At 53.8% G+C, this 57,671-nt stretch carries 40 protein-coding genes (2 of these 40 running past the window's edge); 27 read left to right on the top strand and 13 right to left on the bottom strand.

All coding sequences use genetic code 11. The annotated features are described in order from the left end of the window. The 3 genes in view from R70723_RS26570 to R70723_RS26560 are tightly spaced (at most 14 nt apart) and all read right to left on the bottom strand, a layout consistent with a single transcriptional unit that may run on beyond the window. Window positions 1–980, bottom strand: partial view of a sensor histidine kinase gene (locus R70723_RS26570; protein ID WP_339792988.1) — the 5' portion only. It extends 418 nt beyond the left edge of the window; 980 of the gene's 1,398 nt are visible here — the first part of the coding sequence; it begins with the start codon at window positions 978–980; the stop codon falls past the left edge of the window. Beyond that, a complete protein-coding gene (locus R70723_RS26565) occupies window positions 974–1,669 on the bottom strand; it encodes a response regulator transcription factor (protein WP_039877011.1) in 696 nt (231 codons plus the stop codon). Before R70723_RS26565 ends, R70723_RS26570 begins: the two co-directional genes overlap by 7 nt. Before the next feature lie 14 nt (window positions 1,670–1,683). Continuing rightward, window positions 1,684–3,165, bottom strand: coding sequence for an FG-GAP repeat domain-containing protein (locus tag R70723_RS26560; protein ID WP_052421482.1), 1,482 nt, complete (start codon window positions 3,163–3,165; stop codon window positions 1,684–1,686). Window positions 3,166–3,342: 177 nt separating this feature from the next. Here R70723_RS26560 and R70723_RS26555 point away from each other — a divergent pair, with 177 nt between their 5' ends. Beyond that, a complete protein-coding gene (locus tag R70723_RS26555; protein ID WP_039877009.1) occupies window positions 3,343–4,044 on the top strand; it encodes a metallophosphoesterase family protein in 702 nt (233 codons plus the stop codon). Between the two features lie 65 nt (window positions 4,045–4,109). On the opposite strand, the gene R70723_RS26550 is transcribed toward R70723_RS26555, so the two are convergent. After that, window positions 4,110–5,150, bottom strand: coding sequence for a LacI family DNA-binding transcriptional regulator (locus tag R70723_RS26550; protein ID WP_039877007.1), 1,041 nt, complete (start codon window positions 5,148–5,150; stop codon window positions 4,110–4,112). A 478-nt stretch (window positions 5,151–5,628) separates the two neighbouring features. Here R70723_RS26550 and R70723_RS26545 point away from each other — a divergent pair, with 478 nt between their 5' ends. The 6 genes from R70723_RS26545 (at window position 5,629) to R70723_RS26520 (ending at window position 15,508) form a co-directional block, all read left to right on the top strand. Beyond that, the gene (locus R70723_RS26545) at window positions 5,629–6,522 is read left to right on the top strand and encodes an ABC transporter permease (protein WP_372238269.1); all 894 of its coding nucleotides are present in this window, start codon (window positions 5,629–5,631) and stop codon (window positions 6,520–6,522) included. Window positions 6,523–6,539: 17 nt separating this feature from the next. Further along, on the top strand, window positions 6,540–7,421 hold the full coding sequence (locus tag R70723_RS26540) for a carbohydrate ABC transporter permease (protein ID WP_039877004.1): 882 nt from the start codon (window positions 6,540–6,542) through the stop codon (window positions 7,419–7,421). 124 nt (window positions 7,422–7,545) lie between these two features. Then, complete coding sequence (locus tag R70723_RS26535; RefSeq protein WP_372238270.1) at window positions 7,546–9,090, top strand: ABC transporter substrate-binding protein; 1,545 nt, start codon at window positions 7,546–7,548, stop codon at window positions 9,088–9,090. Window positions 9,091–9,201: 111 nt separating this feature from the next. Then, the gene (locus R70723_RS26530; protein ID WP_039877002.1) at window positions 9,202–10,686 is read left to right on the top strand and encodes a glycoside hydrolase family 32 protein; all 1,485 of its coding nucleotides are present in this window, start codon (window positions 9,202–9,204) and stop codon (window positions 10,684–10,686) included. A gap of 18 nt (window positions 10,687–10,704) precedes the next feature. Then, window positions 10,705–11,589 carry an ROK family protein gene (locus R70723_RS26525; protein WP_039877001.1) on the top strand — a complete coding sequence of 295 codons (885 nt, stop codon included), beginning with the start codon at window positions 10,705–10,707 and terminating at the stop codon, window positions 11,587–11,589. 115 nt (window positions 11,590–11,704) lie between these two features. Beyond that, on the top strand, window positions 11,705–15,508 hold the full coding sequence (locus tag R70723_RS26520; RefSeq protein ID WP_052421481.1) for a GH32 C-terminal domain-containing protein: 3,804 nt from the start codon (window positions 11,705–11,707) through the stop codon (window positions 15,506–15,508). 125 nt (window positions 15,509–15,633) lie between these two features. Here R70723_RS26520 and R70723_RS26515 read toward each other — a convergent pair whose 3' ends face one another. After that, window positions 15,634–16,002, bottom strand: coding sequence for a hypothetical protein (locus tag R70723_RS26515; RefSeq protein ID WP_039876998.1), 369 nt, complete (start codon window positions 16,000–16,002; stop codon window positions 15,634–15,636). 68 nt (window positions 16,003–16,070) lie between these two features. Next, window positions 16,071–16,544, bottom strand: a complete 474-nt coding sequence (locus R70723_RS26510) for a DUF2798 domain-containing protein (protein ID WP_039876996.1) — start codon at window positions 16,542–16,544, stop codon at window positions 16,071–16,073. Between the two features lie 138 nt (window positions 16,545–16,682). Here R70723_RS26510 and R70723_RS26505 point away from each other — a divergent pair, with 138 nt between their 5' ends. The 3 genes from R70723_RS26505 (at window position 16,683) to R70723_RS26495 (ending at window position 20,334) form a co-directional block, all read left to right on the top strand. Then, the gene (locus R70723_RS26505) at window positions 16,683–17,099 is read left to right on the top strand and encodes a MarR family winged helix-turn-helix transcriptional regulator (protein WP_039876993.1); all 417 of its coding nucleotides are present in this window, start codon (window positions 16,683–16,685) and stop codon (window positions 17,097–17,099) included. 616 nt (window positions 17,100–17,715) lie between these two features. Next, window positions 17,716–19,542, top strand: a complete 1,827-nt coding sequence (locus R70723_RS26500) for an APC family permease (RefSeq protein ID WP_039876990.1) — start codon at window positions 17,716–17,718, stop codon at window positions 19,540–19,542. Window positions 19,543–19,626: 84 nt separating this feature from the next. Then, window positions 19,627–20,334: a hypothetical protein gene (locus R70723_RS26495; protein ID WP_039876988.1), complete on the top strand. Its 708-nt coding sequence runs from the start codon at window positions 19,627–19,629 to the stop codon at window positions 20,332–20,334. Between the two features lie 102 nt (window positions 20,335–20,436). On the opposite strand, the gene R70723_RS26490 is transcribed toward R70723_RS26495, so the two are convergent. Further along, window positions 20,437–22,776, bottom strand: coding sequence for a helix-turn-helix domain-containing protein (locus tag R70723_RS26490; RefSeq protein WP_039876986.1), 2,340 nt, complete (start codon window positions 22,774–22,776; stop codon window positions 20,437–20,439). 291 nt (window positions 22,777–23,067) lie between these two features. Between R70723_RS26490 and R70723_RS26485 the strand changes: the two genes are divergently transcribed. The 7 genes from R70723_RS26485 to R70723_RS26455 all read left to right on the top strand — a co-directional run bounded on the left by R70723_RS26485 (window position 23,068) and on the right by R70723_RS26455 (window position 33,118). Beyond that, window positions 23,068–24,591: an extracellular solute-binding protein gene (locus tag R70723_RS26485; protein WP_039876984.1), complete on the top strand. Its 1,524-nt coding sequence runs from the start codon at window positions 23,068–23,070 to the stop codon at window positions 24,589–24,591. A 111-nt stretch (window positions 24,592–24,702) separates the two neighbouring features. Then, the gene (locus R70723_RS26480; protein ID WP_039876980.1) at window positions 24,703–25,254 is read left to right on the top strand and encodes a CueP family metal-binding protein; all 552 of its coding nucleotides are present in this window, start codon (window positions 24,703–24,705) and stop codon (window positions 25,252–25,254) included. 1,771 nt (window positions 25,255–27,025) lie between these two features. Further along, window positions 27,026–28,594 carry an extracellular solute-binding protein gene (locus R70723_RS26475; RefSeq protein ID WP_039876977.1) on the top strand — a complete coding sequence of 523 codons (1,569 nt, stop codon included), beginning with the start codon at window positions 27,026–27,028 and terminating at the stop codon, window positions 28,592–28,594. A 143-nt stretch (window positions 28,595–28,737) separates the two neighbouring features. Beyond that, a complete protein-coding gene (locus tag R70723_RS26470) occupies window positions 28,738–29,706 on the top strand; it encodes an ABC transporter permease (protein ID WP_039876975.1) in 969 nt (322 codons plus the stop codon). Between the two features lie 31 nt (window positions 29,707–29,737). Then, window positions 29,738–30,613, top strand: a complete 876-nt coding sequence (locus tag R70723_RS26465) for a carbohydrate ABC transporter permease (RefSeq protein ID WP_039876973.1) — start codon at window positions 29,738–29,740, stop codon at window positions 30,611–30,613. A 17-nt stretch (window positions 30,614–30,630) separates the two neighbouring features. Then, the gene (locus R70723_RS26460; RefSeq protein WP_039876971.1) at window positions 30,631–31,749 is read left to right on the top strand and encodes a glycoside hydrolase family 88/105 protein; all 1,119 of its coding nucleotides are present in this window, start codon (window positions 30,631–30,633) and stop codon (window positions 31,747–31,749) included. Between the two features lie 25 nt (window positions 31,750–31,774). Then, window positions 31,775–33,118, top strand: coding sequence for a glycoside hydrolase family 28 protein (locus R70723_RS26455; protein ID WP_081957499.1), 1,344 nt, complete (start codon window positions 31,775–31,777; stop codon window positions 33,116–33,118). Window positions 33,119–33,222: 104 nt separating this feature from the next. On the opposite strand, the gene R70723_RS34430 is transcribed toward R70723_RS26455, so the two are convergent. Continuing rightward, window positions 33,223–33,537: an MFS transporter gene (locus R70723_RS34430; protein ID WP_076418572.1), complete on the bottom strand. Its 315-nt coding sequence runs from the start codon at window positions 33,535–33,537 to the stop codon at window positions 33,223–33,225. A gap of 163 nt (window positions 33,538–33,700) precedes the next feature. Between R70723_RS34430 and R70723_RS26445 the strand changes: the two genes are divergently transcribed. Next, entirely contained in the window at window positions 33,701–34,711 is a 1,011-nt protein-coding gene (locus R70723_RS26445) for a ketoacyl-ACP synthase III (RefSeq protein WP_039876962.1), read from the top strand. A 1,105-nt stretch (window positions 34,712–35,816) separates the two neighbouring features. Here R70723_RS26445 and R70723_RS26440 read toward each other — a convergent pair. Then, window positions 35,817–36,833, bottom strand: coding sequence for a LacI family DNA-binding transcriptional regulator (locus R70723_RS26440; protein ID WP_039876959.1), 1,017 nt, complete (start codon window positions 36,831–36,833; stop codon window positions 35,817–35,819). Between the two features lie 286 nt (window positions 36,834–37,119). Between R70723_RS26440 and R70723_RS32390 the strand changes: the two genes are divergently transcribed. Continuing rightward, entirely contained in the window at window positions 37,120–42,030 is a 4,911-nt protein-coding gene (locus R70723_RS32390; protein WP_052421480.1) for a carbohydrate binding domain-containing protein, read from the top strand. Window positions 42,031–42,188: 158 nt separating this feature from the next. Here the strand turns inward: R70723_RS32390 and R70723_RS26430 are convergent, their stop codons facing one another. Continuing rightward, entirely contained in the window at window positions 42,189–42,746 is a 558-nt protein-coding gene (locus tag R70723_RS26430; RefSeq protein WP_039876956.1) for a GbsR/MarR family transcriptional regulator, read from the bottom strand. Window positions 42,747–43,002: 256 nt separating this feature from the next. Here R70723_RS26430 and R70723_RS26425 point away from each other — a divergent pair, with 256 nt between their 5' ends. From R70723_RS26425 to R70723_RS26390, 8 genes are all read left to right on the top strand, one after another. Beyond that, a complete protein-coding gene (locus tag R70723_RS26425; protein WP_039876954.1) occupies window positions 43,003–44,202 on the top strand; it encodes a quaternary amine ABC transporter ATP-binding protein in 1,200 nt (399 codons plus the stop codon). Further along, window positions 44,199–45,035: an ABC transporter permease gene (locus R70723_RS26420; RefSeq protein WP_039876953.1), complete on the top strand. Its 837-nt coding sequence runs from the start codon at window positions 44,199–44,201 to the stop codon at window positions 45,033–45,035. The genes R70723_RS26425 and R70723_RS26420 overlap by 4 nt, the downstream gene beginning before the upstream one ends. Before the next feature lie 26 nt (window positions 45,036–45,061). Then, window positions 45,062–45,937 carry a glycine betaine ABC transporter substrate-binding protein gene (locus R70723_RS26415; protein WP_039876951.1) on the top strand — a complete coding sequence of 292 codons (876 nt, stop codon included), beginning with the start codon at window positions 45,062–45,064 and terminating at the stop codon, window positions 45,935–45,937. A 233-nt stretch (window positions 45,938–46,170) separates the two neighbouring features. Further along, on the top strand, window positions 46,171–46,782 hold the full coding sequence (locus R70723_RS26410) for a TVP38/TMEM64 family protein (RefSeq protein WP_039876949.1): 612 nt from the start codon (window positions 46,171–46,173) through the stop codon (window positions 46,780–46,782). A 179-nt stretch (window positions 46,783–46,961) separates the two neighbouring features. After that, window positions 46,962–48,263 (top strand): sporulation protein YunB, encoded by a 1,302-nt coding sequence (gene yunB / locus R70723_RS26405; protein ID WP_372238280.1) that lies wholly within the window; start codon window positions 46,962–46,964, stop codon window positions 48,261–48,263. A gap of 893 nt (window positions 48,264–49,156) precedes the next feature. Beyond that, window positions 49,157–50,668 (top strand): glycosyltransferase family 2 protein, encoded by a 1,512-nt coding sequence (locus R70723_RS26400; RefSeq protein ID WP_039876946.1) that lies wholly within the window; start codon window positions 49,157–49,159, stop codon window positions 50,666–50,668. Beyond that, window positions 50,665–51,942, top strand: coding sequence for a tetratricopeptide repeat protein (locus tag R70723_RS26395; RefSeq protein WP_039876943.1), 1,278 nt, complete (start codon window positions 50,665–50,667; stop codon window positions 51,940–51,942). The genes R70723_RS26400 and R70723_RS26395 overlap by 4 nt, the downstream gene beginning before the upstream one ends. Beyond that, entirely contained in the window at window positions 51,929–52,666 is a 738-nt protein-coding gene (locus R70723_RS26390) for a glycosyltransferase (protein ID WP_039876941.1), read from the top strand. The genes R70723_RS26395 and R70723_RS26390 overlap by 14 nt, the downstream gene beginning before the upstream one ends. A 753-nt stretch (window positions 52,667–53,419) precedes the next feature. On the opposite strand, the gene R70723_RS32385 is transcribed toward R70723_RS26390, so the two are convergent. The 3 genes in view from R70723_RS32385 to R70723_RS26375 are tightly spaced (at most 17 nt apart) and all read right to left on the bottom strand, a layout consistent with a single transcriptional unit that may run on beyond the window. Then, window positions 53,420–55,468 carry a tetratricopeptide repeat-containing glycosyltransferase family 2 protein gene (locus R70723_RS32385; protein ID WP_052421479.1) on the bottom strand — a complete coding sequence of 683 codons (2,049 nt, stop codon included), beginning with the start codon at window positions 55,466–55,468 and terminating at the stop codon, window positions 53,420–53,422. 17 nt (window positions 55,469–55,485) lie between these two features. Then, window positions 55,486–57,222, bottom strand: a complete 1,737-nt coding sequence (locus tag R70723_RS32380; RefSeq protein WP_052421478.1) for a tetratricopeptide repeat-containing glycosyltransferase family 2 protein — start codon at window positions 57,220–57,222, stop codon at window positions 55,486–55,488. Continuing rightward, window positions 57,219–57,671: the final stretch of a glycosyltransferase family 2 protein gene (locus R70723_RS26375; protein ID WP_039876939.1), read on the bottom strand. It continues 1,623 nt past the right edge of the window; 453 of the gene's 2,076 nt are visible here — the last part of the coding sequence; its start codon lies beyond the right edge, outside the window; it ends in the stop codon at window positions 57,219–57,221. Before R70723_RS26375 ends, R70723_RS32380 begins: the two co-directional genes overlap by 4 nt.

Here is a 57,671-nt window from a genome sequence, read left to right as displayed (position 1 = left end):
AGATCCTCCAGCAGTCCCCTGAGATCATACGGCTGCAGATCAACGGTGATCTCACCGGCCTGGAACTTGGAGAAATCGAGCAGATCCTCCACCAGCCCAATGAGCCGGTCCGTTTCTCCGGTCATTACCTCGAGACCCTGCAGGGTCTCTTTTTTATCGGACAAATCACCCATAAGCAGCGTCTCGCCCCAGCCTTTAATCGAGGTGAGGGGAGTGCGCAGCTCATGCGTGACCGATGAGATGAAGTCGTATTTGATTTTTTCGCTTTTGAGAATTTCCTCGGACATGTAATTGAGCGTAACGGCCAGCGTTCCGATCTCATCATTATGCTGCTTCGCTGCCTTGGCGGTGAAATTGCCGGTCGCCATTTCCTTCGCCACAGACGTAAGCTGCTGAATCGGCCCTACAATCCGCTTTGCGATGATCAGGCTGAGCACGAAGCCGAACAGGATGACCAGCAGCCCGACCCAGACTGCATTCAGCACAATGGTGACAATAACGTCGTACAGCGGCTCAGCAGAAACGGAGTAGCGCAGCACGCCTATATTCACCCCGGCTTCCTTAATGGGGAGAGACACCGCTATAATCCGCTCCCCGTTCACCGGGGTGAGGCTCTGATAGCTTCCTTTGCCGCTGCTCAGCGCGGTTCTTACATCCGGCGTATCAATCCGCTCCTCGCTGGAGAAGCCGAAGGAATTAATAATAACGTTACCTTCGGTGTTCAGCACCTCAACCTTGCTGCTCTCCTCAGTGGAGAGATTCTCCAGAATGTACCGGGCCCGCTCATTGAGTGAATAGCCCTCCAGATACTTGTTGAAAAAGGTGGCCGAGGTCGTAGCCCGTGAGGATAACGTCTCTATCGCACTGCCCAGATAAAAATAGTGGACAGCTACAAGAAACACCCCTTCCAGCAGCAGTACAATCAGGAGCAGGACAATGGTGATATAGACGATGAGCCGTGACCTGATTCCTCTCAGCAATGTTGTGCCCTCCATAAATAACCGAATCCCCACACAGTCTCCAGATATTGCGGACCTGTGGCGTCCTGGCCGATTTTTTGGCGGATCCGGCTGATATTCACATCCACAATTTTGAGCTCTCCCATAAAATACTGCCCCCAGACCGAGGTGAGAATATCATCGCGGTTAACCGCCTTATTAGGCTGCTCCATCAGCAGTTTCACGATAGAAAACTCGGTAGGCGTCAAAGCGATCTCCAGCCCGTCCTTCAGCAGCTTCCGTTCATCCGGCATCAGGGTAAAAGGGGGCAGCTGAACGGCGTTCTCCTGCAGCACATTCTCACCGGGATATATGCGCCGGTACAGCGAACGGACCCGGGCGAGCAGCTCAACGGGGCTGAACGGCTTAATCACATAATCGTCCGCTCCCGAATCCAGCCCCATGACCTTATCAATTTCCTGGCTTTTGGCGGTCAGCATAATGATGCCCAGCCGGGGGAACTCCCTGCGCAGCATGGCGCACACCTCGAAGCCGCTGATTCCGGGCAGCATCAGATCGAGAATGGCGATGTCAAAATCCCGCTGCTCACGTGCAGCGGCAAGCGCCGCTTCACCTGTAGCAGCTTCGGTAACCTCAAAGCCCGCCCGCTTCAGATTCACCTGCAAAAAATCGCGTATCGGCTTCTCATCTTCCAGTACCAGCACCTTCATGGACAACCTCCTAATCAGTACAAGGGCTTCTGCGGTGTGCCGGCCAGCAGCCGGACTTCCTCCAGCGGAAGCTTGAGCTGGTTGTATTCCTGAAGCGCAGAGCCGCTCAGCTTAGCCTTGGCGGCAGCATCCTCCGCAGGCAGCACGGCAGCCAGCACAGTCGGTGCAGCAGCATCCTCTGTATTTTGCAGCTCGTAGAGCAGGGTATATGTTCTATTCTCCGCTTTCAGCACGGCTTCGGTGCTCTGCCATTCCTGCCTGGTGAGCAGGCGCAGCTCAAGCAGCATAGCCTGACCGCCGGTGCCGGCATCCTTGAAGCTGAAGCGGATATTTTTCCACGGCTCCGGTGATTCCTCGGTGAGCTCCAGCACGTATTTACCGGTCCAGCTCTGCGGGATATGGAAGTTAAAGCCCCACCGGTCGAACTGCTCCTCCACAAATTTCAGCCCGGTCTGGCCGTCCCACTGATAATATTTGGTGATGAACGGCGTTGCCAGCGGAGCCATGCTCTCCGTACCGGCCGGCGGAACCAGGAAGCCGATCTCGGTAATGCCGTCGCCGTTGATATCGGTGCTGTAGAGCGGATAATCCTTGATGGCCATATTGTTCACGCCCAGCTTGCTGTCCGGGTCCGGAGTATAAGGATTAAGGGCAATATCACGGCTGGCTGCGAGCTCTTCATGATGAACATCATCTGCTGCCAGTATATCAATAAATTTACCATTTTCCCAAATCAGCAGGGAAGTATAGGAAGCATGGGCACCGATCGCCACATCAACGAACAGGGCGCTGGCCCCGGGAGCCGCCTTCGTGAAATTGGCCTGAATAATTGCGCCGTCAAAAGCCTGATCCGCCAGGCTCTGCTGCGTACCGTCTTTCAGCGAGAATAGCTGCAGACGGGCGCTTGGCTGCATGTCTGTAGTGAAGGTGGTCTGGAACAAAGCGATATCTGTATCTCCGGTGCCGGTCAGGTCACCGACGGCCAGCTGGTCATAGGGCTGCTTGAGCAGTTCGGATACGGTGCCGCCGTCAAGCGTATAAACGGCCAGCTCCTTGCTGAGTCCCTGACCGCCGCTGAAGCCGAGCAGCATGTCCGTTTGCCCGTCCGCAGTGACATCGGTGAACTGCACATAATCCAGCTCGCTGCCGACACCGGTAATCGTGGCCAGCTTGTTCCAGTCGCCGCTTGACTGGGACAGGACAAGCGTATTGACCTCGTAATCGGTTTTGTCTGTTTTATAGAAGGCCAGGATTTCATCCTTGCCGTCCCGGTCCAGGTCCTGCAGCTGGATTGCGCTGCCCGACTCGGAATGGACAGGGACCGTCAGATGGGCATTGGCCGGCAGAAATGATTTTACAATGCTGGTAATGGTTCCGTCCGCACTGCCCTGTGACGGGGCACGAAGCAGATCACTGGGCGCCTTGGGTGCGCCGCAACCTGCAGTTATCAGGGTTAATAATAGTATGGCGCTGAGGCTTAAGCCAGATTTATTCATAAGATATAATCTCCTTTGCAGGTTCTGTGCCTAGTATATCCCAACTCTGTGGCAAAGTAGTTGCAAAATGGTAAAGGCTACGCTGTCCGGCAAGGAGCGGGCTGCTATAATAATTTGCTATGATTAAGTAATAACGCTTGATGCAGCCCGGCTAAGCAGGGCGGAGGGGGAGCAAGGATGAGAACATTGTTTGTAACCGATATTCACGGGGACCTTGAGGGACTGGAGCTGCTGCTGAAAAAGGCAGAGTTTAAGCCGGGCAGCGATCAGCTTGTGTTCGGGGGCGATATGATCAACCGGGGGAAGGATTCTGCCGGGGTTGTAAGACTGGTTAAGCGCCTGATGGAGCAGTACCCGGACAATGTCCATGCAGTTATGGGCAATCATGAGGAGATGATGGCTGATTATCTGGTGCGCGGGGACAAGCTGTGGCTGAGCCACGGGGGACGAGACACGCTGAAAAGCTTCGCTGCGGCATTTCCGGATGAGGATACCCGGCAGGAGCATATGGTGTGGGCTTGCTCTCTGCCTTTGTACTATGAGGATGACCGGTATGTCTTCACTCATGCGGGACTGAATCCCGCGCAGCCGCTGGATAAGCAGGACCGGGACATCCTGTGGATGAATGAATACGACTTCTATCATCAGCCGGGGGCGGAGCTGCTGGAGCTGACGGGCGGCAAGCCGGTCATCCACGGGCACACGCCCGTAGAGCGGATATATTGGGACGGAGTCAGAATGAATTGTGACCTGGGCTCGAATACCTACTCCGTGCTGGATGAACGGGCGCTGGGGCTTGTAAATCTGACAGAGATGACCTATCTGGTGTACAAGCAGGCCGGGAAGAAGCTGGAGGAGCGGCGGATCGGGCGGTACTGACAATGTATTTATCATTTAAAAAAGGCAGCATCTGTAAAGATGACTGCCCTCCGCTGCTGTGTACATTATTTGATATTGGGTGTGGATTCCCGGATGATCGGTTTTGTGTAGATATGAGAGACCTGATAAGGCTGTTCCGGAGTATTGATCCGTGACAGCAGCATTTCGGCAGCTTTGACACCCATTTCATTGCTGTAGATATGGACAGTAGTCAGATGAGGCTCAATAATTCTGGACTCGGGACCGTTATCAAACCCGCAGATTACAATATCACCGGGAATCGAATGATCGAGATTCTTCAGAGATTTCATGAAGCCTACAGCAATATAATCGTTCGCGCATACATAAGCAGACGGGAGCTCTGCGATATTATTCAATTTCTCGTCAGCCCAGCCGGGGCTGGAGAAGAAAAGATGATCCTTATCCAGTACACACTGGGTGAGGTCCAGCGGGATTCCCGCCTCAGTTAACGCACGGTTAAAGCCTACCCAGCGCTCATTAAAGCTCCGGCAATGATTGTAATCCCCGATAAACCCTAGGCTTTTGTAACCGCCCTCAATAAGCTTCCTGGTAAGCTGATACGTACTGTTCTCGTTCTCCATTAACAAGACATCCGCCTGGAATTCAGGATAGCAGACGTGTGCAGAGCAGTCGATAAAAATAGTCGGAATCCCCAGGCTTGTTATCCGTTCGCTGTAGGCCAAATCAAACAGCTCAATACAAATGATACCGTCCACATTGTCGACATCAAAATTGTTGGGGAGTGTCAGGGCGTTCTGTTCAATTTCCCGTATGATGTGAATGGAGAGGTTGTACCCCTCGGCGCTGATCCGCTTCTCCAGGCCACTGATTAAGGTCGAGCCAAAGTGCGAGGTATTCGGAAGGTTTTCCGTTAATAAGGCGATATTCCGGGAGCTCTTTGGCTGGACATTATCCGGCTCCATCAGTGAAAATTGTTTGTATTTCAATTCAATTGCTTTCTTGATGACTTTATTCCGCGTTTCTTCCGGCAGCCCCTCGCTTCCGTTTAAGGCTTTGGAGGCCGTGTTTCTGGAGATCCCCAGTGCATCAGCGATATCCTGTATCGTTACTTTACCACGTGCCATATATGTAAGTTCACCTCTATATTATAATCTCTCTTCTTTTACTCCCTTAAATGTATAATAGTTTTGCCAAAATAGCAATGACAATTTTACAAATGCACAAATTACTTTACATTTTTACGCCTGTTTGTTTTGCTTGTCTTTGTCTTTTGTTACTCGTTATTCATATAAAAGCTTGAAAAAGCTGGTTTGATATTAGTCAGATTAAGCTTTTTTGCCTTTTTGACAAAATGTAACAGACTTATATCCATATATAAGTTTGCAAATGAACAAATATATTTTTACAAATGTATTGACTGATGGGGTGCTATTTGATAAATTGTAAAAGAACGAAGGGGCATGAACAGCGAAATGTAAGCCTTTTAGCAGCGTCCCTGAAGCAATCAATTCTAAATCATGTACAAGAATGGAGGTAAAGGCATTGCATAATTCAATGGAAGCGGGTCAGCGGAAACTGCCGGCGGGACGGAAGAGCTCTCTGATGGAGTATTTGAAGAAGCACTATTTTCTGTATCTCATGCTGGCACCGGCGCTGATCCTGACCCTGATATTTAAATATGGCCCGATGTATGGTGCGATTATTGCCTTTAAGGATTTCAGCCCGATTAAGGGTATTCTGGGCAGTGAATGGGTGGGGCTGTACAACTTCGAGAAATTCCTGTCTTCCCCTAACTTTGAGGTTATTTTTATGAATACGCTTAAATTGAGCTTTTTCGGCCTGATTCTGAGCTTTCCTGTGCCGATTCTGCTTGCGTTGATGCTCAATCAGGTCCGCCGGGCCGGAGTGAAAAAGAACATCCAGCTTTTCCTCTATGCGCCTAACTTTATATCCGTTGTGGTTGTTGTAGGGATGCTGTTCATCTTCCTCTCTCCAACAGGACCAATCAACCAGCTGTTCAGCTGGATTAATGGGGAGCCGGTGATGTTCATGTCGCGTCCGGAGTATTTCCGCTGGATCTACATTCTTTCCGACATATGGACGGGGGCGGGCTGGGCTTCCATCATCTATGTAGCAGCGCTTGCCAACGTGGACCCTGAGTTACATAACGCAGCCAACCTGGACGGTGCGAACCTTCTGCAAAGAATCCGTCATATTGATCTGCCGACCATCCGGCCGATTATGGCGATTGTATTCATTCTTGCGGCGGGCGGGATCATGTCGATCGGCTTTGAAAAGGCGTATCTGATGCAGACGGCGACGAACCTGCCAACCTCGGAGATCATTCCGACCTATGTCTACAAAATCGGACTGCAGTCCGGCGACTACGCTTATTCCGCGGCGGTGGGGCTGTTCAACTCAATCATTAACGTCATCCTGCTGATTACGGTGAACTTTACAGTGAAGAAGCTGAATGAGGGCGAAGGTCTTTACTAAGAAAGGAGCTACAAATCATGTTCGTAAAACATTCGCGGCTGGACCGTTTTATGCTTGTGCTGAACGCCGCTTTTCTGACACTGGCTGTGCTGGTGGTGATTCTTCCGCTCGTGTATGTGGTGATCGCCTCCTTCATGGACCCGTCGGTCCTGCTCAGCCGGGGAATCTCATTTAAAATCTCGGACTGGTCAGTTGAAGGCTATAAGATGATCCTTACTAATCCTGCGATGCTCAGGGGCTTTGCTAATGCTGTTTTTTATGCATCGGCCTTTGCTATCCTGACCGTCATGGTCTCTATCTGTGCCGGCTATGCCTTGTCGGATGACCGGATGAAGGGGAAGGGGCTCTTTATGACCGTATTCCTGTTCACGATGTTCTTTGGCGGCGGGCTGGTCCCGACTTATCTGCTGGTTAAAAATCTGGGGCTGCTCGATACAGTCTGGGCTGTGATCATCCCGGGTGCGGTCAATGTATGGAATATTATTTTGTCCAGAACCTTCTTCAAGGGCGTACCGAATGAGCTGAAGGAAGCGTCCAATGTGGACGGGGCCTCGGAGATGAGGATTTTCTTCAGCATCGTATTGCCGCTCTCCAAGCCGATTATTTTCGTGCTGGCGCTGTATGCCTTTGTCGGCCAGTGGAATTCCTATTTTGACGCGATGATCTATCTTGATAATCCCAATCTTCACCCGCTGCAGCTCGTGCTGCGCTCGATCCTGATCCAGAATCAGGTGGACCCCGGCATGATCAGCGACCAACTGGCTGCAGCCGAAATGAAACGTCTGTCTGAAATCATTAAGTATGCTGCGATTGTTGTATCCAGTCTGCCGCTGATTATTATGTATCCGTTCTTCCAGAAATATTTTGAAAAAGGTGTCATGGTCGGCTCCATTAAATAGGCAGCGGCCCGCACATAGATAAGGTTCTTTCATTCCTATTCATTTGGAGGTCATATCCGTGAAAAGATCAAAAAGGTCAAAAGGTTTGTCAAAAGCAGCTTCTGCCTCTGTCCTTGCTTCCTTCATGTTTCTTGCTGCATGCGGCAGCGGGGGAGGAAGTGCTGCCAGTGAGCAGCAGGACCCTGACGGCAAGGTCACCCTGAACTTCATTACGCAAAGCTCCGCACTGGCCCCGGCCGATCCGAACGACAAGCTGATCAATAAACGGCTCGAGGAAAAAACAAATGTGCATATCAACTGGAAGAACTTCACGAATGACGTGTTTGTGGAAAAAAGAAACCTGGCTGTCGCAAGCGGTGATCTTCCGGATGCTATTTTTAATGCCGACTACAGTGACTATGAGCTGCTGAAGCTGGCTAAGGACGGGGCGATCATCCCGCTGAATGAGCTGATTGAGCAGAATATGCCTAATTTCAAAAAAGTGCTGGAGGAAGCTCCTGAATATAAGAGCATGATAACGGCACCTGACGGCAACATCTACGCCTTCCCTTGGATTGAAGAGCTGGGGAACGGCAAGGAGAGAATTCAGGCAGTGGACAGTATGCCCTGGATCAATGTGGAATGGCTGAACAAGCTGGGCCTCGACATGCCAACGACTACGGAAGAACTGAAGCAGGTGCTGATTGCCTTTAAGACACAGGACCCGAACGGTAACGGCCAGGCTGATGAAATTCCGCTGTCCTTCATTAATAAGCCGGGAGCGGAGGATCTGGTCTTCCTGTTTGCCTCCTTCGGGCTGGGCGAGAATCCTGATCATGCGGTGGTAAGCGATGACGGTAAAGTGATCTTTACGGCTGCCGAGGAAGGCTACAAAGATGCCGTTAAGTTTATTAACGAGCTGTACAAAGAAAAGCTGATTGATATCGAGGCCTATACCCAGGACTGGAGCACTTATCTGGCAAAAGGGAAGGATCAGAAGTACGGGCTGTATTTCTCCTGGGACAAGGCGAATATCTCCGGAGCGAACGATGCTTACGAGGTAATGCCGCCGCTGGCCGGGCCGGACGGTGAGGTCAATGTAACACGGACGAACGCCCTGGGCCTGGGCCGCGGCAAAATGGTCGTGACCAGTGCGAACAAAAATCTGGAGACCACGGCAAAATGGGTGGATCAGCTGTATGATCCGGTCCAGTCTGTACAGAACAACTGGGGAACCTACGGGGATGACACGCAGCAGAACATCTTTGAACTGGATGAAGCCGAAGGGATGCTGAAGCATTTGCCGCTGGAAGGCACCGCTCCTGTTGAGCTCCGTGAAAAAACAAGCATCGGCGGGCCGCTGGCAATTCTGGATTCTTATTATGGCAAGTACACTACGATGCCGGATGATGCCAAGGGCAGAATGGATATCGTCAAGAACATCATGGCTCCGAAAATGAAGGCTGAGAACGTCATGCCGAGCGTATTCCATTCCATTGACGAGCTGGACCGCCTGACAACTATTGAAACCGACCTGTTCGCTTATGTGCTCAGAATGCGTACTGAATGGTACCAGAACGGCAAAATCGATGCCGAGTGGAATGATTATTTGAAGGAGCTGGACCGGCTTGGCCTGCAGGAATGGCTGACGATCAAGCAGGGCGGCTACGACAGGGCAACGGGGAAGTAATATACAAATAAAAATAAAGATTGAACGGGAATCTTGAGAAAAGGGAGCGGAGCCCAACCCTTTCTCTAAATTCCCGGTTCAATCTATCCGGGAGAAAAGGAGAAATCATATATGTCAGCTATCACAGAACAGAACTACCGGGGGGCCTATCACTTTTCCCCCCAGAAGAATTGGATGAACGATCCGAACGGGCTCGTATACTTCGAGGGAGAATACCACTTGTTCTTCCAGCATCATCCGGACGGAATGAGTATGGGCGAGATGCACTGGGGCCATGCAGTCAGCAAGGATCTGATCAGCTGGGAAGAGCTGCCGGTTGCGCTGGTGCCGGATGAACTTGGCATGATTTTCTCGGGAAGCGCCGTTGTGGACTGGAAGAATACGACGGGATTTTTCGGGAATAAGCCAGGGCTTGTGGCAATCTTCACGCATCACCTGAATATGCCGGAAGGACAGCCTGCGGTGCAGTATCAAAGTCTGGCCTACAGCAAGGATAACGGCAGAACCTGGACGAAATATGCCGGGAATCCGGTGCTTACCCATGACAGCTTCATTGATTTCCGTGATCCCAAGGTATTCTGGGATAAAGAGCGGGCGCGCTGGGTCATGATCGTGGCCTGCGGTCAGACGGTATGCCTGTATCACTCGCCGGATCTGATCCGCTGGAGCTTTGCCAGCGAATTCGGCGCAGGGATCGGCTCCCACGATGGAGTGTGGGAGTGTCCGGATCTTTTTCCGCTGGCAGTGGATGGGGATGAGGATAACATTAAATGGGTGATGCTTGTAAGCATTGGTGCTGAGCCGGCCTTTGAGGAAGGCTCAAGAACACAGTATTTCACGGGTGACTTTGACGGAAGCCTGTTCACACCTGATGAAGAATCGCTTGTCATCCGCTGGATCGATTATGGAAGGGACAACTACGCCGGAGTGAGCTGGTCTGATCTCCCGGAGGAAGACGGAAGACGCCTGTTTATCGGCTGGATGAGCAACTGGATGTATGCACCGCAGACACCGACGGAAGGCTTCCGCGGAGCGATGACGATTCCCCGGGAGCTTTCGCTGGAAACGAGAAACGGGGAGGCTACGCTCATCCAGAAGCCTGCACAAGAGCTGGAAGCGGCGCGTAAGCCGGTCTTGTCCCTTGCGAATGCTTCGGTACAAGAGATTAATGCGGCCTGCGCCGGATTAGAGCTGGATGCTTACCTCATAGAAGCAAAGCTTCCGCGCGGTACCTCTGCCGGCTTCCGCTTAAAAGCAGGCGCCGGGGAACAAACCGTTGCAGGGATTAACGGGCAAACGCAGGAAGTTTACGTCGACCGCAGCGCTTCCGGGCTAAGCGACTTCCACAGCCTGTTCCCGGGGCTTCACTCTGCGAGGCTTGCGGCACCGGCTGAAGTCTATGATCTGAGCATTTATGTAGACCGCTCCTCGGTTGAGGTATTTGCGGGCGGCGGTCAGGCGGTTGTTACGGATCTTATTTTCCCCGGGCCCGCCTCCAAAGGACTTGCTGCCTTTGCAGAACATGAAGAGGATATGTTCCTGTCAGTGGATATCTATGAGCTGGCCTCACCTGCCGCAGCCGGCAGCGGGAAGTAAGCGGGAGGTGCGGAGTACATGCGTATAGGAGCAATCGAAGCAGGCGGGACGAAATTTATATGCGGCATCGGGGATGAGTACGGGCGGATTGAGGACCAGATCAGCTTCCCGACCGGCCATCCGGAGCAGACGATACCCCGGGTAATTGAATATTTTCAGGGCAAAGAGGCTGAGGCCATCGGGATCGGATCGTTTGGTCCGATTGATATCCGCCCGGATAGCCCGGCCTATGGTTACATTACGACCACGCCTAAGCCGGGGTGGGCCAATTATGATCTGCTCGGGACCTTGAAGCAAGCCTTTCCTGTTCCGTTCGGCTGGGATACTGATGTTAATGCTGCAGCCTATGGTGAGGTGAAATGGGGGGCGGCAAAGGGACTGTCCAGCTGCCTATACATTACCGTAGGCACGGGTGTCGGTGTTGGCGTGTATGCGGAAGGCCGGCTGATACACGGTCTTGTCCACCCTGAGGGCGGGCATGTGCCGACGAGACGGCATCCGGAGGATCATTATTCCGGGAGGTGCCCGTATCACGGGGACTGCCTCGAAGGAATGGCGGCAGGCCCTGCTATTGAAGCCCGCTGGGGAAGGAAGGGCCATGAGCTTCCGGCAGAGCACAAGGCATGGGAGATTGAGGCCTTCTATATTGCCGAGTCCGTAACCCAGGCTGTTCTGCTGCTCTCCCCGGAGAAAATCATCCTCGGCGGCGGCGTAATGCAGCAGTCCCAGCTGTTTCCGCTGATCCGTGAGAAGGTGCGCCGGAACCTGAACGGCTATGTGAGTGCGGATGCTATTCTCACGCAAATGGATGACTATATTGTGGCTCCGGGTCTCGGCCAGCAGGCCGGATTATGCGGTGCGCTGGCCTTGGGTCTTGCAGCAATGGACAAAGTCCGGAGCTAGTTCCATCTATCCATTCATATAAACAACAGCCAAGGCCGGAGTGATGCAGATGCAGCAAGCCGGCCTTGCTTTTCAAAGTAAGGAACTTATCATTCACAGGAAAAGAGGCTGAAGGATGAACTGTAAAACGAAATTTGGGCTGAAAATCCTGCTGGCGGCGGGAATCTTGATAGCTTCCGCAGAGATATCAGCATTCAATTATGAGCCGGTCCAGGCTGCAGCGGCAGAACCGGCAGCAGGCCAGGGACCCGAGGGGGAGACGGATATTTTTGAAACCGCTACCAATCTAAACAGCAATTTAACGGGCTGGTACACAGCCGGAAAAGGCAGACAGGAGAATACAGCGGAAGGACTTTTGCTGACCTCGGACCTGCGGGAAAATGTGCTGGCTCTATCGCAGACTTCCGCAGATGATCTGATCTATGAAGCGGATGTGATGATCAAGGAGGGACAGCCCGATGCCTCGCTGCTGTTCCGCTCAAGCAGTGACGGGAAACAGGCCTATATGCTGCAGATTGTGCCGCAAGCCGGTGTGATCCGTCTAAGGGATGCAGCGAACGGGGCCGGCAGCCTGCTGGAGGAAAGCCGGGTTCCTCTGGTACAGGGCGAAATCTATCACTTGAAGGTGAGAGCAGAGGGCTCCTCCCTAAAGGTATATTGGGGAAATCAATATAAGCCGGTAATCAATATTGAGGACAATACCTACTCCTCCGGCAGGCTCGGGCTCCACGTCTGGGATGGGGCTGCGCTGTTCCAGAACATCCTGGTGAGTGATCTGCAGGGGAACCTCGGGACTGTGCTGACCAGTAAAGGACAATGGCAGCCGGATCTGAACGGTAAAAAGGGCTCTTCCGGCAGTCAGGGCAAAGCGCTGCTGATCTATGACAGGCCGGCTGCAGATTTCGTGTATGAAGGTCAGCTATCCCTTCCTTCGGATGGTAGTGCGGGCCTTGCCTTCCGGTCCGCTGCCGGCGGCTCGGACGGATACGAGGCAGCCCTGGTCAAGACGGGCAATCAGCTCCGTGTCCGGTTAACCAAAGCGGACGGGACGGTCATCGCAACCTCAAGCCGTACTTATCCTGGTCACACCGGGGCAAAGCATGCGGTTGAGGTGCAGGCGGAGGGGAGCCGGATTCAGATTTTTGTGGACGGCTATACACCGGCAGCCATTGACGTAAAGGACAGCTCTTACGTATCCGGGAACATGGGGCTGGTGGTAAACAGCGGAGCTGCCTATTTTCAGAATGTCTATGTGACGGATGCCGCCAGCTATAATAATGAAAAATACCGGCCGCAGTATCATTACACGCCGCTGCGCGGTTCCGTAAGTGATCCGAACGGACTGGTCTATTTTGCCGGAGAATATCATCTGTTCCATCAGGATGGCGGCACCTGGGCCCATGCAGTCAGTAAAGATATGCTGAATTGGAAGCGTCTGCCGATTGCTCTTCCCTGGAATGATTACGGTCATGTCTGGTCCGGGTCTGCCGTAGCCGATCTGAATAACTCCTCGGGTTTGTTCGGGGATTCGGGCGGCCAGGGGCTGCTTGCCTACTATACGTCCTATAATCCGGATGCTCCTAACGGCAACCAGCGGATTGGTTTGGCCTACAGCAAGGATAAGGGACGTACCTGGGAATATGCAAAGGAGCGTCCAATCGTGTTAGAGAATCCCGGGAAGAACGGGGATGACCCCGGGAGCTGGGATTTCCGCGACCCCAAGGTAGTGCGCGATGAGGCCAATCACCGCTGGGTGATGGTAGTCTCGGGCGGCGATCATATCCGCTTTTTCACCTCAACCAATCTGCTCGACTGGACGTTAACCGATAATTGGGGGTACGGGAGCTATATCCGCGGCGGGGTATGGGAATGCCCTGATTTATTCCCGCTTACGGTGCAGGGAACCTCAGAGAAGAAGTGGGTGCTGATGATCAGCACAGGAGCGAATCCGGCAACGGACGGATCAGATGCGGAATATTTTGTGGGGAGTCTGACAGCTGAGGGGAAATTCGTGAATGATAATCCGGCGGGAACGGTGCTGAGAACCGATTTTGGCAAGGAGTTCTATGCGTCCATGTCCTTTTCGGATATGCAGGATGGACGGAGAGTGATGCTGGCGTGGATGTCGAACTGGGATTATCCGTTTGCCTTTCCGACAACGGGGTGGAAGGGGGAGCTGACGGTTCCGAGAGAAGTTACTCTGGTCAAGACAGGAGAGGGAATCCGGCTGGCCCAAAGCCCGGTCAAAGAGCTGGAATCGCTGCGCAGTCCGCTTTATTCGGCATCCGGGAAGACGGTGTCTCCTTCTTCCCAGAATCTGCTGAAGGGCATCACTGCCGGAGCGTACGAACTGGAAGCCGAGGTGGAGATTCCCGCCGGCAGCAGTGTATCAGAGTTCGGGTTTAATGTGCGCGAGGGAGAAGGCGTGAAGACGGTTGTGGGTTACAAGCCGGGCGGGAGCGCGGTATTTGTAGACCGTTCTCAGTCCGGAGTGACGGATTTCTCCAGCCTGTTCAGTACCAGACATGAAGCGCAGGCTTTAACGGAGAACCGCCGGATCAAGCTGCGTATTCTGGTGGATGAAGCCTCGGTTGAGGTGTTTGTGAACGGCGGGAAGGCTGTGTTCTCGGATGTCATTTTCCCGGACCCGGCAAGCCGGGGAATGAGCTTTTATACCAAGGGCGGCAATGTAAGAATTGTTTCCTTAAAGGTTTATAAACTGGGCTCGGTATGGAATCCCGGCGCGGACTCCTCCACCCGGATTATCATGGATACCAGCAGCCGCGAGCTGGGGGTTGGGCAAAGCGAAGCGCTGCTGGCTGCGGTAGAAAATGGACCCGGCAACGGCGCAAATCCGCTGAAGTGGACCTCCAGTCATCCGGGAATTATTGCGATACAGAAGGCCGGTAATTCCGGGGCGGTGATTAAGGCGGTAAAAGCAGGCACGGCTGTTATTACGGCAGCTACGCCGAATGGAAAGGCAACTGCAACCGTCCGTGTGCAGGTCTTTGGAGGAGAGTTCCGGACCAGCCTCAGCGGGTGGACGAAGGATCTGTCCATGGCCTCGTGGCTGGCTGGTGAAGACGGCATCCGCGGAAGCTACTCGGGCGATGCCCAGTATATTGCCGGAGAGCAGGCGGGAGATTTCACCTATGAAGCCGACCTGAAGCTCAGCGAGGCCGGAGGAGCGGCTTCTCTTCTGTTCAGGGCTAGCGCAGACGGGCGCAGCGGGTATTACGTCAATCTGGACCCCAATATGAAGTCGGTCCGCCTGTTCTACAAGATGGACGGGCGCTTTGAAGAACGGCAGGTACTGGCGAAGGTGCCGGCCTTCCTTCAGCCGGACCGGATATACCGTTTGAAGATACAGGCAGAAGGTCCTCATATTACAGTGTACCTGGACGGGCAGAAGCTAATGGATGTGCAGGACGGTACCTTTGCGGAGGGGCATTTCGGTCTGCATGTATTCGGGGGAACGGCTTCCTATCAGAACGTAAATGTGAGCGGGGCTGTACCGGCGAAGCTGGAGGCTTCAAGCCTGGTAAACGAGGCTTCCCGGAAATCCCTGTTTACGGGTAGCCTGGCGAACGGTGAACCCGTAACTGTCAAAGAGGCTGATGTGGCAGCAGACCAGAAATGGATATTTGTACCGACTGGAGATGATGCAGGCTCCTATTCCATCCGTACCGCCTCCGGCCAGGCTCTTGACTTGAACACAGGGCAGAATGTCATCCAGCTCTATTCATATCTGGGCTACAATAATCAGCGCTGGATCATCCGAAGAAACGGGGATGGTTCAGCAGCGATCCTCTCGGTCCATAATCATCTGGCCCTGACGGTTTCGGCGGACGGGTCAGGTGTAAGCCTTGCAGCTCCGCGGACTGATGCAGCAGACCAGAAATGGCAGCTGGGCTTCTGACACGCTAATACGAGCTCATTGCCGCTAAACCCTTTATAGAAATAAAGCAGTCCCGGTGCAGTTTCATTGCACCGGGACTGCTTGCAGGTTGAGGCCATCTAACAATAACAAAGCCGGTAGCTTCTTTAAATCTGCCGTCCGTCCTCTCCTTTAAGCTCCTTGCGCAGCAGGTAGGCTTCGGCATAGGTAATCATAGCCTGGATGAAAATAAACAGCAGCTGATTCATCAGAGTTGTCTCGGCTGTGATGATAAGAACAACGGTGATAAACCCGGTCAGCAGCGCCAGTAAAATCAGTCCAACAGAGGGTTTACGGCTGCTGCTTGTTCTAAACACATTCAGCAGCGTAATAAATACACCCTGAGCCAAAAAACAGTTCGCAATCAAAGTGAAATTATCCCACATTCTGGATTCAAGCTCTGTGCCGAAAATATTAATAAGGATAAGAGCTACGATTAGTGCGAAGAGTGAGATACCATCCTTTTTGGTAAGCATGGCACAACATCCTTTCATAGCAGTTTGTTATCCATTATTACCCAAGGACCTGCTGAATCAAGCAAAAACTAAGCGCTCTGCACCGCTGCCTTCACCGGATACATTTTTGTAAATAAGAAGCGGGCCAGCGGACCGACAAGCAGCAGCTGCAGCGGCAGGGCGCAGATGAAATTAAGCCCGAGGATGGTCAGATAATGACGGAGAAAGTTGTCTCCGAAACCGTAGTGTGCTAGTGTGCCATATAGGGACATGCAGAGGACCATGCCGCAGACCATAAAGGAAGAGATGGTTAATACCTTTTTAATTACAGGATCGGACGGCTTAAGCAGCTTGAATGCCAGCCCTTTTGCGATTTTGCTGACGACGAAAATGTCCAGCACGAGTGCGACTGCCAGCGCCGGCAGCAAGCCTGCTGCAACCTGAATAAACACTTCGCTTGTTGCGCCGATCGATATAATTACATTATAAAAGCTCATTCCGACGACCATCAGGAGGCACGTCATACTGGTGAAGACCAATGCTTCCTTTTTGTTTCTGCCCATTGTTCAAACTCCCTTAGCTTTAGGTTTGTTATGCTTCACTCATATTAGCAGTGGGTCGGATTATTGTCAACCAAGTTGACAATAATGGCGATGAACATACAAACTGGAAATGTAACCTGATAACTGGAGGCCTTGTTGATGAAGGAATATATCCGCGGCTTAAATCTGATTGACCTGGTCAGTGAAAAGCATAAGGTGTTGCGTGAAAAGGTAAGCACGGACAGCGGTGATCCGCTGAATCATACAGAGACGCATATTCTCGCCAAGCTCGAGCTGCACGGCAGGCTGTCCATCTCGGACATCAGCCGGAGGATCAGCATCTCCCGCCAGGGGGCGCAGAAGGTTGTAAATGCCCTGCTGGAGCGCGGGTATGTAGAGACCGTTCAGGTAGAAGGCAACAGCCGCGATAAATATATAGCGCTAACCGCAGAAGGGCTGGACGTGTGCCGCAGAATGCTGGAGGTCAAGCAAAGGATCGAGCAGGAGATCTCGGCAAAAATCGGCGCGGAAAAGGTAAAGCTGCTGAAGCAGCTGCTGGCAGAGGACTGGCTGTAGGCGGGGGATAGTGCAGGTATTCTAGTAATGATGTGCCAAGTAAAGGTGCATTCTGATTACGATTCAATGTTTACGGTAGTGGATTCACGTTTGAACCGCAATTTCACGTGCCGACAGCTGCATTGTAGCAGCAGGTTTAGTATCATACTTCTAACGGACTGAGGAGGCGTTATTGCTCCGAAAAAGCAGACAGTTGAGAACTAACGGACCTGAGAAACGTTATTCTAGTGAAAACACCTTAGAAATGCAGTAACTACGGTAAATAACGCCGCTGGGGTCCGTTAGGACTAACAAAGTACCAAATACCCGTAGATAACGTCGCTGGTGTCCGTTAGCCGTTACAGGGAGCAGGTGGAATATGTTACCCAACCCAACCCAACCCAACCCAACCCAACCCAACCCAACCCAACCCAACCCAACCCAACCACTCGTTATTCTTCTGCAGCACGCGGCTTCAACCAGCCGCATGCTGCATTTTTACGTTAATGATACCTTTCGGTTCTACGGCGAATGAAATCTGTTGCGCAGGCAGCTGGTGAGATGTATATTATGGATTGAATTTAATAACGGCTTCCCAGGGCACTATAACTTTAAAAAAAGTCGGGTGAGGCAGACGATGATTTCGGTAAAAAGGTTACTGATCGGACGGCCGCTGAAATCGGAGCAATTGGGCGACCAGAAACTGAACAAGACGAAGGCGCTGGCTATCCTCTCATCAGATGCTTTATCCTCGGTGGCTTACGGTCCGGAGCAGATTCTGCTGGTGCTGGTGACGATCAGTGCAGCAGCATTCTGGTATTCCGTCCCCATCGCCCTAGGGGTGCTTGTGCTGCTGACTGCACTGATCTTATCCTACAGACAGATTATTTATGCGTACCCGCAGGGCGGCGGAGCTTATGTAGTGTCCAAGGAGAATCTGGGCAAATACCCCGGACTGATTGCCGGGGGCTCGCTGCTGGTCGACTATATATTGACCGTAGCGGTAAGTGTATCGGCGGGGACCGATGCGATTACTTCGGCTTTTCCCGGTCTGCATCCTTATAATGTACCTGTTGCCATACTATTCGTACTGCTGATTACAACGCTCAATTTGCGCGGGGTTACCGAATCCGCATCGTTCCTGGCTTATCCGGTGTACCTGTTCGTGCTGGCTATCTTTATTATGCTTGGCGTGGGCCTGTTCCGGATTGTGGCCGGTGACGTTCCGGCAGAGCTGCATACTCCGATCGGTACGCCGGTCGCTGGCATCAGCCTGTTTCTGCTGCTGCGGGCCTTCGCTTCAGGGAGCTCTGCGCTGACCGGGGTAGAGGCGATTTCCAATGCGATTCCCAACTTTAAGGCGCCTGCCCCGAACAATGCGGCCAAAACGCTGTCAGCTATGGGCATTCTGCTGGCGGTGCTTTTTTCCGGTATCGTTATTCTGGCTTATTATTACGGTGTAACCCCGAATGAGCAGGTGACAGTGGTTTCGCAGATTGCCGAGCAGGTTTTCGGCCGTAACGGCATGTATTTTTTTATACAGGGGACTACTGCACTCATCCTGGTTCTGGCGGCGAACACGGGCTATTCCGCCTTTCCGCTGCTGGCGGTTAATCTGGCTAAGGATAAATTTATCCCGAGAATGTTCACGGTCCGCGGCGACCGGCTCGGGTATTCCAATGGTATTCTCAGCCTGGGCGTATTGTCGATCATACTGATTATTGCCTTCGAGGGCCGCACGGAGCATCTGATTCCGCTGTATGCAGTTGGGGTGTTTATTCCCTTTACCCTGTCGCAGAGCGGGATGATGATTAAATGGATCCGTGAAAAGCCGCAGGGCTGGGCAGGCAAGCTGGCCATTAACACAACCGGGGCGCTGATCAGCTTCGTGGTGACGATTATGTTCTTCCTGACCAAGTTCCCGCAGGTGTGGCCGGTGCTGATTTTCCTGCCGCTGATTATTCTGCTCTTTTACCGGATCCGCAAGCACTATGAGGCCGTGGCCGACCAGCTACGTCTCTCTACCTGCGAAGAGAAGCCGCTGGCGATTGAAGGCAATGTGATTATCCTGCCGGTGGCCGGGATTACGCATGTCGTGGAGAACTCGCTGCGCTATGCACAGTCGCTGTCCCCCAGCCAGATTATTGCGGTGCATGTGCCCTTTGAGCGGGAGGAAGAGCATATGTTTGAGGAAAAGTGGAAAAAATTCCATCCTGAAATCAGGCTGGTGTCGCTGTACTCGCCGTACCGCAGCATCATTCATCCCTTGATCAAATTTATTGATACCGTGCAGCGCAAGGCGGGGGAATCGCATTACCAGGTGACGGTGATTGTGCCGCAGTTCATTCCCAAAAAGGGCTGGCATAACATTCTTCATAACCAGTCCAGTCTGCTGATCCGTACACATCTCTTGTACCGCAGAAATGTAATTATAACTACAGTGCCCTATCATTTGAAAAAATAACCGGCCAAGGGGCAGAACGGGACTATTCCCGGTTCTGCCCCTTAAATGTGTATAATGGAGAAAACGGGAGACGGAGGGATAGGGTTGAAGGGGAAAAGAGTAAGCCTGGCCGCGCTGATCCTGTCTGTGCTGCTTCTTGTGACCGGCTGCGCCAGCGGAACAGCGCATGTAACCGTGAAAAAGAACGGCAGCCTGGAGCTGGCGTTCAGTATGCTGCTGAGTGCCCGGGCCGAGTCGCTGGCCGGCGGGAAGCTGGGGGAAGTGCTGACGGACAGGCTGGCAGCCGCAGGCATTGAGCTCGACAAGAGTCAAAGCGGCAAATCAACGGAATATAAGTTCTTCAAAACCTACCAATCGTTTGAGGAGCTGCAGCAGAATGCAGGCAGCCTGGACATTATAGAGACTGAGGTCGCACAGGCAGATAAATGGCTATATACGCGTTATGAGGTTGCAGCCCAGCCGAAGCTGAATGCCTATACGGATCAAATTATTGACGGCATCGGCAGTCTTAATGTGCCTGAATCTCTCGTCCGGCTGATGCTGCAGAATCTGGCGGTTAATTTTAAATTGACGCTGCCTTATAACGTCTACGGACCTAATAATGCAGACAGCCAGGAAGGCAACACCCTGACCTGGCGGATCAGCATGGCGGATACCGAGCCGGTCCGGCTGGTGGTCTATGTGCCGCAGGTGCAGAATATTGCCATTGCAGCCGGTGGACTGGTGCTGATCATTGGCGCAGCGGCAGTCTGGTTTGTTCGGGCCAGAAAAGGCCGGCAGATAAAGCAATAGTCAGGAAAGCTATCCAATACCCGGCCGGACTAATCGGTCGCACCCGAAGCCGCCGGCATCAGCATTCCATGCTGAACTGCCGGCGGCTTTCGTCTGCCCGGATCAGTAATCATCCGGCACTGCCCGCGGCCGGGATGCCGCATTCTCGCGGTATTGGCCCGGCGTCATCCCCTCCTGCTTGCGGAAGGAGCGGATGAAATTCTGCGAGTTGTTGTATCTCAGTCTGGCAGCGATATCCTTGATCGGCATATCGGTCTCCTCCAGCCATTTTTTGGCCATCTTGAACCGGTACATCGCCAGGTATTCGCTGAAATAATACTGTGTCTCCTTACGGAAGACACTGCTGATATAATTGGCGTTATAGTGCAGGCGCGAAGCGCATTCCTCCAGCGTCAGATCCTTATCGTAGTCATGCTGCACGATATCAATGATTTTCTCGGAAATGTTATGATACTGCGCATTCTGCCGGCTGTGGAAGATCCTGATCATCGGCAAAATGACAATGCTCCAGAACCAGTCCTCAATCTCGGCAACGATATGCAGATCCGTCAGCTCCTCGAACAGCGAGCCGTTCACATGGTAGATCTGATTCAGGCTGATCCCCGACTCCTGCATCATAATGAGGATATTGCCCAGCAGCCGGTTCAGCGGAATCTGGTATTCCTGCGGTGACAGCCCGGGCTTGAAAATACAGCCGAACAGCTTATGCAGCAGCTCCTTCGCCTTGTCGGCATCCGCGAGCTTGATAGCATCCATCAGGTCATTTTCAGTGTGCACCGGATAGTTCAGGTTGAGATAATGATTGCCGGAGTTGATATTTTCGTATTGGATAATGATTCCCTTGCCGAGCGTAATCCGGTATTTCAGCGCTTCAAGGCTCTCCTTGTAGGCAATAGGCAGCTTATCGATGTTGTGGAAGGGCAGACTCATCCCGATGCTTACCTGCAGCTTGAGGTAATTGTTGATCTCCTGCTGCAGATTCTCCGTCAAGGCGTAGAGCGTCCGGTGAAAAGCCTCGGCATCGCCCTCCAAGCTCCCGATCAGCGTAACGATAGTGTGGTCAATGATAACCGGAGCCAGCCGCCCGCCGGGCGGAACCAGCTCTTCTATCATATTATGAGCTGCGAACAGCAGAAGATGGAGGTCCTTTTTGTCATAGCTGCTTTCAGCTGAATAATCGGTGCTGAGTGTAATGACGGCCATTGTACCCCAGTTTTCCACTAAAGGACGGTAGCCGTACTGCTCCAGCTCCTCCAGCAGCTCACGTTTTTTGAGATTGCCATGGAAGGCCTTGGTCAGAAAAAAAGTGCGGACCTGCCGGGTATGCTGGCTCAGCTCTTTTTCAAGCTGTGATTTGGACTGGAACAGATGATGCATCTGCTCGCCGATCGACTGGAATTCGTCTGTGAACCGGGCCTTGATCCCGGGACGGCGCAGCCCCATCTGATTCAGAAGACGCTGGATCGGAGAATACATCCGCCGCGAGCCAAGCCACGCAGTCAGAATGGACAGCAGCAGCATAAGGGCGCAGATCAGCAGGGTGTAGGCTCCGATCTTAGAGGATTCCTTGGTCAGAGCCTTAATGGAGGTTACCGACAGATAGGTCCAGCCGTTCAGCTGCGAGCGCAGATAAGTGACGGAATAATCCTGTTTGCCGATAACCGTCTTGAATTGACCGTTTGTTTTGCTCATGCCGGATACAAGCGCAAAATCATTAAAGCCGCCTGCCTCAGCCGGACTGCCAATCAGCATTTTGTCGGGATGCAGCAGAATACGTCCGGACTCATCCAGCACAATGATGCTGTCCAGCGGATCAATCTCCGAATTGATGAAGTCCTGCAGACTGCAGGCCGGAATGTTGGCGAGCGCCAGCCCGTATTTTTGCAGCTTATTGGTCGGCAGCTTCTTGATCAGACTGATGCTGTAGTCACAGCCGGTGATATTGACGCTCTCCTCGCTGTAAAACAGGGAAGAAGGATTCAGTACCCAGGAGGCCGAGTCAGGCACATTCATCAGGTTGGCCAGCTGCTCATAGTTCTGGTATTCGTTCAGGCGGTAGAGACCGGAGTTCTTAATCATCCAGTTCTCACGCTGATTCAGCAGAATGACATCCTCCAGCTTGGTATCAAAGGACTGCATATTGCGGATTTCGGTTCTCAGCTCGTTATATAAAATGAAATCGGTTACATTTAGGGGGTTATTCAATGCTTTTTTTAGGACTGAAGAGTTGACGACCTGGTTCAAAGTCTGATTGACAGTAGTCAGCTTATGCTCTACATTTGAGTTAATTTGTAAGATAAGTTCCATTTTGCTTTTGTTAACATTTTTTTGAATCTCATTTAAGGATGTGAGATAAGAGAATGAACCGATGAACAGTACCGGGATCGTACTGATTACAAAGGTAAACAGCGTTAATTTGCTCAAAAAGCTCAAGTGTTTCACAGCATTCAACACCTTTTCTTTAGTAGAAACAGCCTGCTTTAAGTGTATGCATCACGGAGGATAATAACAATAATCATCTGGTGCCGCAATAATCATTTTCTCTAATAATGACTTCTGATAGAAAATTTTTCAATAATTAGCAGTTATATTAATACATATGAAGCTTATGATGGAACGGATTTCGAATTAGGAAGCGATTACATAAGGTGGCAAATTTATAATAGCGGAGAAGATGCTCGTGTTAAAATGCAGAAGGGTTCAAACCATCAGACGGATAAGGAGGATGCAGGAATGCTTAAAAGACTCGTACGGAAAGTGGTAGCCCGGTATTGCTGTCTGCTTGTCTTGCTTCCGTTATTGGTATTAGTGTTAAGCGCATGCAGTGATAAGGACGCTGTCCAGCCGGATCAGGCTCTGCCGCCGATCTCCATTCTGGCTCCGCTGCACTTTCCGCAGCAGCCTTCCAAGGAGATTGTGAGCGAAATTGAGCAGCTGACAGGAGTGAAGCTCAATATCACCTGGGTGCCCGAGGGCGTCTATTCCGATAAAATGAATACAGCGCTGACGACCAATTCGCTCGGCAAGGTCACTTTTGTTAAATTTACCGACTATAACCTGGTCAAAAATGCGGTCCGCTCCGACGCCTTCTGGGAGATCGGCCCTTATCTGGCGGAATTCCCGAATCTGAAGCAGCTGGACCCGGCCATTCTCAGCCAGACTGCGGTGGACGGTAAGATATACGGCCTGTATACGGAGCGTCCATCCTCCAGACAGGGGATTATTATCCGCCAGGATTGGCTGGATCATCTGCAGCTGGACAAACCGCAGACACTGGAGCAGCTGTACGAGGTAATGAAGCAGTTCACCTATAATGATCCCGACGGCAACGGGAAGCAGGACACGATCGGGCTGGTGGACCGCAACGACCTTGTCTACGGCGTTTTCAAGACGCTGAGCTCCTATTTTGGCGCGCCTAACAACTGGAAGCTGGAGAACGGGCAGTTCATCCCGGAATTCGCCACGCCTGAGTATATGGATACGATGAACTTCATGCATAAGTTATATGAGGAAAAAATCATTAACCGGGATTTCGCCCTGACCAGCAAGGAGGTCCAGCGCGATAAATTTATCCGCGGCACGGCAGGGATCTTCATTGGCAGCATGACCGACGTGCAGCGCCTCTCGATTGAAGCCCAGGCGATCAATCCGCAGGCGGAGCTGACGCTCATTAACCGGATCGAAGGGCCGGACGGATACCGGGTATGGTCGATACCCAACTATAACGGACTGTACCTGTTCTCCAAAAAGGCGATTGCGACCGGGGAGGAGCTGAAGGAGGTACTGCGCTTTTTTGACCGGAGCATGGATAAGGATGTGGCTAACCTGATGATGTACGGAATCGAAGGCCGCCATTATAAGCTGGAGAACGGCAAGGTAATCCTGCCGGAGGAAACCTCGCAGCTGCGGGTCAAGGAGGTTAATCCGCTGTATTCCCTGATGATCGCTGATATCAGCAACAAGAACATTCTTGAGGTCGAGCAAAAAGAGCAGCTGACCGCCATGGCCGAGCAGCTCAGCCGGGACAATGAGCAATTTGTTGTGGACGATCCGACGCTGACGCTCAGCTCCCCGACCTATGATGAGAAGAACGTCGAGCTGTCGACGATTATTACAGACGCCACCTACAACTACATTATCGGCAATATGGATGCGGCGGAGTTCAATGCAGAAGTGGAAAAATGGAAAGCAGGCGGAGGCAGCCTGATTATGCAGGAATATGCGCAGGCACAGGCCAAAGCGGAGAGCGGCGGGTAACGCGGCGTTAATCGATAGGCAGAGACTGTATTTGCATTTTGTCATGGATTCGTCTAGTTTGCAGGTGCTCTACCTGGACTATAATAGTAGAGACAGGAGGATGAATATTCCATGAAAAAAACAGTCTTGCTGACTGCCGGGTTAGCATTAATCATTGCGGCAGGAGCCTATTTTTACACGGGAAATGGCAGCCGGGAAGGTGCGGCCTCAGACTCGGCATTAGATACAACAGCGCTTAAACAGATGGTGCAGGATTACAGCAGCCGCACGCTGACAGCGGAATCAGCATCAATCTCATCCACGCAGCTTATTGTGAAGGAAACGGACGGGAAGTCTGCCAGCTACAGCCTGCCGGAGGACGAATTTTTTGTCTCCATTGCCCCTTATGTGAACAAGACGCACCCGTGCGCTATTCACAGCCTGACCGGCTGCCAGGGAGAGCTGGTGGAGGAAGAGTTCAGCGTATCGGTTCAGGATGCCGAGGGCAACCAGGTGATGGACAGGCAGACCGTGAAGTCCCAGCCTAACGGCTTCATCGATTTATGGCTGCCGCGGGACAAGACGTATAATGTAACGATCGAACAGAACGGCAAAAAGGCAGAGTCGGAGATCTCTACCTTTGAGCAGAATGATACGTGTGTAGCTACAATGCAGTTGGATTGAGGGTTGAACAGGACAGTATATAACACATATTGATTTCAAAAGCCGGCCGGACACCGTTCTTCTTGTGGGAAATGCGCAGACGGGGCTGGTAAGTAACATTAAAGATTAGCAGAGCGGGGGTACTCCTTATATGGGAGTGACTTAGCTCTGCTTTTTTTGTTTTGGGGCAGGGAACGAACCTGCTTTCGTGCTCTTTAATCTTTGTCTTGGACTCTTCGCCCGCCCGCCGCAAATGCTGCGGGCGGGACGGATGCCAAGGACTGAGATGCAGATAAAGGTGTGCTTGGCGCTGTTTATCAGAGCGTCATGTGTGGCTAATGGACTGGGAGGCTGCCATGAACGCTTCAGGCTCTGTTCTTGGAGCTTCGCTAAATTTTAACGGACCCAGGAGACGTTATCCGGTGCTCTGCGCACGTTTTGGATTTCTAGCGGACTCAGATGACGCTATTCATGCTGAAAAGCACCAATATGAACCTTTCAGCGGTAAGTAACGTCTCTGGTGTCCGTTAAACTCCGCGAAACCCCGAAATCCCGGAAATAACGTCATCTGAGTCCGTTAGACTGGCGGAGTGAGTGCTAGCGTCGGGGTACGGGATTTCAAAGTAACATTAACTCATACTGTGAGCAGCACCAGGGTACTAATGGCTCAGCAGCCAAGGGAATTAGTGTGTTCAACACACATAAAGCACCAAACCAGTCCCCGCACTACATAACTATATATCGCACAACTATTGCCGCAGACCAGTTAAACAAACTTGCTTTCCCCGCCGCAAATCCAAGCGGCGGGTAAGCCCTGCCCCCTCTCATCCGGATAAGGTGAGAGGAAACTCCCGGGCAGGCGGGAGCTGCGGAGGGGAAGTTTGGAACTGTAGGAGCGTAGCGTCCGCCTTTGTCTGCGGATTCCACCGCGGCCAGCGGTTAAATCAAGAAATCTGCAGACAACAGCGGCCGGAAGTCCAAACATTCCCCGCAGCGGCGAATAGCGCCACCCGTACTAGTCCTGACCTCATCGTCCCGCCCGCAACATTTCCCCGCCGCAAATCCAAGCGGCGGGTAAGCCCTGCCCCCTCTCATCCGGATAAGGTGAGAGGAAACTCCCGGGCAGGCGGGAGCAGCGGAGGGGAAGTTTGGAACTGTAGGAGCGTCAGCGTCCGCCTTTGTCTGCGGATTTCCACCGCGATCAGCGGTTTAAAATCAAGAAATCTGCAGACAACAGCGGCCGGAAGTCCAAACATTCCCCGCAGCGGCGAATAGCGCCACCCGTACTAGTCTTGACCTCGTTGACTCGCCCGCAACATTTACCCGCCGCAAATCCAAGCGGCGGGTAAGCCCTGCCCCCTCTCACCCGGATAAGGTGAGAGGAAACTCCCGGGCAGGCGGGAGCAGCGGAGGGGAAGTTTGGAACTGTAGGAGCGTCAGCGTCCGCCTTTGTCTGCGGATTTCCACCGCGATCAGCGGTTTAAAATCAAGAAATCTGCAGACAACAGCGGCCGGAAGTCCAAACATTCCCCGCAGCCGCGAATAGCGCCACCCGGACTAGTCTTGACCTCATCGATTACCCCTCTGATCTTGCCTTAGCATCATCGCCCCGCCCCACTCTTTTAACCAACCGTCTTCCTCCCACCTTATCCGCCCCCATCACCCGATAATCATTTCCCCAGACTCCCCTCCCAAAGCCCCCATAATGAGTAAATGATTGTTTTCGTAACCTGTACGGAGCTGTAGTGTGAGGCATGTAACCAATTACAAGCCAAACGGAGGTCAAAAAGGTATGACGAAAAAATCCTTCACCCTGCTTCTCAGCTCACTGCTGACATTCAGTATGCTGACGGCAGCGTGCGGCAACAGTAACAACGGTAATGAAGCGGCGGCTACTAAAGATCCAGGCACAAGCGGCGGAAACACAACCACGGCCGCAACTAAAGAACCGGCACCTGAGCCGGAGAAGCCGACAGAAATCAAAATCATGCTTCCATTAAACACAGCGGAAACTCCGCCGGATACGATCAAGACAGAGCTGGAGAAGCTGACCAACACGAAGCTGACCTACCAGTTCTTCCCGGCCGATACTTATGAAGAAAAGCTGAATTCCTCTTTTGCCACAGGCTCGCTGCCGCAGGTAACGTACCTGAAGAACCAGACCACGTTCGTGCAGATGAGAGAAGCGATTAAGGACGGACAGTTCTGGGAGATTGGACCGCTCTTAAGCGAATTCCCGAACCTCAACAAGCTGAAGCCGGAAATCCTGAACAACACGAAGGTGGACGGCAAGCTCTATTCCCTGTACATCGGACGTCCGCTGGCCCGCCAGGGTATCATCTACCGCAAGGACTGGGCGGATAAGCTCGGCCTGCAGGCTCCGGCGAACCTGGATGAGCTGTTCGCGATGGCGCAGGCTTTTACTGAAAAGGACCCTGACGGCAACGGTAAAAAGGACACCATCGGAATCGTGGACCGCAACGAGCTGGTATACGGCGCCTATAAAACGGTTTCTGCCTGGTTCGGCACACCTAACACCTGGGGTGAGAAGGACGGCCAGCTGGCACCGGATTTCACCTTCCCGCAATATATCGATACTATGGATTTCTTCAAAAAGCTGCGTGACGGCGGCTACATGAACAAAGACTTTGCAGCTACAAGTAAAACGGATGCCGTAAACATGTTCGTCAGCGGCAAAGCCGGCCTGTACATCGGCGGCTCGATGCAGGACATCGACACCCTGAACAAGGATCTGATCAAAAACTTCCCGGATGCCGTGCTCGATACACATAGTATGGTTGCCGGACCAGACGGAAAGTTCGCACAGTGGATGATTCCGGGCTATAACAACGTAGTGCTGTTCCCGAAATCTGCGGTTAAGGATGAAGCTGAACTGAAATTAATCCTCGGCTTCTTCGACAAGATGATGACCCCTGAAGTATCTAACCTTATGTATTGGGGCATCGAGGGTACTCACTATACGGTAGAAGACGGCAAGGCTAAGCCTACGGATAACAAGGAACTGATCGAGCGCGAGGTTAAGGGCTACAAGGACAGTGTAATCGGTGAGGCTGAAACCAATGGCATGTACCTGAGCTATAACGTGCTGCCTGGCCGTATCCATGCGGAAGAGCTAATTCTTGAAAACGTGAAGGTAGGCGTTGCCGATCCTACGGCTGCCCTCGATTCTGCCACTTATACGTCGAAGGGCGTAGAGCTGCAGCAGATCATTACGGATGCCACCTACAACTATATTTATGGCCAGCTGGACAAAGCCGGTTTTGAAAAAGAAGTAGAAGCCTGGAAGAGCCGCGGCGGAGCGGCCATTATCGAAGAATACAACGCAGTTTATAAAAAATAGGCCGCAGCTCCTTAACCGGCTAATCACGCAGTAACACCGGATACAGAAGGCTGGCGAAGCCAAGCCGCTTCGGCAGCCTTCTTTTACAAGCACACAAACCCGCAGTGCGAATGCGGAATCAGGAAATAGAAAGGGAGAGAACTATGCAGGATGTTACCGCTCAGCCGGGTACAGTCTCCAAGCTGAAGCCTAAACGCTACAAGAGCAGCAGTGAGCTCAAAAAGCGGCTGTGGAGAAACAAATATCTGTACGTCATGCTGATACCGGGTATATTGTTCTTCGTGCTTTTTAAATATTTGCCGATGTACGGGCTGATCATTTCCTTTCAGGATTATAAGCCGTATCAAGGGATTACGGGCAGCGAATGGGTCGGGATGGAGCATTTTAAACGCCTGTTCACCGAGCCGGATTTCATAAAAATCCTCGGCAATACGCTCATTTTGTTCGCCATGAATATTCTGCTTTATTTTCCGGTGCCGATTATATTGGCCCTGATGCTGAATGAGCTTAGAGGCACCTTTTTCAAAAGATTTTTCCAGACGCTGGTTTATCTGCCCCACTTTATGTCATGGGTTATCATCGTCTCTATTACCTACGTTATGGTCACGATGGACGGCGGGATTATAAACGAGCTGCTGAGTTATTTTGGCTTCGAACAGGTGAACTTCCTGCTGAATCCGGGGTGGTTCCGGCCGATGTATATCCTCCAGATTATCTGGAGAGAAGCGGGCTGGGGCACAATTATCTATCTGGCTTCGATCGCTGCGATTGACCCGGGTCTGTATGAGGCTGCGCGCATGGATGGAGCGGGACGGATGCGGCAGATCTGGCATATCACGCTTCCAGCGATCCGGAGCGTTATCATTACCCTGCTTATTCTGAAAATTGGTTCCGTGCTGGATCTTGGCTTCGAGCATGTCTATCTGATGCTGAACTCCATGAACCGGAATGTAGCGGAAATTATCGATACGTATGTCTATACCGCAGGACTAAGACAAGGACAGTTCAGTTACAGTACGGCTATCGGATTCTTCAAATCCATCATCGGGCTTATCATGGTTATGTCTGTTAACAAATTGTCCAAGAAAATGGGCGAAGAAGGCGTTTATTAAGCGAATTGAGAGACTGCGGGAGGAATAGAAGATGGTAGAGGACAGATCGCTGGGCGGCAGGGTGTTTGCCGCTGTTAACTTTACGCTGCTGGCGCTGATTGCGCTCATTACCGTGCTGCCGTTTGTGCATGTGGTGGCGGGCTCTTTTACGACAAGTGCGGAGATTGCGGCCAGCAAGTTTGTACTGATTCCGAAGGTATGGAGTCTGGAGGCGTATAAATTTATTTTTTCCACGGATACAATTTTTAAAGCAATGGGTGTCTCAATTGGCGTTACACTGATTGGTACGCTGTTCAGTATGTTCATCACGGCACTAATGGCTTACGGGCTCTCCAGAAGAGACCTTGACGGACGCAATGTGGTTAACTTTCTGGTTGTGTTCACGATGCTGTTCCATGGCGGGATGATTCCGACGTTCCTGGTGGTAAAAGAGCTGGGTCTGATCGATTCGTATGCGGCGCTTATCCTGCCGTCGGCGATCAGTGCGTTTAATATGATCATTCTCAAAAACTTTTTCCAGAACATCCCCGAAGGGCTTGAGGAATCAGCCAAAATCGACGGGTGCAACGACTTCGGCATCCTGTTCCGGATCGTGCTGCCGCTGTCCATGCCGGCCATTGCTACAATCTCCCTGTTCTACGCGGTAACTTACTGGAACACTTACATGAGTGCGATTCTCTATCTGGATGACAGCGCCAAATGGCCGATTCAGGTTCTGCTGCGGCAGATCGTTGTCCTGGCCAGCGGTATGGATCACAGTGCCACGCTGGATGCGGCCGTTCCGCCGCCGGACCAGTCCATCAAAATGGCGGTTATCGTAGTAGCGACACTGCCGATTCTGATGGTGTATCCGTTCCTGCAGAAGCATTTTGCTAAAGGGGCTATGCTTGGTTCAATGAAGGGTTAAGGAAAGGAGGAGGAACGATGATAGGCAGTCTGCCGGCAACACCGATAGAATGGGCACGCAAGGCCTGTGATTCATTAATGGATACGTACCGGGCGGGAGAGCTTCCTCCTGCCCACCGCTGGCACTACCATCAGGGTGTATTCCTGTGCGGAATGGAGCTGCTGTGGTCAGCTTCGGGTGAAGAGCGTTACCTGACCTACATTCAGGAGTATGTAGATGATCTGGTCGATGGTCACGGTAATTTGTATTTTGCCCGTGATGAACTGGATGCAGTTCAGGCCGGACTGCTCCTATTCACACTGCATGAGCGGACGGGTCTGGACAAATACAAGACGGCCGCTGATAAACTGCGGAGTCTGCTGCGGACCGTCAACCGGACAGCCGAAGGCGGATATTGGCACAAGGACAAATATCCGTATCAGATGTGGCTTGACGGCCTGTACATGGCCGGGGTGTTCTCGCTGAAATATGCGGAGGCCTACGGCGAGCCGGAGCTGCGCCAGGCGGTGCTGCACCAGGAGCAGCTGATGCGCAAGTATATGAGGGATGAAGCTACGGGCCTGCTCTATCATGCCTGGGATGAGAGCAGACGCATGCCTTGGGCGAATCCGCAGACCGGCTGCTCCCCTGAGTTCTGGAGCCGTTCACTCGGCTGGTACGGGCTGGCACTATCGCAGTTTCTTGAGCTGCTGCCGGAGGAGGAGCCGGGGCGGGCAGAGCTTGCCGCTGCACTCGGCGATTTCGTGCAGGCGCTGATCCGCTATCAGGACAAGGAGAGCGGGCTCTGGTATCAGGTAGTCGATAAAGGCGATGAGCCGGATAACTGGCTGGAGACCTCAGGCTCATGCCTGTTCGTCTATACCATAGCCAAGGCGGTGAAGCTGGGCCTTGCGGTTGATGAGGCGAAGGCTGCGGCGGCTGCCCGGATAGGCTACGAAGGGCTGATTGGAGTGCTGCAGGAGGATGAGCAGGGACGGCTGATTCTGCCGGACATCTGCATCGGCACCTCGGCGGGGGACTACGAGAATTACGTAACCCGTCCGAAAGTAAGCAATGATCTTCACGGCGTTGGGGCGCTGGTGATGGCTTGTGTAGAGATGGAAGCTTTGTACACACAGGCTGATAAAGGGGAATAAATCGGATTAAGGAGTGAAGCAGCAGGTGTACAACATAGCAGATTACGGCGCGCTGCGGGACAGCGGTACGGCGGCGACTGAAGCTATCGCCGCTGCGGTTGCAGCCGCCAACCGGGCTGGAGGAGGGACAGTCTATGTTCCCGCAGGAACCTTCCATACCGGAGCTGTAAGGCTTAGCAGCAACATTGAGCTGCATCTGAGTCCCGGATCGGTGCTGAGCTTCAGCACCGATCCGGCGGACTACCCGGCGGTGGAAGCCCGCTGGGAAGGCGTGGGACGCCAGGTGCATTCCCCCTGTATTTACGCAGAGGATGCGGTGAATGTATCCATTACCGGGAGCGGAACGCTGCAGGGGAACGGGGCGCCCTGGTGGTATAAGCACAGGGAGAAGCCCGAAGAGCTGGCGTATCCGCGTCCCACACTAATCGGCCTGAACCGGTGCAGCCGGATAACGGTGAAGGATGTGACCCTGCTCAATTCACCGAGCTGGACGGTCAATCCGATTGTCTGCAGCAATGTGACGATCGACAATGTGTATATTCTGAATCCGGCGGATTCACCGAATACGGACGGGATTAATCCGGAGTCCTGCTCCGGGGTGCGGATCAGCAACTGCCATATTGATGTTGGCGATGATTGCATCGCCATTAAGGCGGGAACCGAGGATACAGCCGAGCGCATCCCCTGTGAAAATATCTCAATCACGAACTGCACCATGGTGCACGGGCATGGGGCGGTCGTGCTGGGCAGTGAAATGAGCGGAGATATCCGCAATGTGACGATCAGCAATTGTGTGTTCAAGGAGACTGACCGCGGCATCCGTATGAAGTCACGGCGCGGGCGCGGCGGAACCATTGAGGATATCCGGGTCAGCAATATCGTGATGGATGGCGTTATCTGCCCGTTTACGATGAATCTGTACTATTTCTGCGGACCGAGGGGCAAAGAGAAATATGTCTGGGATAAACAGCCTTATCCGGTGACGGCAGAGACGCCGTGCTTCCGACGGATTCATTTTGCCAATATTACCGCCCGTAATGTTCACGCTGCTGCAGGCTTCCTGTATGGACTGGCCGAGCAGTATGTTTCGGATATCAGCTTCACTGACGTCGATATTTCGATGGCAGAGGATGCTGTGCCGGGACAGCCGGATATGATGGCAGGGCTTGCGGATATGAGCAGGCGCGGGTTTTTCCTCGGAAATGTACGGGATGTACGGTTTCAGCAGGTAACGGTTGAGAACCACGAGGGGCCTGCTTTTTATATCGAAAATGGTGAGGATGTAGAGGTGCTGAACTGCCGCTCCAGGAACACTGCCAAGCCGGAAAAGCTGGTTGAGCAGGTGGAGGCAGTACAGGCGGAAGCGTAAGAATTTACAGTGCCGCAAACAAACCTTGTAGGGAATTTAACCGGAGCCGTGGCCTCATGAGAGGTCACGGTTTTTTTTAGTTAATAATAAAGGGGAAAGTATGTCTATAGCTCAACACTGTGTTCATTCTGTAAATTCTCCTTTTTGCTTCCAAGCAGCAGTAAAAAAACAACGGCTACAGAGATGAGCAGCAGAAGAGCACCTCCTAAATAGAATGAAGAGTTAACGCCTAAATTCTGTGAAAAGATGCCGAAAACAATCGGGCTAAGCAACTGTCCAACGCGGTTCACTGTCTGGCTTATGCCAATAGTTACGGATCTCTCCTCAGGATCTGTACGGTCCGCAACGCATGGTAATAAAAACAATATGAATATATCGCTACCTGTACAATTCCGGCAATAATCATTAATCCAGAACATGTATGTAACTTTACTTCAGGTCAAATTGTTCCCAAATAAGTGTAATGATTATTAATGGAGGCAGAAGTTTACTTTGCATATGGATAGAGGAATCGTTATACTTAGTACCAAGTACTAATACCAGATACTATAAACTAAAATACTATACGAGGTGATTAAGAGAATGAAGGGTGCAAAAATTACAGCCATCGGATCGTATGTCCCGGTCCGCAGATTGACCAATAGCGATTTGGAGCAAATGGTAGACACAAACGATGAATGGATTGTGCAGCGTACAGGGATCCGGGAGCGCAGAATCAGCCGTGAAGATGAGCACACCAGTGATCTGTGTGTTGCTGCAGTCCGGAATCTGCTGACCCGTTACGGTAAATCTGCAGCGGATATTGATATGGTGATTGTGGCTACCAGCACCGCCGATTTTTCTTTTCCCTCAGTAGCCTCCATCATCCAGCACCGGCTCGGTATTCCGCTGACGGCAGGGGCGGTTGATTTGAGTGCGGCCTGTGCGGGGTTTGTGTATGGACTGCATACCGCGCATGCGTATGTGGCATCAGGACTGCACCGTAAGGTGCTGGTTGTCGGAGCGGATGCCCTATCCAAAATTACTGATTACAGTGACCGCAGCACCTGTATCCTGTTCGGTGACGGGGCCGGGGCAGTGCTTGTAGAAACAGATGAGCAGCAGGACCGCTTTCTCGGCCATTATCTTGGCAGTGACGGCAGCGGCGCGCATCATGTCTATCGTACCGGACTGTCACGTACGGTGAATGGTGTAGATCTGGGCGATTCAGGCAAGCTTGTGCAAAACGGCCGCGAGGTGTTCAAATGGGCTGTCCGCACCGTTCCGCATGGCGTGCAGCAGGTGCTGGAGCATGCCGGAGCAACGCTGGAGCAGGTAGACTGGTTCATTCCGCACAGCGCCAATCTGCGGATCATTGAACCGGTTTGTGAGCGGCTGAGCTATCCGCTGGAGCAGGCTTTATACAGTCTTGAATATTTCGGCAATACCTCTGCCGCGAGTATTCCGCTTGCGCTTGATCTCGGAATCCGTGAGGGGAAGGTGCAGAGCGGCCAGCGCGTTCTGCTCTACGGCTTCGGGGCCGGACTGGCGCATGCCGGTATTTTGACCGAGCTGCAGTTGGATGAACAGGTGGCGCCGCCGGAGGTTTTGTAGCGTATAGGCGGTTGTTGCTATGGCTGTAACTAATAAAACTGTAACTAATAAAACTGTAACTAATAAAACTGTAACTAATAAAGCTATAGTTAATAAATCCAGAGCCTCTTGCCGCATTTGTAAAAAGTTTGGTAAGAGGCGGCTGGTATGCGCAATATGCACGGTAACTGTAGAGTGTGTAGATCCTGGTATTGGTGTACCGCCTACGAAGTACCTTGTTAAAAATGCTTCCCTCTGTCCGCAGGGCGTGCTGTCCAGTATCCGGCACCTACCATCCATGCTCCGTGTTCCAGCCAACGACGCTCCGTGCACCAACTAACTGTGCTCCATGCTCCAGCTAACGACGCTCCGTGCACCAACTAACTGTGCCCCATGCTCCAGCTAACGATGCCCCGTGCTCCAGCCAGCAGTGCTCCATACTCCGGCCAACGACGCTCCGTGTACCAACAAACTGTGCTCCATACTCCAGCCAACGGTGCTCTATGTCCTGTAGTCCGCCCTTAAGTGCTTCCTCCCTCTTTTTCCCTGCATAACCGAAAAATCATACCCGAAAACAGAAAAACAGTGCCTTGAATGCCTGCATGAAATAAGCGATTATATTATCGAAAACGTTTTCGGTTTGGCGGATGATTCCTGGTTGGGAAATTAATTGTTTTCGGTATTTGTGCTGGATTGAAATCCGAAATGGTTCGGAGTATACCGATTGTGGCAGGAAAAGGGGGCTGAATTCTACACAATAGGAGTGTGACGGGGAAAGCCGGCATTCTGAGAGAGTGCAACTGAGATTAGTTGGAATTTGGCTACTTAATTTTATGTTTTCTTACCCTTTGAGAGAAATAGTTGGAAAAAGCGCACCTAATTCAGTCCGTTTGGTTCATTTGGGTGAAAACAGAACAATTAAGTGAAGTTTTTCCCACTAAAATGCTTTTGGAGGCTTTTTTTGAAGAAATAAGTGACGAATTTCCACTTAATTTGATTGGCGTCTGCTAAAAGCCGTAGTCCCGACAGCTGAAGGGCGATGTGAGGGGAGAGCAGCAGCACCCGACAGCTGGAGGACAATGTGAGGGGAGAACAGCAGCACCACTCGCCAGCCCAAGGCTTGGCTTCAGCCCCGCAGGCTGCTGCCGCAGGATTCGCGGACAATCAGCGCGGGCTCGACAACGAAGGAGCCGCCCTCGGACTGATTGTTGATGAGGTCGAACAGCATATGAGCGGCGAGCACGCCGAGACGTTCCTTGTTTTGGCGGATGGTGGTCAGTGTAGGGCTGGTGTATTTGCAGGCTTCGATGTCATCACAGCCGATGACGGCCACATCCTCAGGAATCCGCAGACCCTGCTCCTTCAAGGCCCGGATAGCTCCGAGGGCCAGCAGATCGGAGGCAGCAAACACCGCCTTAGGCAGGCTGCCGCCCTCAATCAACCGCTGCATGGCCGTATAGCCGCTCGGCTCGAAGAAGTCATCACCATGAATGAACCAGTCCGGATTGTGGGTTAGGCCAAAGCTTTCAATCGCCTTAATATAGCCCGCCTCACGCTGGCTGGAAATGCCGGAATCACCCTTGCTGCCGATGAAGCCAAGCTCCCTGTGCCCGAGCAGATAGAGATGCTCCACGACTTTGGAAGCAATCTGATAATTATCCGACATTACGTAGCCTGACCGCTTGCCTTTAAGCTCCAGATCGACACCGATGCAGGGAATGCTACTCATATCCAGGTCGCTGATGGCCGTCTCCATTTTTTCTCCGGAAATAATGACACAGCCGTCTACATGAAAATGGACACACCGGGAGTAATAATCACCGCCGCTGACAAATTTTTCGTTGGAAAAGAAGATCAGGTCGTAGCCGAGCACGCCCATCTGTTTTTTGAAGGAGTTCAGCACCTCGACAAAAAACGGATGTGTAATCTCCACATTGAGCTCACCGGCAAAGATGACTCCGATCAGATTGGACCTTTTGGTGGCCAATGTTTTGGCAGAATTCGAAGGGGAGTAGCCCGTTTGCTCAATGATTTCCAGCACCCGCTGCTTTGTCTTTTCGGAAACATCGTTGTAATTATTCATGATTTTCGAAACAGTGGATACAGAGACTCCGGCCATTTCGGCAATTTTTTTAATATTCACTTGTATAATATCCACCCTCCGCCTGATTATGACCCTGGCCAGATAACGTTCAAACTGCTTGTGTTTACTGGTTTTAAGCCTAATCCGGTACTCCAAATTGTTACAATTAAGTCTATTCAACTTCCCCGGGCAAGTCAACGGTAAATGCATGGTCGAGGGCCAGCGAAAGGGAACGAAAAAGCCTGTACGGTTCTGCGCTTAGAAAGGAAAGGGAATGGAACGCATTAGCGAAATCGATTTCGATTTAATTGACGGATATTTCGAAACCTGAGGAGGATTACAGAGGATGAAAAAGAATATTTCGGCGGCACTTGCTGCCGTTGTATTAGCGACAGGCCTGCTGTCGCCAATGGGAGGCGGGGCCTTGTCAGCCGCAGCTGCCCCGCCGGAAGCTACAGTACAGCAGCCAGCCGCAGCTAATAAATTGAAAGCGTTTACTGATTTGGGGGCGGATCACTGGGCAGCCCGCTCGCTGCAGCGCTGGAGTGAGATTGGCGTGATGAGCGGATACGGGGATGGAACCATCCGGCCGAATCAGCAGATTACAAGGGCAGAGTTCGCAGTGATCATAAACCGCCTATTCCATTACAAAAAGGAGGCATCCGCACTGCCTGCCGACGCAGCAGGCAACCGCTGGTTTACAAGTGACATTGCCAAGGCGGTTGCCGCCGGCTATCTGAGTGCGGACGCGGACAACCGGATTCATCCTTCTGCAAGGCTGACCCGGGGTGAGGCTGCTCTTGCGCTGCAGAAAGTTTTCCGGCTGGAAGCAGGCAAGCAGCCTGTGGCGTATACGGACCTGCCGGCAGCCGGCAGCGAGCTGACGGAAGCCGTAACGGCGCTTACTGCTGCAGGCTATCTTCAGGGCTATCCCGGCGGGTTATTCAAGCCGGAGGGAGCCATTACCCGGGCTGAGCTGGCCCGGATCGCAGACCTGATGATAGCAGGGCTGGTTACTTCACCGGGAGAGGCTGCTTTGGGAAAGGTGAAGGGGAACGTTGTGCTCAGCAGCGCGGATATTCTTTTGCAGAACACTGAAATTGAAGGCAATCTCTACCTCACTGAGGGCATTGCTGAAGGGAATGCCACACTGGACCGAGTGACTGTAAAGGGAATGACCTCCATCCGCGGCGGCGGGGCACATTCCGTAAGCCTGCAGAACAGCAGCCTTGAAAAAGTGGAAGTAGCAAAACCTGCCGGCAGCATCCGTCTGTATGCCACCGGCAGCACAGCAACAGGAACCGTGCAGTTGGTCTCCGGAGCAGTGCTGGAGGAAGGAGCACTCACCGGAGAGGGCTTCACGGATGTCGAGATCGGCTCAAAGGTCAAAGAGGCCAGCCTGAAGGGGGATTTCAATACAGTCAGCACGGCAGATAGCACAACGGGCAGCCTGACGCTCGGGCTCTCGGGCAAGCTGGCTAAGCTTAACTGGAGTACGCCGGGCCGGATTATACTGGCAGACAATGCCCGGATAGCGGAGCTGCTGCTCTCCGTTAACGCTTCAGGGACAGTCATTCAGGGAAGCGGCAGCTTCGGTAAGGTGACCAATAATGCCGATGGCGTTACTAGCGGCGGAGTTGCTGTCGCCAAAGGCAGCAGCAGCGAACTGAAGGCTGCGGCGGCCACCCCGGCGCCGGTAAACGGCGGCTCCTCCATTGCTCCCCCGGCACCGACGGCCACCCCAACCCCGGCTGCAGATTTGTGGACGATGGTCTGGAGTGATGAGTTCAACGACGGTGTCATTGATCCCGGGAAGTGGACCTATGATCTGGGCGACGGTACTGCAGTCGGTAATCCCGGCTGGGGAAACAACGAGCTGGAATGGTACACAAACGATGAGAAGAATGTAAAAGAAGCAGACGGAAATCTGGTCATTACTGCACATAAGGAGTCTGTTAACGGCAAGGATTATACCTCCTCGCGGATCAAGACCAAGGGGCTGTTCAGCAAGAAATACGGCAAATTCGAGATCCGGGCGAAAGCCCCGACCGGCAAAGGCATGTGGCCGGCAATCTGGATGCTGCCGGAAAACTATGAGTATGGCAACTGGGCCGCTTCCGGTGAGATTGATATTATGGAGGGCTGGGGCAGCCGGCCGGACACCGTTGCCGGTACTATTCATTACGGCGGCTTCTGGCCGGATAATGTATATTCCGGCAAAGAATATGTTTTCCCGGATAACGGAACCATCGCCGACTATCATACCTATTCCCTTGAATGGGAGCCGGGAGAGCTCCGCTGGTACGTGGACGGCGTATTGTTCCAGACCAAAAATGACTGGTACAGCATCAGCGTCGGCCAGCCGGCGAACAATGCCTATCCGGCTCCGTTTAACCAGGAGTTCCATCTCCTGATGAATCTGGCCGTAGGCGGCAACTTTGACGGCAATCCGACTCCGGATACGGTGTTCCCGCAGTCGATGTCAGTCGATTATGTGCGTGTATATGAGCTGACCGGCCGTGAATACCGCGAGCCGGTGCCGGTTACGATTGCGAAGGAGCCTTACCTGGAAGGCTCGCTTGCCCCGGCAGAAGACGGAAACTTTATTCACAACAGCGGCTTTACTGAGCAGAAGGAAGGGGATGCCGGCATGGGCATTCCGAATACAGCGCATTGGGTATTGTACAAGGAAGCGGGAGCTGCCGCAGAAGCGAGCCTTGAACCGGTCGGCGGTCAAAATTTCCTGAAGGTGGATATCAGCAGCGCCGGCGGAAATGCTTACTCCATCCAGCCGCAGGCTATTGTATCGCTGGCTAAAGGCAGGTTCTACAAGCTCAGCTTTGACGCCAAAACGGACACGGAGCGGAGCATTAATGTCAGACTGACAGGCGGGGAGTCACGCGGGTTTCAGGCGTACTCGCCCGGGCTCAAGGCCGAGCTGACCGGGACAATGACGCATTATGAAACGGTGTTCCAGATGAAGGAGAATTCGGATATTGCAGCACGGGTTGAATTTAACCTGGGTACGAATACATCTCCGGTATGGCTGGGCAATGCACGCCTTACGGAGATTGACAGCATTCCGTTTGAGCATGACAGCGCCAAAACGCCGCTGGGCAGCGGCAACCATCTGTACAACGGCACCTTTGACCTCGGCGGAGTTGACCGTCTGGGCTTCTGGCATACCGCAGCATCCGGCGGGGCGGAAGTAAGCAGCGCCGTGGACGGCAACGGGCATCTGCAGCTGCAGATTACGGGCAGCGGAGCAGCAGGAGCCGATGTTCAGCTGCTGCAGAAAGGCATTTACCTGGTGAACGGCCAGAATTACAAGCTGACCTTTGACGCGAAGGCATCTTCGGCAAGGGCAGCCGTAATCGAGCTGCTGGGCAAAGACGGCACAGTGTATGCATCCAAGGAAGTGCAGCTTGCGGCAGGAGCGCAGGAGATCAGTGCCGAATTCAAGGGACTGGCCGGAGCTACCGACCATGAGGGCCAGTTTATCCTCCGGCTCGGCGGCGCATTAGGCACCGTACAGCTGGATAATTTCGTGCTGCTGCGGACCAGCACCTATTATGATCCGTCACTGGTCTACTATCCGCTGGTGAACGGGGATTTCAACTTCGGCTTTAGCAGCTGGGAGCGCCTGCTGACAGAGCAGGGCGGACAAAGCACGGCTGCGGTAACAGACGGTGCAGCCAAATTCAGCATTACTAATACGGGCAGCCAGAACTACTCAGTCATGCTGTTCCAGAACGGGCTGAAGGCATCCGCCGGAGCGGAATACGTCATTGAGTTTGATGCCAAATCAACGGTTGCCCGTAAGATCGGCGTTAACGTAGAGAATGCGTCATATTCAGCTTCCTTCACGAAGCTCGTTGAGGTGACACCGGAAGGCGGCCATTACAGATACGAGTTCCGCCAGGGCATTAAGGATACACTGTCGCTGAAATTCCTCCTGGGCAAGGTAGATGGTGTCAGTATTCCGGGTGCACATGATGTCATTATTGATAATGTGAAATTTGAAATCAAAGGTGCCCCGGCCAAGCCGCAGGAGCTGCTTGCTGACGGCAGCAATAACCGCACGGGACAGCCGATTGAGCTTCAATTTACAGACAATGAGACCTGGCGCAGCAAAATTCAGGCCGTTAAAGTGAATGAAGCAGCACTTACCCCGGCGCAATACAGTATTGGGCCTGGCGTGATTACGATTAATGCTGCAGCTTTCCCGGCAGAAGGCAGCTATGCCATTACGGTAGAAGCGGAAGGTTATGTCTCTGCGGCGGTCACCCAGGTAATTCTGGCCGGAGGCAGCAATCTGGTGGTGAACGGCTCGTTCGCCAGCGGAACTACCGGCTGGAGCACATGGTCCGGTGAAGGCGGAGCAGCAGTGTTAAGTGCAGTGGACGGTACTGCGAATATAGACATCAGCTCGGCCGGCAGCCAGACCTGGGCTAACCAGTTATACCAGGAAGGCATCCAGCTGCAGGCCGGCAAATCCTATGAGCTCAGCTTCAAGGCCAAATCGACCGTACCCCGGCAGATTATCGTGGAATACAGCGGAACCTCCGCTGCTTCCCAGCAGGCAAAATTCGATGTTACTGCCACCTGGGCGACCTACAGTGCGCAGTTTACCGTCGCTGACAATAGCCCCCTGAAGCTGAATTATCTGATCGGCGCCACTGCGGGCACAGATAAAACAGCCAACAGCACTGCGCATATCCTGTCTCTGGACGATATCTTGATTACCGAAGTGACCAGCAGCACACCGGCTGAGCCTGCAAGCGGCACTCTGGACAACGGAACCTTTGATGCCGCGAAGGGGCTGGCGGGCTGGACGCAGTATTTTGACGGAACCGGCTCTGCCCAGGCTTTGAACGGGGAGCTGGCCGTCAATCTGAACGGAACAGGCAACGCAAGCTTCAGTGCACAGGTAGATTACGCTGATCTGAAGCTGGAGCAGGGTAAAGCCTATAAGCTGACCTTTCAGGCCCGCTCCGATATAGAGCGGCTGATTGAAGTGGCTGTCGAGCATAAAGGCGGGGATTATACAAAGTATCTGCCTGCGGAGAGTGTCGCTTTGACCAGTGAAATGAAGGAATACAGCTATACCTTCATTATGAGCGGCGGAACGGACAGCTTGGTGCATGTGGTGTTCCTGATGGGGCTGATTACGGGCAACAGCCAGGCAACGAACATGAATATCAGCGCCGGCAATCAGATTGTGATTGATAATGTAACGCTCGTTGAAGTGCTGTAGCAGAGAACAGAACAGAGACTGCGTTTAAGCCAATAAAGGAAAAACACTAAAGGCCGCGGCCCCTTGGAGGGACTGCGGCTTTTTTTGGGGTGCAGGGGGATGTAAAAGGGGGCCTGCGTAATTTTTTCGGTGAATGTAAGACATACTTAAATAAGCGATTAGGTTTCCTTAGGAATCAGCTCAAAAATCTTGCCGGTTTCCAGCGACTCAATCAGCTTCAGCAGCCAGCGGTAATACTTGATCGCTTCCATGATCTTTTCATCATCATTGGTCAAAAGCTGCAGTATTTCCGGGTTATCTGCATATTCAGCCTGCATGTCCTTAATTTCAGCCAGCGATTTCGACAGGGCGATCATGTTGCCTTCGACCGCTTTTCTCCATTTGATCGAGAAGTAGTCGCTAAAGTTCTGATGCCAGTCGGGGACGACCTCAAACAGGTCCTTGCGTGTGCCTTTTCCCCAGACCTTATCAATCATCTTCAAATCCAGCAGGGTGCGCACACCGGTACTCATGGATGTCTTGCTCATTCCCATGGTGCGGCTCAAATCATCTAGGGTTACAGGGCCTTCATTAAAGTACATGTAACCATATAAATGTCCGATAGACAGCGTAATTCCGTATAAATCCATGTTTTTGCCGATGGAATCAATTACCCGCTCGCGGGCCTTGCTGATTCTCTTTATCTGCTCGGGCTCAAGCCCTTCTAAATCGTTCATGGTGTCCCTCCTGAGGAATAGGCTGATAAACTGCAAACCTCTCAAATGTATTGTAAACAAATCCGCTTCTATAAGTAAAGAATGCAACAGAAACGGAAAATGGCGAAAAACAGAGTATTCTTTATGTAAAGTACGTAAAGTTAAAACTGTACACTAAATTTTTAGCGTATACGGGCTTTGCGTCTCATTTCACAACTCCGCTACACTTATTGAGGAGCAACTGCCTGAATAACGAAAAGGGGAAAAGGAGGTCACCATGGCAATTATAGAGGTGAAACAACTAACCAAGGTATTCGGTAACGATGCAGGACGCGCCCTTCCATTACTGGAGCAGGGATGGTCCAAAGAGAAGATTGCCCGTGAGGCCAAGCTGACTGTAGGAGTCAATAAGGCTGAATTCAGCATCAGTGAAGGCGAGATTTTTGTCATTATGGGCTTGTCGGGGAGCGGGAAATCGACGCTGGTCCGGCTATTGAACCGTTTGATTGAGCCTACCGGAGGCCAGGTACTATTTAAAGGCAAGGATGTAGTCCAGATGAGCTCAGAGGAGCTGCGGACGTTCCGGCGTAAAAATATCGGGATGGTATTCCAGAAATTTGGCCTGTTTCCGCACCGTTCAGTGCTGGCCAATGCCGAATACGGACTTGAGGTACAGGGTGTAGATAAAAAAGAGCGCACCCGGCGTGCCATGGAGGCACTAGAGCTTGTTGGACTGAAGGGCTGGGAAAATCACCGCCCCGATCAGCTCAGCGGCGGTATGCAGCAGCGTGTGGGCCTGGCCAGAGGCCTCGCCAATGATCCCGATATACTGCTGATGGATGAGGCGTTCAGTGCGCTTGACCCGCTGATCCGCAAGGATATGCAGCAGGAGCTGCTGGAGCTTCAGGCCAGAGTGAAGAAGACAATTGTGTTCATCACCCATGATCTGGACGAGGCGCTGCGTATCGGTGACCGGATAGCCCTGATGAAGGACGGTGTAATCGTACAGATTGGTACACCGGAGGAAATCCTGATTCAGCCGGCCAACAAGTATGTGGAGCGCTTCGTCGAGGACGTGGATTTGTCCAAGGTACTGACTGCGGCGCATGTAATGCGCCAGCCGGAAATGATCCGGCCGGAGCGCGGGCCGCGCGTAGCCCTGCAGCTGATGCGGGACAGCGGCGTGTCTAGCCTGTATGTAGCGAATAATGAAATGAAGCTGCAGGGGGTAGTGACGGCTGACGATGCGGCCAGAGCGCTGAAGGAAAATATAAGCATTCTGGAGGTTATGCAGCGGGAAATTCCCCGTGTACGTCCGGAAACACTGCTGAATGATCTGTTTGAGCTGATGTCAGCGACGCATCTGCCGGTGGCAGTGGTCGATGAGAATGACCGGCTCAAAGGGATTGTCATTAAAGGGGCCGTACTGTCTGCACTTGCCGGCAATGCGGTTCCGGAAGGAGGTACACTTTCATGAACATTCCCAAGCTTCCTATAGGTAAGGGCGTAGAATGGATCGAGGACTGGCTGATGACTTACTTCGGTCCGCTGTTCGACCTGATCCACGCTATTATCGGCGGAATGGTCACCGGGATCGAAGCGGCGTTGACCTTTCTCCCGGCCATCGTGCTGACTATTATTATAGCCGCGCTTGCTTACTGGATCGGCAAATGGCGGATGGCGCTGTTTGCAGTGATCGGGCTGCTGCTGATCGACAACCTGGGCTTGTGGGACCCGTCGATGCAATCGCTGGCGCTGGTGCTGACTGCCTCGCTGCTGGCCGTGCTGATCGGCGTGCCGGTCGGTGTGCTATGCGCCCAGAGCAAGACTGTACAGAACATTGTTACTCCGGTGCTTGATTTCATGCAGACGATGCCGGCGTTTGTCTATCTGCTGCCGGCGGTATCCTTTTTCTCACTGGGCGTAGTGCCAGGGGTTATCGCCTCTATTATATTTGCGATTCCGCCGACGATCCGGCTGACCAATCTGGGTATCCGCCAGGTATCGGAGGAGCTGGTTGAGGCTGCAGATGCCTTCGGCTCCACACCGGGACAGAAGCTGTTCAAGCTGCAGCTGCCGATTGCGATGCCAACCATCATGGCCGGGATTAACCAGACCATTATGCTGTCGCTGTCCATGGTCGTTATCTCGTCGATGATCGGTGCCCAGGGTGTCGGTGCGTATGTCTACCGGGCCGTATCGCAGGCCAAGACGGGTGCAGGCTTCGAAGCGGGGATCGCGATTGTTATTATCGCCATTCTGCTCGACCGTCTTACACAGAAGCTGTTCAAAGCCAAACAACAAAACTAATTAAACCATGGGAGTGTGAGTGATTGATGAAGAAGAAAAGCATAGGATTACTGTTGACTGTTCTGCTGGTGGTGGCTGCCTTAGCCGGATGTTCGTCCGGAGCAGGCGGAAACAAGACGGTGAAGCTGGCTTATGTCGCTTGGGATTCAGAGATTGCAAGCACCTATGTCGTAAAAGAAGTACTGGAATCTAAGCTCGGCATGTCTGTAGAGATGCTGCAGGTCGATGCCGGCCCAATGTGGGCAGGCGTAGCTGACGGCAGTGCCGATGCGATGGTTGCCGCCTGGCTGCCAAGCACGCATGCATCCTACGTAGAGCAATACGGCAGCAAGCTTGAAGATTTAGGCCCGAATCTGGACGGCACGAAAACAGGTCTTGCTGTTCCAACCTACATGGACATTAACTCTATCGAGGATCTGAAGAATGCGGAGCTGGCGGGAACGCTGCAGAACCGGATTGTCGGCATTGAGCCGGGAGCAGGCATTATGATGGCTACCGAGAAGGCAATTGAAGCATACGGCCTGACTGATTACACACTGCTCGAAAGCTCGTCCGCAGCTATGGTTCAGGAGCTGGAAAAGTCTTATCAGAACAATCAGCCTATTGTTGTGACCGGATGGACCCCTCACTGGATGTTTGCCAACATGGACCTGAAATATCTGGAAGATCCGCAGGCTGTATACGGCGGGGCTGAACAGATTCATACTATGGTGCGTACAGGCCTGAACGATGATATGCCTGAGGTATACAGCTTCCTGGACCAGTTCAACTGGACTCCTGAGGAAATGGAGCAGGTAATGGTTGATATTGCCGGCGGCCAGTCTCCGGAGGATGCAGCTAAAAAATGGGTCGGCGAGCATGAGGATCAGGTTAATGCCTGGGTAGCGGGAGTACAGGAATAACAGCTTTAAGCTAATGTGATTTTTGCAGCGGCAAATAATGTGTGTTATGATGAAAAGAACATATGGCTACAGAATTGTCATTATTCAGCCGGTAAATGTTCTTTACATATATCTTCATACGCAATCATTATCTGTAATAAACACCCCGTAAGGGGTGTTTTTCTTGAAATCCAGGCTATTTATTGAATACTTAGCGGAGCTGATGCAGCAGTGCCGGGAAAGGAGACAGCTCCATGACAGAAATGATTAACGGCTGGATTGACTGGCTGCTGCAGAGTATGGGCCTAAGCGGGCCTTATATCTTGCTGGCAACGGTCCCGCTTACGCTGCTGCAGAGCCTGTTCGGATTTTTTCCGCTTGCTATACTGATTGTGCTCCATGTATCCGAATTTGATATCATTGGCGGCATGCTGGTTAGCTGGATGGCCTGCAATCTGGGCTCGGTCCTCATCTATTTCCTGTTCCGCAGATACTTGTACGGCTGGTTTGACCGCAAATGGAGATCCAAGCTCAAGCGTTATGACAAGTGGCAGCGTTACCTGGACCGGTATGGAATCTGGACGCTGGTGCTGCTGCGAACGGTCCCTATTATGCCCAGTAATATTATTAATTTTATGGCTGCTGTTTCCCCGATTAAGGTTTCTGCCTATATCTGGGGTACGGTACTCGGCAATCTGTCCTATATCTGGCTGTTTGGTACGATCGGCTCCTCACTGATTGTTCCGCGCGAGGAATGGAGAGGCTTTCTGGGCTGGTATGCGGTATTTATCGCTGCTCTGCTGGCGGTCTTTGTGCGCCGTCACTGGGGGCATCTCCAGGAGGATAAGCGGAGCAGAATGCAGTAGTCGCCTGACGTAACGGGAAAAAGCCGGTGAAATGAAACAGGCTCATAGTCCAATAATTAGGAACGCTTCTCACAGTGAAGGCACTGGGGGAGCGTTCTTCTTTTTTGTCCTGTGCCTGAATACCCTATAGTAATTGGCAGCGGCTTGGCCGCAGCGATACCGGGAGGGGACAGGGAAGCATGGGCAGAATTCGGAAATGGGGAGGCCGGCGGGCAGCGCTGCCGGGTCTGCGCCGCTTGGGCCGTCTGCGGCTGCCGGGGATCGGCGGGGGCGGCCTGCCGCGGCCTGCCGGGCAGAGTGCGGCCTTTAAGGCAAAGCCCACACGGGCAGGCATGGCACAGCCGGCGGGACGCAGTGCGGGCTTCAAGGCTAAGCCGGCACGGACGGGGCTGGGGTGGCCGTCGGGGCAGAAAACGCGCAGCAGGCAGGGAAGCGTGTACGAGGGGAGTGCTCCATCCGGCTCGTGGATACCAGTCAGTGCCCGGAGCACAGGAGGGTTGTCCGCAGCGCAGGGAAATGCCGGCGGCACCAGGGGCAGAGGAGGGCTGTTTGGCCGGAACAGCGGCAACGGAGGCAGCAGCCCGGCCCGTCCGCGCAGGCGGGGCCGCTTCTGGCTCATTCTGAGCCTGGTTCTGGCCATCGGTGTGCTGCAGGGCCTGCGCTATGTGGAGCAGCATCTGCGTCCGCCGATCATTCATCTGGCCCAGATCCGTGTTAAGCAGATTGCTACCGAATCCATTAACAAGGCCATTACCTCCCAGGTCGCAGACGGCGGAGATGCCGAGGCGCTGATCGACTGGAAAACCGATAAAAACGGCAAAATCTCAGGCTTTATGCTCAATTACAGGGAGCATATGCGGATTACCTCGCAGGCGGCGGAGGTGATCCAGAGCACCCTGCAGGAGCTGCACAACCGGACGGAGCATATACCGCTCGGCCAGGCGCTGAACAGCCCGCTGATTGCTTCCTTCGGGCCTGATGTCCCGATCAAGATTGAGCCCCAGGGGGCAGTCAAGGTGGAGCTGAACACCCGTCAGAAAAATGCGGGGATCAATATGATTCTGGTCGAGGTATACATTCATATTGTTACCGAGGTTGCGGTTGTTGTGCCGTTCGATATGGAGCCGCAGGTGGTAGATACTGAGATTCCGGTATCCTATCTGATGGTGGTCGGCGATGTGCCGATGTATTATTACGACAATCAGGGTAACCCCGTCGGGGACAACGGCAGCAGCGCGCCGGGTATTGCGATTCCGGCTCCCAGCCAGAGCACGGACAAGAACGGAGCAGCAGACAGCGGCGCAGGAGCAGCCGGAAACGTCTCCGGCACGGGGAACGGCACTGATGCCGGAAACAGCGGGAAGGATGCGCCGTCAGGCAGCGGCAACGCCGGCACTCCTTCCTCCGGCGCTGACAATGCCGGAGACGGGAGCAGTGCAGTGAACAGCGGAGGCAATACCGGCGGGGGCGCCGGGGAGTAGCAGGGTGGAGACAGGTTGGGGCACCAGATACCGGACAGCGAACACCAAATGCCGGACTGAGCACTGTACACCGAGTACGGAACATCAAACGCCGAAGAACGAACAACGAAGATTGAACACTAAATACCGAACAGCAAACGCGGGAGAACGAACATTAAACACCGAACAGCAAATGCAGAACGCAGAACGCAGAACGCAGAACGCAGAACGCAGAACGCAGAACGCAGAACGCAGAATGCCGAATGCCGAATGCCGAATGCCGAATGCCGAACGCCGAACGCAGAACGCCGACGCCGAATGCCGAATGCCGAATGCCGAATGCCGACGCCGAATACCGAACATCAAACATCAAACACCGAACACCGAACGCCAATGACTAAAGACCGGACACCCGGCAGCGACCACCCAAGTACGCCAGCCGCAGAACGGCCGCTTATCGCCAGCCGCATGATTGTAACGGACCCTATGGTCCTTATTTTCCAGATTTGGCGGGTTTTAGCGGACTAACGGACTCAGATGCACTTATTTCATTGCTGGCAGACGTTTTACCAGGGGAATTTGACAGATAAGCGCACTGGTGTCCGTTTAGCTTTGAAAAACGGGGCTTCCGTGCTGGATAAGGTCATCTCTGTCCGTTAGGTTCATTACACAGGGCAGGAGCCATCTGCCGAGGTACTTTTTGTGCAAAAGTCGTCCGGAAGCAGAACCGTCTGCAGAAAAAAGGTGGTATGACTGCACCAGTACCCGTACCCGGCACAGGAGTGCTGAAGAAACCAGCGAAAGCAGATGCAGGCAAGCTCCGGCATTCTCTCAAAAAAGAACAGGGATATCATCGTAACCGGCTCATACACTATAGGTAGTAAAGTTTGAATGTGATGGAGTGTGAGCCAGGAATGCCTTATGATGCTGAAGCTAGAGCTGATGCCGTCAGCCCGGAGCGGCTGGCCGGGAGATACAGTTACCTTGAGCGGGAGGGGCTGCTGCCGCTGCCGGCCAAAGACGGTGTTACGATTGTTGTAGAGCTTGCGCACAAGGAGTGGGCAGAGGAATGTCTGAACCGTCTGATGCAGCATTCTGGACCTGCTGTCCGGCTGACGGGTGTGGTGATGGAGGAGGATTTTCCGCTGCAGCCGCTGCTGGAGCTGTTCTCAGCAGAGCAGGAGCTGTCCTTTCTGCCTTATGAGCGCGGCAATTACCGGATTAATGAGGCCTTGGCAGAAGCCCGGACCTCTTTCGTTGTGCTGGTGGAGGACCGGGTGATGGTTACTGAGGGCTGGCTGGGTGAGCTGCTGTGGCCGTCCGTCGATGATCCGGCAACCTTTGCTGCAGCTCCGTGCTCTGCAGCGGAGGAACGGGAAGGCAGGGCGGTGCTGCGTTTTGGCGATGACCTTGAGCTGTCCGCTTACGTTAATCACCAGCTGAGCCGCCGCCGGGGAGAATGGCTGGAGGCGGAGGTGCTGAGCGGACCCTGCCTGGTTATTAGCCGTGAAATTCTGCAGCGGACCGGCGGGCTGGATTCCTCGCTTCTTGAGCGGCGCTATATCCTTGCCGACTGGTGCCTGCGTGCGCGCCAGCAAGGTGCAAAGCTTGCGCTCTGTGCCGCGTCATATGTGCATGTCCTTCAGCAGCTGACTGGTACTGCCGGACTTCCGGAGAGTGAAGCACAGGCTGCATACGCTAAAGCCAGGCGGGCATATTGCGCCAAATGGCAATTACCGGATGAGGATCTGCGCGGGACCGGACTGCCGGTTCCCGGAGATCTGTCCGCATTGGAGCGGCAGCCGGCAATACCGCTGGGCAAAGCAGCCACAGCACTGCCGCTTGTGACGGCAGTGGTGTATTTCGAAGAGAAATGGCCGGCTGAGGCATCGATGCAGCGCCAGCTTTTGCTGATGGGACAGCAGAGCTACAGCAATATCCGCTGGGTCAGCGTGCGGGACAGCTGGAATGATACCTCCCCGGATAGTCCTGTGCATGAACGGGACACGGTGATTACAGTGCAGGGGGAGAAGGCGTGGCTGCATGCCCTGGAGAGCTTCTCGGCAATGTACCAGAGCGAAGTCACCGTCTACCTTTCCGCATCCGCCAGCTATGACAGTGAATATGTGACCCGGATCGTGATGGCTCTGCAGCACAGCTCTGCGGCTTTGATTGTCAGCGCGGCGCCGGGACTTGCAGAATCTGAGCTGCCGGACAATCCGGAGCGGGGCGCAGCGGTGGTGCTGCCGCTTGAGCGTACAGCACACCGTGGAGGCATTATGCCGGGCCGGCTCGTAAAACGGGAGTCCTCCCGCCGCAGTCTGCTGCTCTGTCCGGGTCCTGAGCTGGCGGTAGGTTATATAGCCGGGGCAGCTGCTTCCGGAGCGGCCGGCTGCAATAACGGGGAAGGGGGGACAGGGCTGTGAACTACATTGTTTTTAGCGGAGGCTCGTGGAACGATTACAGCTATAAACGGCTGCTGGACGTTTTGCCGGAGCGGGAGGATGTTATTTTCACAGGGAAAATGAGCCCCCATGAGCAGTCACAAAGCGGGATCCGTTCCCTGTCCCCCGGAGAAATCCACAGGCTTCCGGTAAAAGAATACACTGTGCTGGTATCCTCACCGTTTTGGCTGCAGGATGTGCTATCCCTGTCACCTGCGTTTATCGTAGCTATGCTGGAGCACTGTCCTGACGGGGAGGATGGTAGCCTGTGGGAGAAATACAGCGGAATGCTGGCGGCAAAAGCCGATCTGGTGGCAACAGCCTCGGAAAGGCTATATCTGGAGCAGCTTCTTAGCCGGAGCGGAGTTGTCTATCTCAGCGGGGACAGCCCGTTATCCTACGGGATTATCCGCAGGGGGGAGCGTCTGCTTTTTCTGGCGGATTATGAGGCGGTCTGGAAAAGGGCGCTTGAGGAGCTGTGGCATCCGCAGGATAAGGCGGCTGCAGGGAAGCCGTGGGCCGAAATCCAGCTGGGGCACCGTGCAGAGTATTATCTGTCCATGTGTGAGAAGCTGCCAAAGCAGCCTACGGTGCATTATCTGGCTGCTTCGTATCTGTATTTTCTCGGGGATGAGCGCGCTCTGCAGCTTTTGACCCGCTCCTTTGAGCTGATGCTGCTGCATGACTATACGGATTGCCTGCATTCGCACTACCGTTTTTTTTCGGCAATGGAAGCGAAGCGCGGCAATCTGGAGCTGGCGGTCCGCCAGTATGAGATTACCGCTTTTACGGCAGAGGAACGGGCGGTATCTGCACAGCTGCAGCGCTGGCTGGACAGCGGTCAGCGTGAGCTGGTGCAGGCGGAAATCTACCGGGTCAATGAGGACGGTGCTGCGGCCATAAAACGGTTGGCAGGAGCAGCCAATCCGGAGGCCAAGACGCTGCTGCTGCTTAATTATACGGATACTTATCAATGGGAAAAAGCACTCCGGCTGCAGCAGGAGCTGGAAAGCACGGCCGGTGATCCGGCTTCTGCGGTGCTCCAGGGGGGCGGGGCGGCTGTATCAATCCTCCAGCAGATTCCGGTTATGGAAGGCACGCTGCACCTGCTGAACGGAAAAAGGCATGCGGCAATCCGCAGCTTCCTGCGTGCGGCTGGTCCGGAGCAGGGGGCCCGGTCGCTTTTTGCGGAAATGGCTGATCTGGAGGAGGCAGTCGGACGGTTAAGGGGGAGGATGGCAGATGATGAGGTCTAGACCGCTGCGCAAAGCCTCCGGGAACCGGCTGACCGCAATGATGCAGGTCCGCAATGAGGCCGGGCGTTATCTGGAGCGGGTGCTGGAGGAGCTTAGTGATTTTGTGGATGAAATCGTCATTGTGGATGACGGCAGCACGGACGGAACGGCGCGGTTGTGCCAGTCTTTTGCCAAGGTTACGAAGCTGGTGACCCTCGAAAGTCCGCTGTTTAGCCGGGAATGGGAGCTGCGGCAGACGCTGTGGGAGCTCGCGGTGTCCACCGGACCCGACTGGCTGCTGTCTGTGGATGCTGATGAGTTCTATGAAGAAGCGGCGAAGCGGGAGATGCGCAGGCTGATCGATCAGGATGTCTACGACTGGGTAGCCTTCCGGCTGTATGATTTCTGGGGCGGCACCACCCATTACCGTGAAGATGAGCACTGGAACCTCCACACCAAGCACACCCGTACGCTGGTACGGTATCTGCCGGATTATCATTATTTTACGCCGCAGATGGATCATCATGTGCCCCGGCTTCCGTTGTCCTATGCGGTGCTGCCCGGGTTTTTGGCTGAGCTGCGGGTGAAGCATTACGGCTGGGCGCTGCCGCCGGAGGAGCTGAAGCATAAATATGAGCGGTACATGGACTTTGATCCCGAAGGCCGGTGGGGCAGCCTGGAGCAGTACCGTTCCATTCTGGATGAGCATCCGCGGCTGGTGGAGTGGCAGGAGAAGCTGTTTTGAGATTGTTTCGGGGTTGGGAAGCTGGTGGAGGGTGATGGAAGTGGATTAGAAGCTGGTTGGATGCTGAATAGGCGGTAACTAGATAGTGATTAGATAGTGGATTGAAGCTGATTAAATACTGATTCGAAGATAATAGGAGCTAGTGGAAGCGAATTAGAAGATGAATAGAGGATAATAAAATAAAAAAAGCAATGTCCCTGGTCCTTGTGCGGAGCGGGGTATTGCTGCTGGCCGGGAGGGTCTCCGGGGAGCGCAGCGGGCAAATTGCTGAATAGAGAGACGGGCATGGAATGCGGCTTGAATCACCGCTCTAGCAAGGGGAGGAATGTACTGAATTGGTGAAGTAATCCGTATTGTTCTGCGTAACCGATCCTTATAGCTGATGTAAATCTCTGGGCAAATCTATGTATAGATCTCTGGGCAAATCTCTGGGCAATCTCTGAGTAAATCTCTGAGTAAATCTCTGAGTAAATCTCTGAGTAAATCTCTGCTGAAAAAAATTAGTTGTATTTTGGATACTTAATTTGACCCATAACCGACAATTACAGCATTTAGTTGGAAAAAGGATACTTAAATCGGGTAAAAAGCGCTCTGATGATGATTTTGGTGAAATTAAGTGTGCTTTTTACAACTAATCTTCTATTTCCCTTGTTATACGATGAATTAGGTGACGAAAATCCACTTAATCTTAAGCGGCACCACGAGCGGTGGTGCTCTGCGGCAAGCTGCAGAGCGGCGAAAAGAATCCGCCGCTCAAACCGGCCTGCCGCTGGAGCCTGCGGACTGTGTACTCCGCCAGCCTTCCCCGGCGGCGGAGCGGACCAGCAGCAGCCAGGGGATGCTGCCGGCGGGCATTGGCATTGCTGCTGCTGCACGGTCTGCCAGCAGCAGCCTGTAGTAGGCAAGGCCGATGAGCACGGCCTTGCTGCCCGAGCCGCGCAGCGCTTGTTCGGCTGCGGGCTCAAGCAGGGGCAGCCTGCCGCAGGAGCTGGCTATGGCTGCATACATCAGCCACTCCGCCGGGCCGGCAGGCGTGTTGTACAGGTGCTCCTGCTCTTCGTAGATGGAGCACCATTGCACTTGAACGGCGGCCGGCGCCTGCAGCAGGCCGCACAGCACCGGCTGCGGCAGGTGCGTCCACTGCAGCTGTGGACCGGCGCTGCGGTATAAGCCCAGCAGGCTGCCCCAGGCCCCTGCCTGGAGCAGCAGCTGCGCGGCATACGCGAGGTCGGCGGCGGCGGGCGGTGGCGCGGCGTCAGGAGCAGCGCCAGGAGCGGAGCCTGCCGCGCCGGGCTGTGGCGCGGCTGTGCGGGCTTCCGGCAGCAGCTGCGCAACTGCCGGGAGACCGGGCCGGCAGCCGGCCAGGCTGCCGAGCCAATGCTGTGCCGCAGCCGTATCCCCGCTGCGGCAGGCCCAGGCCCAGAGATAGCCGTGTATAAACGGCTGCCCGGGCCCGGGCTCCGGCAGCAGCCGCTCCAGGCGGGCGGCGACTGCCGGGTGGTCTTCATGCTGCCGGAGCATATCCGGCAGCACCTGGAGCACGCGCCGCACCGGAGCGGGCAGCCGGGCGGTGCCGGTGAGCGCCTGCAGCCAGCCGGCTGCACGGGCGTTCAGCGCCGCCGGCACGAGCAGGCGCAGCGTGGCGGGCGGCAGCGCGGCGCCTGCCTCTGCGGTCAACGCCGTGAGGCGGTCTGCATCGCCAGACAGCAGACAGAGCGGCACGAGCGCTTCCCAGGCGGCAGTCAGGTCCGGCGTGAACCGGACTGCCTGGGTGTAGTGCTCCTTTGCTTGTTCGTACAGATACAGCCTCTCGCTGACCTGTCCGGCCAACAGACTGGTGCGGCTGGTTCCGCTGCCGGAGGATGAGGGGTATCTACGGGAAGTGTCACCGCTTCTGAGTGCTGCCAGCACGTGGCGGTAAGCCTCCTGCAGTTCTCCTGCCTCCAGCAGAAGACGGGCATAGGATTCAAGCAGGTCAGTGAAGTCGGGATACAAAGCCATGCCTCTGGTATAGACGGCTCTGGCGGCTTGGATTCGTCCGGCTGCCTGCAGGGCATAGGCTGTTTTGAGCCAGATGTCGGCTGTGTAACCATAGCCGGCAGGAGTCTCGTCTAGCAGAGGGAGCAGAACATCTGCAGCAGCGCTGTACTGGCCCTGCTGGTAGTATTCGGTGCCCAGCGCATAACGCAGGGAATAACTCTGCGGATCAAGCTGCAAGGCGGCCCGGATGAGGTTCAGGTTACGGGAGGCCTTGTTTTTGAGCAGCAGCTCTTCATCCACATACCCGTAATGAAATATAGGCAGATCCGCATAAGCGACCCGGCCGCCCGGCAGCGCCCAAATACTGCTGGCAGCCTCCTCATGTATTGTCCCGTGAAAAAGAATTCCCGGATCGTTCCTGAACAGCCGGCAGACATTATCTGTGACATATTCACCGCCGGCACTACTACCTACATAGTGAATAAAAGGCAGGAAATAACCCTGAACTGCAGTCGCATTCAACAGCTGCTGCAGGTCTTCCTGCCGCCAGCCGGCAGCGGCTTCATCTGCATCCAGCACCAGAATCCACGGGCAGGAGGCTTGGCGCAGAGTCAGATTGCGGGCTTTGGCAAAGTCATGCTCCCAGGGCACCTCGATAACCCTTGCTCCGAAGCTGCGGGCAATCTCCGCGCTACCGTCAGCAGAGCCGGTATCGGCGATAATGATTTCTGATACAAGCCCCTTCACAGAGGATAAGCACTGCCCGAGATGCCGTGCTTCGTTCTGAATGATCATACAGAGGGAGAGCGGCGGGGTACGCATTCTAATGGTGCTCCTTTCTACTCTCCAAGCCGGGGAAGCGGAAGCATGAGCCGTGCCCTGGCCGCAGCCGGTCCATAATCGTCAGCAGCGGTTAGTGAGGCTAGCGCACCGTCTGCCAACAGCCTCCAGGCATGGCCTGACCGGACAGACGGAGCAGCAGAAGGCGGTCCGTAATCAAGGGCGCCGGCAGCAGGATGGCCGAGCAGCACCATAATATCCTGATGCTTGAGCAGCTCCGCCGGTGTGTCACCCGCCTGCAGCAGCAGTTGGAGCAGGCTTGCTCCAGCTGCACCCGCCATCTCCCCGCCGCTCCCCAAGCACTCGCTCACGATCTCCTCGCCGCTCCCCAAGCACTCGCTCACGATCTCCTCGCCGCTCCCCAAGCACTCGCTCACGATCTCCTCGCCGCTCCCCAAGCACTCACTCGCCATCCCCGCACCGCGCCCCGAGCGCTCGCTCACAGCCTCCATGCCACCTCTCGCCAAACTCTCTACTGCCTCCGCGCCCCCCGCCACAGCCTCCGTCGCGGCCGCGAAGCAGCCATCCGCCAGCAGCAGCCCGGCCAGCCGCAATCTATCCGCCGTCATTTGCGGCAGATGATCCTCCAGCCAGCCGGCAAGCTCAGGTCCGCGTCCTGCGCATTTCATGGTTCGTACCAGCCGCGCCAGAAGGGAGGATGGCACGGGATGGAGCTGGGCTGCCCGGGTGTAGCAGACAATGGCTTCCTCTGTTTCTCCGGTTTCCTGGCACAGCTGTCCCAGTGCGGCATACGTCAGATAAGTGCCCATCCCGGATTCCGTATGGTAGCCGGGCGGTGATAGGCCGATGAGCAGCGCCTGCCGGAAGGCCTCCCTGGCCCCCGCAAAAGCTCCAGCCTGCAGCAGCAGAACTCCCCTGATATGGTGAAGGTCAGGATAATCAGGGAAAAGCGCGCAGCCCCGGATGCAGGCATCCATCGCGCCAGCCGGGTCACCCGACATGATCCGGCACCGGATTTCATATTTGTACAGCAGATGGGTGTAGCTGGTATCCGGCTCAGCCTCAGCCAGCGACTGCTTTATATGCTCCAGCGCCCGTGCGTAATCACCAAGCCGCATATACTCGACCGCCGTATTGAACTGGTGAAAGGCATCGCGCGGGTTCAGCTTCAGCTGCTCCTTGAGCAGGCTGAGATTGCGGCTGATTTTATCCTTTTTGGCAACTACTCCGTCAGCATAGCCGTAATGATGAACGCTCACAGTACTCAGGTGCATGGCTGCGGCAGGAGTGGCCTCAACAATGGCTGCGGCAACCTGCTCATGAATAATTCCACTGAACCGGTAGGGCGGGCGGTTGCGGAACATCCGCAGGATAGGATTGACGGTAATGACGGGGGAGGAACGCTCAGTCCCTTTATGATTATGAATCCGCACAAAAAACGCCTCATACTCCACATGCTCCGCACACAGCAGCAGCTCTCCCTTGCTCCCCGCATCCAGCTCCTCATCGGCATCCAGCACAAGAATCCAAGTCCCGCGAGCCTGCTCCAGTCCGGCGTTACGGGCGGCTGCGAAATCTCCGGTCCAGGGAAAAGAGACAATAGCCGCACCAAAGCTGCGGGCAACGGCAACAGTGTCATCTGTAGAGCCCGTATCAACAATAATCAGCTCATCTGCGACTCCGCGCACACTGGTAAGGCACCGTGACAGGTTGCCGGCTTCATTCTTGACGATCATACAGAGTGAGATCAGCGGCTTCCGTTGAAGCTTGCTCATGGCCGTGCACCTACCTGACGCTTGCGCCTGGTCCAGACGGTATGCCAGGGGGTACGTTTCAGCAGGAGGAGGGTGTTATTGACCGCTGCCAGATCCTCAACGACCGGACCATGCTCATAATTTCCGCCAAAGCCCGCCGCTGCCGTCTCCAGATCAGCCCTGGCCAGCTGCAGATAACAGACCGCCAGGGCTGCACGTGCGGCGTCCTCCTGTCCGGCTTGCCCCAGCGCCTGCTGAAACCATCCGGCAGCCTCTTCATAGTGGCCTTTATCATAGAGCAACTCACCGATATAAAAAGCAACCCGCTCCGCCGCCTGTGCATCACCCGCTAACGCTATGAACCGTTCACCTACTTCCTGCACATGGCCTGCCCTATACAGTGCTGCCGCCAGCTCCGCCTGATGATGTATTGAGAAGCCTGCCAGCGTATCAGCCAAAGGATATAGCTG

Origin of the sequence: Paenibacillus sp. FSL R7-0273, from assembly GCF_000758625.1 — a bacterium.
In the GTDB taxonomy this organism is placed as follows: Bacteria; Bacillota; Bacilli; order Paenibacillales; family Paenibacillaceae; genus Paenibacillus_AQ.
This window is presented reverse-complemented; position numbering and strand designations above follow the sequence as displayed.

Excerpts from the sequence above, each read along its gene's own strand:
- R70723_RS26565 (WP_039877011.1), bottom strand. The coding sequence starts at position 1,669 with ATGAAGGTGCTGGTACTGGAAGATGAGAAGCCGATACGCGATTTTTTG.
- R70723_RS26560 (WP_052421482.1), bottom strand. The coding sequence starts at position 3,165 with ATGAATAAATCTGGCTTAAGCCTCAGCGCCATACTATTATTAACCCTG.
- R70723_RS26555 (WP_039877009.1), top strand. The coding sequence starts at position 3,343 with ATGAGAACATTGTTTGTAACCGATATTCACGGGGACCTTGAGGGACTG.
- R70723_RS26550 (WP_039877007.1), bottom strand. The coding sequence starts at position 5,150 with ATGGCACGTGGTAAAGTAACGATACAGGATATCGCTGATGCACTGGGG.
- R70723_RS26545 (WP_372238269.1), top strand. The coding sequence starts at position 5,629 with ATGGAGTATTTGAAGAAGCACTATTTTCTGTATCTCATGCTGGCACCG.
- R70723_RS26540 (WP_039877004.1), top strand. The coding sequence starts at position 6,540 with ATGTTCGTAAAACATTCGCGGCTGGACCGTTTTATGCTTGTGCTGAAC.
- R70723_RS26535 (WP_372238270.1), top strand. The coding sequence starts at position 7,546 with ATGTTTCTTGCTGCATGCGGCAGCGGGGGAGGAAGTGCTGCCAGTGAG.
- R70723_RS26530 (WP_039877002.1), top strand. The coding sequence starts at position 9,202 with ATGTCAGCTATCACAGAACAGAACTACCGGGGGGCCTATCACTTTTCC.
- R70723_RS26525 (WP_039877001.1), top strand. The coding sequence starts at position 10,705 with ATGCGTATAGGAGCAATCGAAGCAGGCGGGACGAAATTTATATGCGGC.
- R70723_RS26520 (WP_052421481.1), top strand. The coding sequence starts at position 11,705 with ATGAACTGTAAAACGAAATTTGGGCTGAAAATCCTGCTGGCGGCGGGA.
- R70723_RS26515 (WP_039876998.1), bottom strand. The coding sequence starts at position 16,002 with ATGCTTACCAAAAAGGATGGTATCTCACTCTTCGCACTAATCGTAGCT.
- R70723_RS26510 (WP_039876996.1), bottom strand. The coding sequence starts at position 16,544 with ATGGGCAGAAACAAAAAGGAAGCATTGGTCTTCACCAGTATGACGTGC.
- R70723_RS26505 (WP_039876993.1), top strand. The coding sequence starts at position 16,683 with ATGAAGGAATATATCCGCGGCTTAAATCTGATTGACCTGGTCAGTGAA.
- R70723_RS26500 (WP_039876990.1), top strand. The coding sequence starts at position 17,716 with ATGATTTCGGTAAAAAGGTTACTGATCGGACGGCCGCTGAAATCGGAG.
- R70723_RS26485 (WP_039876984.1), top strand. The coding sequence starts at position 23,068 with ATGCTTAAAAGACTCGTACGGAAAGTGGTAGCCCGGTATTGCTGTCTG.
- R70723_RS26480 (WP_039876980.1), top strand. The coding sequence starts at position 24,703 with ATGAAAAAAACAGTCTTGCTGACTGCCGGGTTAGCATTAATCATTGCG.
- R70723_RS26475 (WP_039876977.1), top strand. The coding sequence starts at position 27,026 with ATGACGAAAAAATCCTTCACCCTGCTTCTCAGCTCACTGCTGACATTC.
- R70723_RS26470 (WP_039876975.1), top strand. The coding sequence starts at position 28,738 with ATGCAGGATGTTACCGCTCAGCCGGGTACAGTCTCCAAGCTGAAGCCT.
- R70723_RS26465 (WP_039876973.1), top strand. The coding sequence starts at position 29,738 with ATGGTAGAGGACAGATCGCTGGGCGGCAGGGTGTTTGCCGCTGTTAAC.
- R70723_RS26460 (WP_039876971.1), top strand. The coding sequence starts at position 30,631 with ATGATAGGCAGTCTGCCGGCAACACCGATAGAATGGGCACGCAAGGCC.
- R70723_RS34430 (WP_076418572.1), bottom strand. The coding sequence starts at position 33,537 with ATGTTCTGGATTAATGATTATTGCCGGAATTGTACAGGTAGCGATATA.
- R70723_RS26445 (WP_039876962.1), top strand. The coding sequence starts at position 33,701 with ATGAAGGGTGCAAAAATTACAGCCATCGGATCGTATGTCCCGGTCCGC.
- R70723_RS32390 (WP_052421480.1), top strand. The coding sequence starts at position 37,120 with ATGAAAAAGAATATTTCGGCGGCACTTGCTGCCGTTGTATTAGCGACA.
- R70723_RS26430 (WP_039876956.1), bottom strand. The coding sequence starts at position 42,746 with ATGAACGATTTAGAAGGGCTTGAGCCCGAGCAGATAAAGAGAATCAGC.
- R70723_RS26425 (WP_039876954.1), top strand. The coding sequence starts at position 43,003 with ATGGCAATTATAGAGGTGAAACAACTAACCAAGGTATTCGGTAACGAT.
- R70723_RS26420 (WP_039876953.1), top strand. The coding sequence starts at position 44,199 with ATGAACATTCCCAAGCTTCCTATAGGTAAGGGCGTAGAATGGATCGAG.
- R70723_RS26415 (WP_039876951.1), top strand. The coding sequence starts at position 45,062 with ATGAAGAAGAAAAGCATAGGATTACTGTTGACTGTTCTGCTGGTGGTG.
- R70723_RS26410 (WP_039876949.1), top strand. The coding sequence starts at position 46,171 with ATGACAGAAATGATTAACGGCTGGATTGACTGGCTGCTGCAGAGTATG.
- yunB (WP_372238280.1), top strand. The coding sequence starts at position 46,962 with ATGGGCAGAATTCGGAAATGGGGAGGCCGGCGGGCAGCGCTGCCGGGT.
- R70723_RS26400 (WP_039876946.1), top strand. The coding sequence starts at position 49,157 with ATGCCTTATGATGCTGAAGCTAGAGCTGATGCCGTCAGCCCGGAGCGG.
- R70723_RS26390 (WP_039876941.1), top strand. The coding sequence starts at position 51,929 with ATGATGAGGTCTAGACCGCTGCGCAAAGCCTCCGGGAACCGGCTGACC.
- R70723_RS32385 (WP_052421479.1), bottom strand. The coding sequence starts at position 55,468 with ATGCGTACCCCGCCGCTCTCCCTCTGTATGATCATTCAGAACGAAGCA.
- R70723_RS32380 (WP_052421478.1), bottom strand. The coding sequence starts at position 57,222 with ATGAGCAAGCTTCAACGGAAGCCGCTGATCTCACTCTGTATGATCGTC.